Annotated in this window: 60 protein-coding genes and 1 pseudogene (2 of these 61 cut by a window edge); 35 read left to right on the top strand and 26 right to left on the bottom strand. The window is 50.2% G+C overall.

The genetic code is table 11. The annotated features are described in order from the left end of the window. From rpoH to glpD, 5 genes are all read left to right on the top strand, one after another. Positions 1 to 416, top strand: the end of a protein-coding gene (rpoH, locus tag QL223_RS14415; protein ID WP_002535417.1) for an RNA polymerase sigma factor RpoH. 448 nt of this gene lie to the left of the window's left edge; only the last 416 of its 864 coding nucleotides appear in the window; the start codon falls outside the window, past its left edge; its stop codon occupies positions 414 to 416. A gap of 321 nt (positions 417 to 737) precedes the next feature. After that, complete coding sequence (gene glpE, locus QL223_RS14410; protein ID WP_002535414.1) at positions 738 to 1067, top strand: thiosulfate sulfurtransferase GlpE; 330 nt, start codon at positions 738 to 740, stop codon at positions 1065 to 1067. Between the two features lie 22 nt (positions 1068 to 1089). Beyond that, on the top strand, positions 1090 to 1926 hold the full coding sequence (glpG, locus tag QL223_RS14405; RefSeq protein ID WP_002535413.1) for a rhomboid family intramembrane serine protease GlpG: 837 nt from the start codon (positions 1090 to 1092) through the stop codon (positions 1924 to 1926). A 94-nt stretch (positions 1927 to 2020) separates the two neighbouring features. Continuing rightward, positions 2021 to 2782 carry a DeoR/GlpR family transcriptional regulator gene (locus tag QL223_RS14400; protein WP_039849445.1) on the top strand — a complete coding sequence of 254 codons (762 nt, stop codon included), beginning with the start codon at positions 2021 to 2023 and terminating at the stop codon, positions 2780 to 2782. A 151-nt stretch (positions 2783 to 2933) separates the two neighbouring features. After that, positions 2934 to 4469: a glycerol-3-phosphate dehydrogenase gene (gene glpD / locus QL223_RS14395; RefSeq protein ID WP_002535410.1), complete on the top strand. Its 1536-nt coding sequence runs from the start codon at positions 2934 to 2936 to the stop codon at positions 4467 to 4469. 58 nt (positions 4470 to 4527) lie between these two features. On the opposite strand, the gene QL223_RS14390 is transcribed toward glpD, so the two are convergent. Next, positions 4528 to 4935 (bottom strand): flagellar basal body-associated protein FliL, encoded by a 408-nt coding sequence (locus QL223_RS14390; protein ID WP_039849444.1) that lies wholly within the window; start codon positions 4933 to 4935, stop codon positions 4528 to 4530. Between the two features lie 201 nt (positions 4936 to 5136). On the opposite strand from QL223_RS14390, the gene QL223_RS14385 reads away from it, so the two are divergent. Together QL223_RS14385 and ubiA are read left to right on the top strand one after the other, a co-directional pair. Beyond that, positions 5137 to 5673 (top strand): chorismate lyase, encoded by a 537-nt coding sequence (locus QL223_RS14385; protein WP_002535407.1) that lies wholly within the window; start codon positions 5137 to 5139, stop codon positions 5671 to 5673. Further along, positions 5674 to 6534: a 4-hydroxybenzoate octaprenyltransferase gene (gene ubiA / locus QL223_RS14380; RefSeq protein WP_046303385.1), complete on the top strand. Its 861-nt coding sequence runs from the start codon at positions 5674 to 5676 to the stop codon at positions 6532 to 6534. It abuts the gene before it with no gap. A 332-nt stretch (positions 6535 to 6866) separates the two neighbouring features. On the opposite strand, the gene plsB is transcribed toward ubiA, so the two are convergent. Continuing rightward, positions 6867 to 9299, bottom strand: coding sequence for a glycerol-3-phosphate 1-O-acyltransferase PlsB (plsB, locus tag QL223_RS14375; RefSeq protein WP_281545114.1), 2433 nt, complete (start codon positions 9297 to 9299; stop codon positions 6867 to 6869). 244 nt (positions 9300 to 9543) lie between these two features. Here plsB and lexA point away from each other — a divergent pair, with 244 nt between their 5' ends. The 5 genes from lexA to QL223_RS14350 all read left to right on the top strand — a co-directional run bounded on the left by lexA (position 9544) and on the right by QL223_RS14350 (position 14817). After that, positions 9544 to 10167, top strand: coding sequence for a transcriptional repressor LexA (gene lexA, locus QL223_RS14370; protein ID WP_281545113.1), 624 nt, complete (start codon positions 9544 to 9546; stop codon positions 10165 to 10167). Between the two features lie 434 nt (positions 10168 to 10601). Further along, positions 10602 to 11750 carry a cytochrome c oxidase subunit II gene (coxB, locus tag QL223_RS14365; RefSeq protein WP_046303551.1) on the top strand — a complete coding sequence of 383 codons (1149 nt, stop codon included), beginning with the start codon at positions 10602 to 10604 and terminating at the stop codon, positions 11748 to 11750. A gap of 12 nt (positions 11751 to 11762) precedes the next feature. Then, complete coding sequence (gene ctaD / locus QL223_RS14360) at positions 11763 to 13355, top strand: cytochrome c oxidase subunit I (RefSeq protein ID WP_002535394.1); 1593 nt, start codon at positions 11763 to 11765, stop codon at positions 13353 to 13355. Between the two features lie 9 nt (positions 13356 to 13364). Then, positions 13365 to 13913 carry a cytochrome c oxidase assembly protein gene (locus tag QL223_RS14355; RefSeq protein WP_002535392.1) on the top strand — a complete coding sequence of 183 codons (549 nt, stop codon included), beginning with the start codon at positions 13365 to 13367 and terminating at the stop codon, positions 13911 to 13913. Positions 13914 to 13929: 16 nt separating this feature from the next. Continuing rightward, complete coding sequence (locus QL223_RS14350) at positions 13930 to 14817, top strand: cytochrome c oxidase subunit 3 (protein ID WP_002535391.1); 888 nt, start codon at positions 13930 to 13932, stop codon at positions 14815 to 14817. Positions 14818 to 14826: 9 nt separating this feature from the next. Here the strand turns inward: QL223_RS14350 and QL223_RS14345 are convergent, their stop codons facing one another. Next, positions 14827 to 15033: a DUF2909 domain-containing protein gene (locus QL223_RS14345; RefSeq protein ID WP_002535390.1), complete on the bottom strand. Its 207-nt coding sequence runs from the start codon at positions 15031 to 15033 to the stop codon at positions 14827 to 14829. A gap of 31 nt (positions 15034 to 15064) precedes the next feature. Between QL223_RS14345 and QL223_RS14340 the strand changes: the two genes are divergently transcribed. The 6 genes from QL223_RS14340 to dinF are packed head-to-tail and all read left to right on the top strand — an operon-like array spanning position 15065 to position 20227. Continuing rightward, positions 15065 to 15787: an SURF1 family protein gene (locus QL223_RS14340; RefSeq protein WP_281545112.1), complete on the top strand. Its 723-nt coding sequence runs from the start codon at positions 15065 to 15067 to the stop codon at positions 15785 to 15787. After that, positions 15784 to 16311: a hypothetical protein gene (locus tag QL223_RS14335; protein WP_002535388.1), complete on the top strand. Its 528-nt coding sequence runs from the start codon at positions 15784 to 15786 to the stop codon at positions 16309 to 16311. The genes QL223_RS14340 and QL223_RS14335 overlap by 4 nt, the downstream gene beginning before the upstream one ends. Positions 16312 to 16322: 11 nt before the next feature. Further along, a complete protein-coding gene (locus QL223_RS14330; RefSeq protein ID WP_281545111.1) occupies positions 16323 to 17381 on the top strand; it encodes a COX15/CtaA family protein in 1059 nt (352 codons plus the stop codon). Next, entirely contained in the window at positions 17374 to 18291 is a 918-nt protein-coding gene (cyoE, locus tag QL223_RS14325) for a heme o synthase (RefSeq protein ID WP_002535386.1), read from the top strand. The genes QL223_RS14330 and cyoE overlap by 8 nt, the downstream gene beginning before the upstream one ends. Positions 18292 to 18320: 29 nt before the next feature. Next, positions 18321 to 18839 (top strand): GNAT family N-acetyltransferase, encoded by a 519-nt coding sequence (locus tag QL223_RS14320; protein ID WP_281545110.1) that lies wholly within the window; start codon positions 18321 to 18323, stop codon positions 18837 to 18839. 50 nt (positions 18840 to 18889) lie between these two features. Continuing rightward, the gene (dinF, locus tag QL223_RS14315; protein ID WP_281545109.1) at positions 18890 to 20227 is read left to right on the top strand and encodes an MATE family efflux transporter DinF; all 1338 of its coding nucleotides are present in this window, start codon (positions 18890 to 18892) and stop codon (positions 20225 to 20227) included. Positions 20228 to 20278: 51 nt separating this feature from the next. On the opposite strand, the gene nfuA is transcribed toward dinF, so the two are convergent. Both nfuA and QL223_RS14305 read right to left on the bottom strand, forming a co-directional pair. Continuing rightward, positions 20279 to 20863, bottom strand: coding sequence for a Fe-S biogenesis protein NfuA (nfuA, locus tag QL223_RS14310; protein ID WP_002535379.1), 585 nt, complete (start codon positions 20861 to 20863; stop codon positions 20279 to 20281). Between the two features lie 101 nt (positions 20864 to 20964). Continuing rightward, positions 20965 to 21645, bottom strand: a complete 681-nt coding sequence (locus tag QL223_RS14305; protein ID WP_281545108.1) for a ComF family protein — start codon at positions 21643 to 21645, stop codon at positions 20965 to 20967. Between the two features lie 40 nt (positions 21646 to 21685). Here QL223_RS14305 and bioH point away from each other — a divergent pair, with 40 nt between their 5' ends. From bioH to QL223_RS14290, 3 genes are all read left to right on the top strand, one after another. Next, positions 21686 to 22468, top strand: coding sequence for a pimeloyl-ACP methyl ester esterase BioH (gene bioH, locus QL223_RS14300; protein ID WP_281545107.1), 783 nt, complete (start codon positions 21686 to 21688; stop codon positions 22466 to 22468). Between the two features lie 98 nt (positions 22469 to 22566). Further along, positions 22567 to 22899: a hypothetical protein gene (locus tag QL223_RS14295; RefSeq protein ID WP_002535374.1), complete on the top strand. Its 333-nt coding sequence runs from the start codon at positions 22567 to 22569 to the stop codon at positions 22897 to 22899. 97 nt (positions 22900 to 22996) lie between these two features. Further along, positions 22997 to 23470, top strand: a complete 474-nt coding sequence (locus QL223_RS14290; RefSeq protein ID WP_063856923.1) for a hypothetical protein — start codon at positions 22997 to 22999, stop codon at positions 23468 to 23470. A 65-nt stretch (positions 23471 to 23535) separates the two neighbouring features. Here the strand turns inward: QL223_RS14290 and QL223_RS14285 are convergent, their stop codons facing one another. Then, the gene (locus tag QL223_RS14285) at positions 23536 to 25875 is read right to left on the bottom strand and encodes a Tex family protein (protein ID WP_281545106.1); all 2340 of its coding nucleotides are present in this window, start codon (positions 25873 to 25875) and stop codon (positions 23536 to 23538) included. 38 nt (positions 25876 to 25913) lie between these two features. Beyond that, positions 25914 to 26399, bottom strand: coding sequence for a transcription elongation factor GreB (gene greB / locus QL223_RS14280; protein ID WP_039849440.1), 486 nt, complete (start codon positions 26397 to 26399; stop codon positions 25914 to 25916). A 242-nt stretch (positions 26400 to 26641) separates the two neighbouring features. Here greB and ompR point away from each other — a divergent pair, with 242 nt between their 5' ends. From ompR to QL223_RS14265, 3 genes are all read left to right on the top strand, one after another. Continuing rightward, on the top strand, positions 26642 to 27358 hold the full coding sequence (gene ompR, locus QL223_RS14275; RefSeq protein WP_281545105.1) for a two-component system response regulator OmpR: 717 nt from the start codon (positions 26642 to 26644) through the stop codon (positions 27356 to 27358). Between the two features lie 3 nt (positions 27359 to 27361). Further along, positions 27362 to 28705, top strand: a complete 1344-nt coding sequence (gene envZ / locus QL223_RS14270; protein ID WP_281545104.1) for a two-component system sensor histidine kinase EnvZ — start codon at positions 27362 to 27364, stop codon at positions 28703 to 28705. 139 nt (positions 28706 to 28844) lie between these two features. Then, the gene (locus QL223_RS14265; RefSeq protein WP_002535365.1) at positions 28845 to 29216 is read left to right on the top strand and encodes a GntR family transcriptional regulator; all 372 of its coding nucleotides are present in this window, start codon (positions 28845 to 28847) and stop codon (positions 29214 to 29216) included. A 47-nt stretch (positions 29217 to 29263) separates the two neighbouring features. Here the strand turns inward: QL223_RS14265 and recG are convergent, their stop codons facing one another. From recG to QL223_RS14235, 6 genes are all read right to left on the bottom strand, one after another. Next, positions 29264 to 31345, bottom strand: a complete 2082-nt coding sequence (gene recG / locus QL223_RS14260; protein WP_281545103.1) for an ATP-dependent DNA helicase RecG — start codon at positions 31343 to 31345, stop codon at positions 29264 to 29266. 38 nt (positions 31346 to 31383) lie between these two features. Beyond that, entirely contained in the window at positions 31384 to 32076 is a 693-nt protein-coding gene (gene trmH, locus QL223_RS14255) for a tRNA (guanosine(18)-2'-O)-methyltransferase TrmH (RefSeq protein ID WP_039849439.1), read from the bottom strand. Between the two features lie 69 nt (positions 32077 to 32145). Beyond that, a complete protein-coding gene (gene spoT / locus QL223_RS14250) occupies positions 32146 to 34254 on the bottom strand; it encodes a bifunctional GTP diphosphokinase/guanosine-3',5'-bis pyrophosphate 3'-pyrophosphohydrolase (RefSeq protein ID WP_002535359.1) in 2109 nt (702 codons plus the stop codon). A 24-nt stretch (positions 34255 to 34278) separates the two neighbouring features. Next, on the bottom strand, positions 34279 to 34554 hold the full coding sequence (rpoZ, locus tag QL223_RS14245) for a DNA-directed RNA polymerase subunit omega (RefSeq protein ID WP_002535357.1): 276 nt from the start codon (positions 34552 to 34554) through the stop codon (positions 34279 to 34281). A 94-nt stretch (positions 34555 to 34648) separates the two neighbouring features. Continuing rightward, complete coding sequence (gene gmk / locus QL223_RS14240) at positions 34649 to 35269, bottom strand: guanylate kinase (RefSeq protein WP_039849438.1); 621 nt, start codon at positions 35267 to 35269, stop codon at positions 34649 to 34651. Between the two features lie 154 nt (positions 35270 to 35423). Continuing rightward, positions 35424 to 36287, bottom strand: a complete 864-nt coding sequence (locus tag QL223_RS14235) for a YicC/YloC family endoribonuclease (RefSeq protein ID WP_002535354.1) — start codon at positions 36285 to 36287, stop codon at positions 35424 to 35426. A gap of 180 nt (positions 36288 to 36467) precedes the next feature. Here QL223_RS14235 and rph point away from each other — a divergent pair, with 180 nt between their 5' ends. Together rph and pyrE are read left to right on the top strand one after the other, a co-directional pair. Next, complete coding sequence (gene rph / locus QL223_RS14230) at positions 36468 to 37184, top strand: ribonuclease PH (RefSeq protein ID WP_002535353.1); 717 nt, start codon at positions 36468 to 36470, stop codon at positions 37182 to 37184. Between the two features lie 111 nt (positions 37185 to 37295). Further along, entirely contained in the window at positions 37296 to 37937 is a 642-nt protein-coding gene (gene pyrE / locus QL223_RS14225; RefSeq protein ID WP_002535351.1) for an orotate phosphoribosyltransferase, read from the top strand. Positions 37938 to 38164: 227 nt separating this feature from the next. Here the strand turns inward: pyrE and slmA are convergent, their stop codons facing one another. The 3 genes from slmA to coaBC form a co-directional block, all read right to left on the bottom strand. Beyond that, positions 38165 to 38755 (bottom strand): nucleoid occlusion factor SlmA, encoded by a 591-nt coding sequence (slmA, locus tag QL223_RS14220; protein ID WP_002535349.1) that lies wholly within the window; start codon positions 38753 to 38755, stop codon positions 38165 to 38167. Positions 38756 to 38963: 208 nt separating this feature from the next. Next, a complete protein-coding gene (gene dut, locus QL223_RS14215) occupies positions 38964 to 39419 on the bottom strand; it encodes a dUTP diphosphatase (RefSeq protein WP_002535348.1) in 456 nt (151 codons plus the stop codon). Between the two features lie 19 nt (positions 39420 to 39438). Continuing rightward, positions 39439 to 40662 (bottom strand): bifunctional phosphopantothenoylcysteine decarboxylase/phosphopantothenate--cysteine ligase CoaBC, encoded by a 1224-nt coding sequence (coaBC, locus tag QL223_RS14210; protein WP_281545102.1) that lies wholly within the window; start codon positions 40660 to 40662, stop codon positions 39439 to 39441. Positions 40663 to 40886: 224 nt separating this feature from the next. On the opposite strand from coaBC, the gene radC reads away from it, so the two are divergent. From radC to mutM, 5 genes are all read left to right on the top strand, one after another. After that, positions 40887 to 41561: a DNA repair protein RadC gene (radC, locus tag QL223_RS14205; RefSeq protein ID WP_002535346.1), complete on the top strand. Its 675-nt coding sequence runs from the start codon at positions 40887 to 40889 to the stop codon at positions 41559 to 41561. 287 nt (positions 41562 to 41848) lie between these two features. Beyond that, positions 41849 to 42085, top strand: coding sequence for a 50S ribosomal protein L28 (gene rpmB, locus QL223_RS14200; protein ID WP_002535345.1), 237 nt, complete (start codon positions 41849 to 41851; stop codon positions 42083 to 42085). A 13-nt stretch (positions 42086 to 42098) separates the two neighbouring features. Further along, on the top strand, positions 42099 to 42266 hold the full coding sequence (gene rpmG / locus QL223_RS14195; protein WP_002535344.1) for a 50S ribosomal protein L33: 168 nt from the start codon (positions 42099 to 42101) through the stop codon (positions 42264 to 42266). A gap of 378 nt (positions 42267 to 42644) precedes the next feature. Continuing rightward, entirely contained in the window at positions 42645 to 43151 is a 507-nt protein-coding gene (locus tag QL223_RS14190; RefSeq protein ID WP_281545101.1) for a hypothetical protein, read from the top strand. A gap of 4 nt (positions 43152 to 43155) precedes the next feature. Continuing rightward, entirely contained in the window at positions 43156 to 43965 is an 810-nt protein-coding gene (gene mutM / locus QL223_RS14185) for a bifunctional DNA-formamidopyrimidine glycosylase/DNA-(apurinic or apyrimidinic site) lyase (RefSeq protein ID WP_281545100.1), read from the top strand. A 30-nt stretch (positions 43966 to 43995) separates the two neighbouring features. Here mutM and coaD read toward each other — a convergent pair whose 3' ends face one another. Continuing rightward, complete coding sequence (coaD, locus tag QL223_RS14180) at positions 43996 to 44490, bottom strand: pantetheine-phosphate adenylyltransferase (RefSeq protein WP_281545099.1); 495 nt, start codon at positions 44488 to 44490, stop codon at positions 43996 to 43998. 185 nt (positions 44491 to 44675) lie between these two features. Between coaD and QL223_RS14175 the strand changes: the two genes are divergently transcribed. After that, the gene (locus QL223_RS14175) at positions 44676 to 45713 is read left to right on the top strand and encodes a glycosyltransferase family 9 protein (RefSeq protein ID WP_281545098.1); all 1038 of its coding nucleotides are present in this window, start codon (positions 44676 to 44678) and stop codon (positions 45711 to 45713) included. Here QL223_RS14175 and QL223_RS14170 read toward each other — a convergent pair. Both QL223_RS14170 and QL223_RS14165 read right to left on the bottom strand, forming a co-directional pair. Further along, positions 45706 to 46488, bottom strand: coding sequence for a glycosyltransferase family 2 protein (locus QL223_RS14170; protein WP_002535326.1), 783 nt, complete (start codon positions 46486 to 46488; stop codon positions 45706 to 45708). The genes QL223_RS14175 and QL223_RS14170 overlap by 8 nt on opposite strands. Beyond that, positions 46485 to 47540 (bottom strand): glycosyltransferase family 9 protein, encoded by a 1056-nt coding sequence (locus QL223_RS14165; RefSeq protein ID WP_281545097.1) that lies wholly within the window; start codon positions 47538 to 47540, stop codon positions 46485 to 46487. Before QL223_RS14165 ends, QL223_RS14170 begins: the two co-directional genes overlap by 4 nt. A 98-nt stretch (positions 47541 to 47638) precedes the next feature. On the opposite strand from QL223_RS14165, the gene QL223_RS14160 reads away from it, so the two are divergent. After that, the gene (locus tag QL223_RS14160; RefSeq protein ID WP_281545096.1) at positions 47639 to 48340 is read left to right on the top strand and encodes a 3-deoxy-D-manno-octulosonic acid kinase; all 702 of its coding nucleotides are present in this window, start codon (positions 47639 to 47641) and stop codon (positions 48338 to 48340) included. Here the strand turns inward: QL223_RS14160 and waaA are convergent. Together waaA and QL223_RS14150 are read right to left on the bottom strand one after the other, a co-directional pair. Next, positions 48337 to 49599, bottom strand: coding sequence for a lipid IV(A) 3-deoxy-D-manno-octulosonic acid transferase (gene waaA / locus QL223_RS14155; RefSeq protein ID WP_281545095.1), 1263 nt, complete (start codon positions 49597 to 49599; stop codon positions 48337 to 48339). The two genes, QL223_RS14160 and waaA, sit on opposite strands and share 4 nt — an antisense overlap. Before the next feature lie 73 nt (positions 49600 to 49672). Next, on the bottom strand, positions 49673 to 49834 hold the full coding sequence (locus QL223_RS14150) for a hypothetical protein (protein ID WP_002535321.1): 162 nt from the start codon (positions 49832 to 49834) through the stop codon (positions 49673 to 49675). Positions 49835 to 49952: 118 nt separating this feature from the next. On the opposite strand from QL223_RS14150, the pseudogene QL223_RS14145 reads away from it, so the two are divergent. Further along, positions 49953 to 50985, top strand: a pseudogene (locus QL223_RS14145) (IS3 family transposase). A gap of 14 nt (positions 50986 to 50999) precedes the next feature. Here the strand turns inward: QL223_RS14145 and QL223_RS14140 are convergent. Next, complete coding sequence (locus tag QL223_RS14140) at positions 51000 to 51164, bottom strand: glycosyltransferase (protein WP_239643915.1); 165 nt, start codon at positions 51162 to 51164, stop codon at positions 51000 to 51002. A gap of 286 nt (positions 51165 to 51450) precedes the next feature. Between QL223_RS14140 and QL223_RS14135 the strand changes: the two genes are divergently transcribed. Beyond that, the gene (locus QL223_RS14135; RefSeq protein ID WP_002535315.1) at positions 51451 to 52389 is read left to right on the top strand and encodes a WavE lipopolysaccharide synthesis family protein; all 939 of its coding nucleotides are present in this window, start codon (positions 51451 to 51453) and stop codon (positions 52387 to 52389) included. Here the strand turns inward: QL223_RS14135 and QL223_RS14130 are convergent. The 4 genes from QL223_RS14130 to waaF all read right to left on the bottom strand — a co-directional run. Next, positions 52386 to 53108 carry a glycosyltransferase family 2 protein gene (locus tag QL223_RS14130; RefSeq protein ID WP_281545094.1) on the bottom strand — a complete coding sequence of 241 codons (723 nt, stop codon included), beginning with the start codon at positions 53106 to 53108 and terminating at the stop codon, positions 52386 to 52388. The genes QL223_RS14135 and QL223_RS14130 overlap by 4 nt on opposite strands. Continuing rightward, positions 53108 to 54688 (bottom strand): hypothetical protein, encoded by a 1581-nt coding sequence (locus QL223_RS14125; protein ID WP_002535312.1) that lies wholly within the window; start codon positions 54686 to 54688, stop codon positions 53108 to 53110. The genes QL223_RS14130 and QL223_RS14125 overlap by 1 nt, the downstream gene beginning before the upstream one ends. Further along, positions 54679 to 55074, bottom strand: a complete 396-nt coding sequence (locus QL223_RS14120) for a capsular polysaccharide biosynthesis protein (RefSeq protein WP_002535310.1) — start codon at positions 55072 to 55074, stop codon at positions 54679 to 54681. Before QL223_RS14120 ends, QL223_RS14125 begins: the two co-directional genes overlap by 10 nt. 186 nt (positions 55075 to 55260) lie before the next feature. Beyond that, positions 55261 to 55738: the 3' portion of a lipopolysaccharide heptosyltransferase II gene (waaF, locus tag QL223_RS14115; protein WP_002535308.1), read on the bottom strand. 575 nt of this gene lie beyond the right edge of the window; the window shows 478 of its 1053 coding nt (coding positions 576–1053); its start codon lies beyond the right edge, outside the window; its stop codon occupies positions 55261 to 55263.

Here is a 55738-nt window from a genome sequence, read left to right as displayed (position 1 = left end):
ACGCCGAAGAAGTGAATATGGTCGCAGACCAGCTGGGCGTTGATGCGGCAGAAGTGCGCGAGATGGAATCCCGTCTTGCGGCGCAAGATGCTGGGTTTGACGCTGGCGCAGATGATGATGAGCGTGAAGGCGGTGCAGTTGCTCCTGTCTTCTATCTGGAAGATAAAAGCTCGGATGTCGCGACCAACCTGGAATCACAGAACTGGGAAGACCACGCGAATCGTCGCCTGGCACAAGCCATGTCCGGACTCGACGAGCGTAGCCAGCACATTATCCGTTCACGCTGGCTGGACGATGACAACAAAGCCACTTTGCAGGAACTGGCTGATCACTATCAGGTGTCTGCAGAGCGTATCCGTCAACTTGAAAAGAACGCGATGCGTAAACTGAAAGAAGCCGTTGGCGACGCTTTGTGATTGCCTACTGAATACGTTGAAGAAAACCGACAGATTGTCGGTTTTTTTGTACCTGAAATTCTTCCAAAATCGCTCCGATAAAAATGTTTTCCACAGTTTTATTACGATCAACACAACATATAGTGGATCCGGCTTTCAGATCATACTTTATCAACGCAATCCACAGTGTTTTCCACAGGTGGTGAAAAAGCATACAAAGTCCTTGTATTCTCCATGGCATGGTGAAGAAAAAAGTCATGTACAATGCTGTTTTACGTGTCTTGGAGCCATAAGTGGCCGGGAGACGTATATTGATCAGGTCAGACGGGAGTGGAATAACCCATGGAACAATTTGCGCATATCTCTGTAACGGACGCTTTGGCAATGCTGGAGGGTGATGATCATCACGCTGTGATGGTGGATATCCGGGATCCTCAGTCATTTCAGTTATCTCATCCACAGGGCGCATTTCACCTTACCAATGACTCCATTGTGCAGTTTATGAATGAAGTGGACTTCGAGCAGCCAGTATTGGTGATGTGTTACCACGGCGTGAGCAGTCAGGGCGCAGCACAATATTTGATTAACCAAGGCTTTGAGCAGGTGTACAGTGTAGATGGTGGATTCGAAGCCTGGCACCGACAATCCCTGCCGGTGGAATCGGGCATCTGATCGAAAACAACGAAGAGGTACTATGATAAGGCTGACTGCACTTTCTAACCCCCGAGCCGCGCAGGCTTTTATCGATTACATGGCATCAAGGAACATCGCGATTCAGATGATGCCAGAGGGGGAAGGGCAGTTTGCCTTATGGCTGGCAGATAGCCAGTACCAGATTGAGGCAGAAGCTGAACTCGCCGCTTTCCTTCAAAACCCGGGTGATGAGAAATATCAGGCAGCGTCGTGGAACATGGCTGAAAGCCGCACCGCCAAGTTTTTCTATCCACGTCAGGGACTGCTGACTTCGCTCAAACAAAATGCAGGGCCTTTCACGCTGTCTATCATGGTGGTGTGTATTGTGGTGTATGCCGGGCTGACTTTGGGTTTCGGCAATGATGTGTTCTCTCTGCTCCACTTCCCGGCGACAGACGACCAGCAATGGCAACTTTGGCGGCTGTTCTCTCACGCCTTGCTTCATTTCTCCGCGACTCACATCGTTTTCAACCTGCTGTGGTGGTGGGTGCTTGGCGGCAAAATCGAAAAACACAGTGGTAGCGCCAAGCTCATGCAGCTTTTTCTGCTGACGGCACTTTTCTCCGGCCTTGGTCAGTACGCCTTTGAAGGCCCGGCTTTCGGCGGTATGTCCGGTGTCGTGTATGCGTTGTTGGGTTACTTGTGGCTCATGGGGGCTTTGGCACCAGAGCGGGGACTTTCGATTGAACCGGCCTATGTCGGCTTTATGCTGCTTTGGCTTGCCGTGGGCTTTTTCGAACCCTTCGGTATGGCCATTGCCAATATGGCGCACCTTTTCGGTTTAGTGTCAGGCTGTGCGCTTGGATTCATAGACGCCAAACTGAGAAAGGCGAGGTAATGTGAGCTCTGCTCATCCTTGAACTGGCCTGATTGGCATTCCCAGTGCAGCCACGTAAACTGTGTGTGGTTTTTACTTTTTCGCAGGGGATGCCGTGAAACAGACATTACGCCACCAGGAAATACTCGATCTTGTTCGAAGCAAAGGATACGTCAGCACTGACGATCTGGTGGCTCACTTTGATGTCAGCCCCCAAACCATCCGCCGCGACCTGAACGAACTTGCGGCCGAGAACAAAATCCGTCGCCAGCATGGTGGCGCCACCATCCCTTCCAGCTCTGTTAACACCGCCTATGACGCCCGTAAGGCTATGCAGCACGAAGCCAAGAATAAGTTGGCACAGGCGCTTGTGGCGCATATTCCAGATGGTGCGACCCTGTTTATCGACATCGGTACCACGCCGGAAGCGGTCGCGCGTGCACTGCTGAACCACCAAGATCTGCGCATTGTGACCAATAACCTCAATGCAGCCAGTATTCTGATGGCCAAAGAAGACTTTCGCATCATCATGGCGGGTGGAGAAGTGCGCAACCGTGATGGAGGCATTATGGGTGAGGCGACGCTGGACTTCATTTCCCAGTTCCGTCTGGATTTCGGCATTCTGGGGATCAGTGGTATTGACCTCGACGGTAGCCTGTTGGATTTTGATTATCACGAAGTACGTGTGAAGCAAGCCATTATGGAGAACAGCCGCTCAGTCATGCTGGCCGTTGACCACACCAAGTTTGGCCGAAGTGCCATGGTGAACGTTGGTGATATTGCGCAGGTCGATATGCTTTTCACCAATGCGCCTTTACCGGAAACGCTGCAAGCGCGGTTGCAAGATACTGAAACTCAAATAGAAATGGTCGAATGATTTTCCTTTCCGACAACAAAACCGCCTGATGGCGGTTTTTTTATGCCCGTAATGCGCGATTTTTCTTCATTTTGTCATTGGGGATGGCGCTTTTTTGTACTAGAATGCTCGAAAACGAAAGTTAAAATGTTCGTATGAGCGTGAGGGTGTAATGGAACAGGCAAAAGAAAATCAAAATAACGACGTGTTGGATGTGATTGTTGTCGGTGGCGGCATTAATGGCGCGGGTATCGCTGCGGATGCTGCTGGTCGTGGTTTGAGTGTTGGCCTTTATGAAGCGGCCGACTTTGCTTCTGCGACGTCTTCAGCCAGCTCCAAACTTATTCACGGCGGCCTTCGTTACCTCGAGCATTATGAATTTCGTTTGGTCAGTGAAGCCTTGGCCGAGCGTGAAGTGCTTTTGAAAAAAGCCCCATTCCTTGCCTGGCCGATGCGTTTTCGTTTGCCGCATCGCCCACATCTTCGCCCGGCCTGGATGATCCGTATCGGTCTGTTTATGTATGACCATCTTGGAAAGCGCACCACCTTGCCCGCCAGTAAAGGGCTTCGTTTTGGTGCTGATTCTGTCCTGAAGCCTGAAATGACAAAGGGTTTCGAATACTCAGATTGCTGGGTCGATGACGCGCGATTGGTGATCCTGAATGTCATGGACGCAGCCGAGCGTGGCGCGGAAGTGCGTAACCGCTGTAAGGTCGTGCGCGCAGAGAGAAACGGTGGCGTTTGGGACGTGGATATCCTCGATACTGTGACTCAAGAAGTTTTCAGTCGCCGATGCAAAGTGTTGGTGAATGCGGCCGGCCCTTGGGTGAAATCCTTCTATGACGATAGCACCTCGCTCAAATCGCCTCGCGGCATTCGCCTGATCAAAGGCAGCCATGTGGTCGTGCCTCGCGTCCATAACGAAGAGGCCGCTTACATCCTGCAAAACGAAGATGGCCGTATTGTGTTTGTGCTGCCGTATCTTGACCGCTTCTCCATCATTGGTACGACTGATGTGGAATACAAAGGCGACCCACGTGAAGTGGCGATTGAACAGAAAGAAGTCGATTATGTGCTGAATGTTTATAACCAGCACTTTAAACATCAGTTAAGTACGGATGATGTGGTGTGGACCTACAGCGGCGTGCGCCCACTTTGTGACGATGAATCTGACTCACCACAAGCCATCACCCGTGATTACACCCTCGATCTGGATGACAATGGCGGTGATGCGCCTATGCTGACCATTTTCGGTGGAAAGCTGACGACCTACCGTAAACTGGCTCGTGCAGCGGTGAATAAGCTGGAGCCTTTCTTCCCTGAGATGGGTGAAGACTGGACCGCAGATCAGGTGTTGCCTGGTGGTGAGGATATTTCAAGCTTCGACGATGTGCAGCAGCGCTTGAAACAAGAATGTCCGTGGATGGATGATTTCACGTCTAACCGTCTGGCCATCACTTATGGTAGTCGCGTCTGGGTATGGCTCAATGGCGCGAAGACCGCTGCTGATCTGGGTATCGACTTCGGTGAAGGTCTGTCACAGCGCGAAGTGGAGTATCTGATGGCATCTGAATATGTGCAGGATGCTGAAGATTTGCTGTGGCGTCGCACCAAACTGGGCTTGTACCTTTCTAAGGAACAGCAACAACTGGTTGCTGACTACATTTCCACAGGCGCATCAGCAATGGATGAGGCCGCGACGGCCTGAGTCCGGAAAGCAAAAAAACAAAAGGCGGCTCTCTGGCCGCCTTTTCAGTTCTTAACGCTTACTGGTACAAGTATTTTGTAAACAGCAGATCAGCAATGACTTTCTGGTTGGTTTCCGCCAATAGCATTTCGTTTACCTTGTCCAGACACGCTTTGCGAATCGACTCGCGCCCGGAGAGGGATTTCACACGCACTTCATTTTCCTGGCTCAACACTTCAATGATGGTGTCGCGGATCAGCGGCTGGTGATATTCCAGCATCTGTATCAGTGAAGGGTCATCCACCATTAGGTCAACTCGGACATTAATAAACCCAAGTTTGCGGCCTTCCGTAATAAAGTTAGTGGTGATCTCTGGCTCAAGCGTAAAATAGCTGAACTGTGCGGCATTCTCTTCCTCAGCCAAGGTTGGAAGGGAAAACAGCAGAGACACGATTAAGGCGAAAACAGCAGTGATATTTTTTTTCATGGTTTTTGCCAAACCCCGGATTTCATCAATCTCTTATGGTAGTTTAGCTGCGCGAATAGGGGCACAGCCTGTACAATAGCGCAATATACCTAAACCACTTAAAGCCCGAATCTCTAAGTGGTTTAGGTATATTAATACTAAACACTATTGGCCGATTCGGCGAAAGTTTTGTGGTTTTTTTGCTCTTTGGCTCAGGATAACATGTCAGAATTCAAGGAATTACACTTACAAGCTCTCATGAATGCAAAGTGGGAGGAGCCAGACTGGCAAACACTTGAAACTACCCGCGAAGGGGCGTGGTTACTGGAACGCCACTCGATGACAGAAAGGCTGAAAGCGCACTGTCGTACGCTGGCCGTTGAGGTGTTGGGCTTACATGAAATAGAACAATCTGCCCTGACTGAGAACGAGCTCAGCCTGTTGGGTGAAGAGTCTTGTTTGGTGCGTGAAGTGGTCCTGTCTGGCGATGGGGATGCATGGCTATGTGCACGTACTTTGGTGCCTAAATCGACCCTGACAGAAAAAGAGCAAGACATTGCAGATCTTGGCGCGGTGCCTTTGGGGCAGCGCGTGTTTAATCAGGCCAATGCCCGTCGTGATGCCATTGAAGTGACGACTGTTGTGGTAGAAGGACAAACCCTGCTGGCGCGCCGTTCGCGTTTGTGGGTCAATGAAAAGCCGATGCTGGTCTCCGAGCTGTTTTTGCCGGATGCGCCGGTGTATCAGGAGGAAGGCTAAATGGATGCGGCCAAGGCGAGAGCGTATTGGCAATTAACGCGCATGGACAGGCCAATCGGTAGTTTGTTACTGCTGTGGCCAACGCTTTGGGCATTGTTTCTGGCAGCAGATGGAGTGCCGAACCTGCACGTACTGGTGGTCTTCGTACTTGGCGTTATTATGATGCGCGCAGCGGGATGTGTAATTAACGACTTCGCTGATCGCAACTTTGATGGTCATGTGAAACGTACCAAAGCCCGTCCATTACCGTCAGGGTTGGTGACCGCTAAAGAGGCATTAGCCCTGTTTGGTCTGCTGATTTTGGGCGCATTCCTGCTGGTACTTACGCTTGACCCTTTGACCATCAAGCTATCTGTGGTTGCCGCACTGTTGGCGTCTGTCTATCCCTTTATGAAACGCTTCACCCATATGCCGCAGTTGGTGCTTGGCATGGCATTCAGCTGGGCGATCCCGATGGCCTATGCGGCGCAGTCTGGCGAATTGCCGCCAGTGGCGTGGATGTTGTTTCTGGCCAATGTGTTATGGACCGTGGCTTACGATACCCTGTATGCCATGGTTGATCGCGATGATGATTTGAAAGTCGGCATCAAATCTTCTGCCATTCTCTTTGGGCGCTTCGACAAGATTGCCGTTGGTATACTGCAGCTGATTACGGTCCTGTTGTTGGTACTGGTGGGCTACCTCAGCGAGCTTTCACAGGTTTACTACTGGTTCCTGTTGGCCGCTTCGGCGCTGTTTGTTTATCAGCAGTGGCTGGCGCGTGGCCGTGAGAGAGAGCTTTGCTTCAAAGCCTTCCTGAATAACAACTACGTCGGCATGCTGGTATTTATTGGTTTGGCGCTTGCTGTGCTGATCAAGTGATACGCTGAATATACCCAAATAACCTGAAGATGCTCGAATTCAGAGGCCATCAATGCGTTCAATTCGAGGCAAATTTCGCGAGGAATAGTTGTTCTATTTTCGTGGAATTTAACGAAGAAGTGAGTGCATTGAGGGCCTCCCTTCGGGCGAGTTGACTGACGTCGTGCTCTTTGTTGTTCCTTTTTGATGGAGATGACTACATCTACAAAGGAACGCCGCGATCACAACGCCAGTCAAACTCGCTGAATCCTGCATCTTCAAGTTGTTTGGGTATAGTAGCAATAAAAAACCTCGCACATTGGCGAGGTTTTTTGTTTCTAGCGATCAGATGATTAGTCTTCTGATGGCTGGTTCAGGATAGCCTGAATGGTCAGCTGCACTTCCGGTGAAATCAAACCGAATACACACTCGCGGAGCGCCTCAACGCGATCAGCGCGGGCATGGTCGTCGTCATTCAGATAGCCCTGTTCACGCAGCGAGTTCAGCAAAGTCGCAAACACGCCTTTGTCGAAGAATTCCGGTGCGTTGATACCGTGTAGACGGCTCAGACGTTGTGCCATCATCTGGCTTTGTTGCTCCAGATCGGACTTCGAGGTGTCTGGCTCATGGCTGAACAGCGTCAGGGTGATCGCGTAGCGCTGCAGGGTTTCTGCAATCGTGCGGCCCAGCAACTGAAGTTGAGTCAGCTTGCCGTTGTTACGACTGATGGTGTCACCGTCTACGGTGATCAGCGATTGACGCTCAAGCTCAATCAAGGTCGCATCGATGTAGCTCTGCAAAGATGCATCATCGAAGCTCATGAACAGCTCAGCTTTCAGCAGCGGATAAAGCTGACGAATCGAATCCATCAGGTTTTCACGTGAAACACTGGTCTTGAATACCAGCATTTGCGCGATCAGTGAAGGTACCGCAAACAGGTGAATGATGTTGTTGCGGTAGAAAGTCATCAGGATGGCCTGCTGACGATCCAGCGAAATCACTTCACCCAGCGAGTCTTTTTCGACCACGAACTTGTTCAGGCTCAGAGCATGCTCAACTAACTCCTGCGCGGAATCATCAGGCACTGTACTGGTTGATGAATACGGCACCTGACGCAGCAACTCGAGGTAAATGGTCAGTTGTTCTTCCAGCGCCTCACGGCTCAATGCACTCTGGCGGGAAGCGAGCAGGGCTGTTGCACACAAGGTCAGGGCATTGGCTGCAGCAGCATCATTGATTTTGGTCATCATGCGCTCTGCCAACTCATTCACCGCTGGTAGCAACCAATCTGGACGCTGAGGTTCAATCGGGTCGATGTCTTTTTGCCAATCCGGTGCCTTCTCATTCAGAAAGTGGTTCACAGGAATCGGCTCACCGAAGTTTACGTAGCCCTTACCGTAGTTACGCAGTTTGCGAAGAATGCCCAGTACCTGACCGAAACTTTCTTTCTCTTTGCGCTTGCCCTGTAGCTCTTTGGCGTAGGTGCTGACTTCCATCACGTGCTCGTAACCGATGTAGACTGGCACCAAAGTGACGGGGCGCTTGAGGCCACGCAGCATCGCTTGAATGGTCATTGCCAGCATGCCGGTTTTCGCCGGAAGCAGACGGCCAGTACGCGAACGACCGCCTTCCGAGAAGTATTCTACCGAGTAACCTTTGGCAAAAAGTTCAGCCAAATATTCGCGAAATACCGTGGAATAGAGGCGGTTGCCCTTAAAAGTACGGCGCAGGAAGAACGCGCCGCCGCGACGGAAAATAGGACCCGCCGGGAAGAAGTTCAGGTTTACGCCCGCCGCGATGTGCGGTGGCACCAGACCTTCTTTATACAGCACGTACGAAAGCAGCAGGTAGTCCATGTGCGAACGGTGACAAGGCACGTACACAATCTCATGACCATCTTGCGCCAGCTTACGGACGCGTTCAGAGTTATTGATATTAAGGCCTTGATACAGCTTGTTCCAAAGCCAGGTCAGTAGGCGATCGGCATAGCGGATAAGGCTTGGTGAGAAGTCCGCAGCGATTTCTTCCATCATGTCGATGGCTTCTTTACGCACTTTCTCTACCGGTACGTCACGGCTTGCCGCTTCATCCTGTACCGCTTTATCAATGGCTTTGGAAGCCAGCAGGCGTTTGAACAGCAGTTGGCGATCCGGCAAGCCAGGGCCTGATGCCGCCATTTTCTGGCGTGAGAAGTGGATTTTCGCCACACGTGCCAGCTTGTTCGCGATCGTGGTATCTGTGCCGTGCTTGTCTGCCATAAAACGCAGGGAAACCGCATTACTAAAGCGAACCATGCTGTCACGACCCAGCGTTAAAATTGTATAGCACTTTTGCAGGCCATTCATGGCTTGCAGGGCAGGTGCTGCCGGACGTGATTCATTGCCCGGGTCGCGGTTCCACACCACAGACGCCGGCACCATTTGGATGTCGAGTTCAGTGTCACGCTTGTGCAGCTCGAGCCATTCGGTGAACAGAGTGAGGGAGTCTGCCGGGACAGGGTCGCTGTCTTTAAACATGCGCTTGCCTTCAGACACGCACACATAGCGCGGCAGGCTTTTTCCACCCAGTTCCAAAGGTTCCAGCGGGTCTGGTAAACCGAGTTGCAGACAGCTGCTGCGCAAGGTCAGCAGATCGGTATGAGAGCGGAACGGCAAAACATAAACCATAGGGCGGGACAGATCGAGGTCCAGCTGGTTTATGGGATCTGACGGAATACTGATGGTTTTCACCAGTACCGACAGCGGTAAATTCAATAGCTTGTGATAAATCGATTGGCAAGCAGACATCTGATCGCAGCCTCTTATATTTTGTGCGTGGCAAGTCTAGCAGAAAACATCCCCGAACTTGCAGGGAAATGACACCAATCCGCGGGCTTATGTCAAGGTTGAGCCAAGGTATGGTGAGCTGGGCAGTCAGAAAAATTGTGAGCTGAGCAGCGCCTTTATTAGAGATTGGCGCAAAATCCGCCTTTTCAAGTGGTTAAACACTGGATATACTCACAGTTAACTGTATAAAAAGACAGGTCATGATATGAAGCCGTTAACCGCAAGACAACAGCAAGTCTTTGATTTGATCAAAGCAAAGATCGATGACTCCGGTATGCCACCGACGCGTGCCGAAATCGCGAAAGAACTCGGGTTCCGTTCTGCCAATGCGGCAGAAGAGCACCTGAAAGCGCTGGCGCGTAAAGGCGTGCTTGAAATCGTACCTGGTGCATCACGCGGTATCCGCTTGCTGGTGGAAACCGAAGCGGCGAACGACGACGAAGGCCTGCCTTTGATTGGTCGCGTGGCAGCCGGTGAACCTATTCTCGCGCAAGAGCACGTGGAAATGCACTATCAGGTTGATCCGAACTTGTTCAAACCGAATGCAGATTTCTTGCTACGCGTTAGCGGTATGAGTATGAAAGACATCGGTATTATGGATGGCGACCTGTTGGCGGTACATAAAACACAGGATGTACGAAACGGCCAAGTGGTTGTCGCGCGTGTTGAAGATGATGTCACCGTGAAGCGCCTTGAGCGCAAAGGCAATCAGGTGCTGCTTCATGCTGAGAATGAAGAATTCGCGCCGATCGTGGTTGATCTGTCTCACCAGCATCTCACCATTGAAGGTATTGCCGTTGGTGTGATTCGCAACACAGACTGGATGTAACACTCCAGCTTCGCATTACAAGAGTTAAAGAAACAGGCAGCTTCGGATGAAAAGTCCGACGCTGCCTTTCTTTTTGCGAGTTTTTCGTGCTACAGGCCGCTTCCCCTCTGCATTTTTGCACACCCGCAATTCTCTGTTCCGCGCGGTCACTTTCCTCAAAACAAGGCATTAACTCTTCTTAAAATAAAGATTTTTTTGCTTTGGATTTCTGAAGTTTTTTAAGAAAAGCGGCACAAAATCGTTGAGGATGAAACAGTTGTCTTCATCTCGTAAATTCGTGGCTGGCATCATGTTTCGGGGCATTCTGCTGCTCAAATTTTGTTCTTTCCACGTTCCTTGCCTAGCTTTAGTTGTAAACAGAGTGTTAACCAAACTTTCATTTTTTTGCATCCATTTACATTTAGCACTGCGAAGTGACTTTGAGGAGGGAACCGGTGAAGACTCGCCAACTTCTATACGCGCTCGCAATTTTCTCTTCGTTTGCGGCCAATGCTGCCAACGAAGCGTCCTCGTTTAACCTGACTCCCGGTGTGACGGAAATCAGTGAGAAAGTCTATGGCCTTCATATGACGATTCTCTGGATTTGTGTCGCTATCGGCGTGGTCGTCTTCGGCGTGATGTTCTGGTCTATCATCCATCACCGCAAATCAAAAGGCGCGGTGGCCGCGAATTTTCATGAAAGCACCAAAGTGGAGATTCTCTGGACGCTAATCCCTTTTCTGATCCTGATTGGTATGGCTGTTCCGGCAACCAAGGTGTTGTTGGCAATGGAAGACCCGTCTGATTCAGAACTGACGATTCAGGTGACTGGTTCTCAGTGGAAATGGCATTACCGCTATTTCGACCATGAAGTGGAATTCTTCTCTTTGCTGGCGACTTCTGCCGCGCAAATTGATGGTGAATCAGCCAAACGTGACACCTACCTGTTGGAAGTTGACCGCCCGCTGGTGGTGCCGATTGGCAAGAAGGTGCGTTTCCTGATCACCTCCGAAGATGTCATCCACTCTTGGTGGGTGCCGGATTTTGCCGTGAAGAAAGACGCCAACCCTGGCTTTATCAACGAAGCTTGGACGCGTATCGACAAGCCGGGCATCTACCGCGGTCAGTGTGCAGAGCTTTGTGGTAAAGACCATGGCTTTATGCCGATAGTGGTGATTGCCAAACCGGTCGACGAGTTCGAAGCCTGGGTGACGGAAACGGCGGCTGCGCAAGCCAAGGTGAAAGAAGAAGAGCAGAAATTGCTGGCGATGAACATGGACATGGAAGAGCTGATGGAGCTGGGTGAGGACGTGTACAACTCACGCTGCGCTGCCTGTCATCAGGTCAATGGTCTGGGTCTTCCCGGCGTATTCCCGGCACTTGCCCAACAGGGCATCTCTGCTGATCCCGATAAGGTACTCGACCACCTCAATATTGTAATTCACGGCAAACCAGGCACGGCTATGCAGGCGTTTGGTGCGCAGCTTGGCCTGAAAGAGCTGGCTGCGGTGATCACCTACGAGCGAAACGCTTGGGGCAACAACACGGGCGATGCCATTCAGGCGTCTCAAATCAATGCTGTGCTCAACGGTGACGATCTTTAAGGAGAAATCGCAATGACGGATATGACGCCTGATCAGGTCGGTCACGATGACCACGACCATGATCATAAACCCCGAGGGTTGATGCGTTGGCTGTTAACGACCAACCATAAAGACATCGGCTCCATGTATTTGATCTTCAGCTTCACCATGTTTTTGTTGGGTGGGGCGATGGCACTGGTGATCCGTGCAGAGTTGTTCCAGCCGGGCTTGCAATTGGTTGACCCTAACTTCTTTAACCAGATGACCACGGTTCACGGCCTTATCATGGTATTCGGTGCGGTCATGCCAGCCTTTACAGGATTGGCTAACTGGATGGTGCCTATGATGATTGGCGCGCCGGATATGGCGCTGCCACGCATGAATAACTGGAGCTTCTGGATACTGCCGTTTGCCTTCCTGATGCTCATCATGTCGCTGTTTATGGAAGGAGGCGGTCCAAACTTTGGCTGGACCTTCTACGCACCGCTCTCCACCACCTATTCCCCTGACAGCACCGCACTGTTCGTGTTTGCTGTTCATATCATGGGTATCAGCTCAATCATGGGCGCGATCAACGTGATAGTGACCATCATGAACCTGCGTGCACCGGGCATGACCTACATGAAGATGCCGCTGTTCGTCTGGACCTGGTTCATCACTGCCTTCCTGCTGATTGCGGTAATGCCAGTGCTTGCCGGGGCGGTCACCATGGTGTTGACCGATAAGTACTTCGGAACGTCATTCTTTGATGCCGCCGGTGGTGGCGATCCGGTCATGTTCCAGCACATATTCTGGTTCTTCGGACACCCAGAGGTGTACATCATGATCCTGCCGAGCTTCGGGATCATCTCAGCGATTGTGCCAGCGTTTGCCCGCAAACCACTGTTTGGTTACGCGTCTATGGTTTACGCGACCGCATCCATTGCAGGCTTGAGCTTTGTTGTATGGGCGCACCACATGTTCACAACAGGCATGCCGGTGTTTGCAGAACTCTTTTTCATGTACTGCACCATGTTGATATCGGTGCCGACCGGGGTGAAAGTGTTTAACTGGGTGGCGACCATGTGGCGAGGCTCATTGACCTTTGAGACGCCCATGTTGTTTGCGCTCGCCTTTATTGTGTTGTTCACCATCGGGGGCTTCTCCGGCCTGATGCTGGCAATAACACCGGTGGACTTCCAATACCATGATACTTACTTCGTGGTGGCGCACTTCCACTATGTATTGGTATCCGGGGCCATCTTCTCCATCATGGCAGCGGCTTATTACTGGCTGCCAAAATGGACCGGGCACATGTACAACCAGACGCTCGCCAACTGGCACTTCTGGTGCTCACTGATTTCGGTCAACATCCTGTTCTTCCCAATGCACTTCCTGGGGCTGGCTGGCATGCCACGTCGTATTCCGGATTACGCCCTGCAGTTCGCTGATATCAACGCGATTGTCAGTGTCGGTGCTTTCCTGTTCGGCTTCTCCCAGCTCATCTTCTTGGTGCTGGTGGTGAAATGTATTCGTGGCGGCGAGCCTGCGCCAGCGAAACCTTGGGAAGGTGCAGAAGGATTGGAATGGACGGTGCCTTCACCTGCGCCTTATCACACCTTCTCAACACCACCGAAAATCGATTGAGGATAGCGTATGGCAGAGCAAGAACAGCAGACACAAAAAACAGGACGTTCAGCAGCAAAGCTGGCGGGCTTGGCTGTGCTGATGTTTGGCTTTGCCTTCGCGCTGGTGCCACTTTATGACGTGTTCTGCGACATCACCGGCATTAACGGTAAAACCAGTGATGTCGCGGCGACGGAAAGCAATCAGGTCGATTTCTCCCGTACTGTCACCGTTGAGTTTGTCGCCTACATTAATCCCGGTCTTGGCTGGGATTTTGTGCCTGAGGTGAAAAAGCTCACCGTGCATCCGGGAGAGACGCGCACCATCGCTTACCGTGCCACCAATAACACCTTGGTGAACTCGGTCGGACAGGCGGTGCCTTCGGTTACCCCTGGGCTTGCCGCGCAATACCTGAACAAAATTGAATGTTTCTGCTTTAACCGCCAGCCCCTTGAAGCAGGAAAAGACGCAGAACTTCCACTGGTGTTTTATGTCGACCCGGAGCTGCCGGAAGACATCAGCACCCTGACGCTGGCATATACCCTGTTTAGCGCAAAGACTGAGCCTGTGACTCAGTAAATGCAGTGAGGTCATCATGACGACAGATACCAATACCGATGCCCAGTACGAAAACTACTATGTGCCCGCACAGAGCAAGTGGCCGATTGTCGGTGCTATTGCCTTGTTCTTTATCGCAATGGGTGCAGGTTCGACAGTCGCCGGATTGTTCGGTGGCAATGGTCCATGGATGCTGCTGATTGGCACCGGCATTTTGATGTTTATGCTGTTTGGCTGGTTCCGCGATGTGATTCATGAGTCGATGGGTGGATTGTATTCAGCGCAAATGGACCGCTCTTTCCGCCAGGGCATGAGCTGGTTCATCTTCTCGGAAGTGATGTTTTTTGCCGCTTTCTTTGGCGCACTGTTCTATGCCCGCGTTATTGCGGTTCCTTGGCTGGGAGGGGCGAGCAACAATGCCATGACGGCAGCGGTGCTCTGGCCTGACTTTATTCCAGGTTGGCCTTTGGTGAAAACGCCAGATGGCACGGAAACTACGGCCATGGGGGCTTGGGGTTTACCGCTGATTAACACCATTATTCTGCTTGCTTCGTCTGTCACGCTGCACTTTGCACATGTGGCGATGGAGGAAGGCAACCGCCAACGCGTGAAACTGTTTCTTGGTGTCACCGTGTTACTGGGGTGGATTTTCCTTGGGCTTCAAGTGGAAGAATATGTGCACGCGTACCAAGAGCTGAACCTCAGACTGGATTCAGGGATTTACGGGAATACCTTCTTCCTGCTTACCGGTTTCCACGGTATGCATGTTTTCCTTGGCTCGATCATTCTGTTCATTATTTGGTTGCGGGTACTGAAAGGACACATGACCCCTGAGCATCACTTCGCCTTCCAGGCCGGGGCTTGGTATTGGCACTTTGTGGATGTGGTATGGCTGTGTCTGTTCGTGTTCGTCTACATCTTGTAGCGACGCAAATTAATAAGGGCGGCTGTTGGGTTCAATCACTCCGGTCGCCAACGCTACCAGCAAGATGACAAATACAAGCACAGAGAACAATACGCGACGTCCTAAAAAGCGGGACATGGGAACGTCGGATTGACCCTTAAGCATAATCGGCAGAGCACGGAACAGATTAAACACGATAAAGACCAACAGGCAGACGAGGATCCCTTTGAGCAGCATATTGCCTCCTGAGAGTCAAAAAGGTGACCGGATGTCTTCTTCCAACATACGGCAAATAAGACGGATTGGTTTTCTTGTATTCACTCTGGCGATGACAGTGCTCTTGGTCAAGCTGGGGATGTGGCAAATGTCCCGCGGGGCAGAAAAAGAAGCGCTTTTGTCGCAAATGGCAGAGCGTTCACAGCAGGAAGTGACCGCCTTGGCGTCTTTGCCACAGGAATTGAAAGGGACGCGGGTTAAGTTAACTGGCCAGTTTGATACATCGAAGAGCGTACTACTCGATAACCAAACCTTCGAAGGCCGCGTGGGATACCGCTGGTTTCTACCGTTCAGAAGTGACAATCAGTGGATATTGGTCGAACTGGGTTGGGTGGCGGCGCCGGCAACAAGGGATACATTGCCGACATTGCCAACGCTAGAAGGACAGTTTTCAGTGACCGGCACCGTCGATTTTCCCTCCGACAGGGTCGTGCTGGCACAAGTGGAAACAGAAAATGGTTGGCCCAAGCGGGTGCAATCGGTGGAAATTCAAGGTCTGGAACAAGCTTCCGGACTTTCCCTCAAACCCTGGCTTATCCGCGGTGATGTGATAAGCGACAGCAACGGAGAGAGCTTCAGTACAGGTGCAAAACCCATCTGGGAGCCTGTCGTGATGAAGCCGGAAAAGCACTATGCCTATGCCATGCAGTGGTTTGGATTGGCGCTGGTGGTAGTGATTGGATTTGGGCTTTGGTGGAGGAAAGGACGCATATGAATGGGAAAAAAGCGCTGATACTGGTCACCGTGATTTTTGTTCTGCCGGTTCTGGCTGCCAAATTGGTGTTGGATTTTGGCTGGTACAATAAGGGCGTGACCAACAATGGCGAGCTTATCGCCGAAGAAGTGAAGGCTGACTGGCTGTCACACAACGGGCAATGGCGTTTGGTCTACTCCTACCCCAATTCTTGTGATGAGAAGTGCGAAAGTGCGCTTTTTCAACTGAACCAAATTCCGGTTGCGGTTGGACGTGAGCGTGAACGGGTTGCCAGCATCCTGCTGACACCGGAAAGCTCGGCGGTGGAAGAAGGCACCAATGTCACCCGCCAAAACATCGATGCAACGCAACAACAAACCATGTCGTCGCTGCCCTTCTCTGAAAACGCGATTTATCTTGTTGACCCCCTGAACAACCTTATTCTTGCCTATCCGGTGCCAGCGGAAAAATCAGCACAGGTGGCACAAAGCAAAGGACTGCTGTCCGATCTTCGAAAACTCATGAAACTCTCCAAAGTCGGGTAAGGGAGGTCGTGATGGAAAAAGACAAACGCTATCTCGGACTGATCTACGGTGCACTGGCCTTGGCTTTGGTCGTCGTGGCACTGGGAGCATTTACCCGTTTGACGGAAGCAGGCTTGGGGTGCCCAGATTGGCCCGGTTGTTATGGCTTTCTGACCGTGCCGCAATCTGCAGAGAAAATCGCTCAGGCAACGGAAGCCTTCCCCCATGCCCCTGTTGAAATTCAGAAAGCCTGGAATGAAATGATCCATCGTTATGTGGCGGGAACGCTCGGGTTAGTGATTGCTGCCATTGCCTTTTTGGCGTGGCGTCGCCCTGAACGTAACCGCATGCTGCCGAGTGTGCTGCTGGCGGTGGTGACCTTTCAGGCAGCCTTAGGTATGTGGACAGTGACCATGAACCTGATGCCTATCGTGGTGATGGGGCATTTGCTCGGTGGTTTCACAACTGTCACTTTGCTGTTCATGTTGGCGCTGCTGGAAAGGCGGCGTATCAAAGAGCCAACACAGCTAGAGGTGGACGTCCAAAAAGCCTCTATAGGCGGAAAGCTCAAGGTATTGTCAGTCGCTGCGCTTCTGGCAGTGGTGATGCAAATCGCGCTTGGCGGCTGGACATCAGCCAACTATGCGGCTCTCGTTTGTACTCAACTGCCCGTTTGTGAAGTCGATTGGGCAGAGAAATACGACGCCTCGGCGTTTCATCCCATCAGCCCGAAAAACGAGACTTACCAATATGGCGTGTTGAATTTCGATCAGCGCGTCACGATTCACGCCACCCACCGAATCGGTGCCATGGTGGTCACGGCGCTCATTCTACTGCTGGCGTTTGCGGTCAGAAAACCGCTTGGTGCTGGCGCATCGCTACTACTCTTAGGCGCGCTGGGTATTCAGATAACGCTTGGTGTTACCAATGTGGTCGCCTTGCTGCCGCTGTCTGTTGCGGTGGCACACAATGTTTGCGGATTGCTTTTACTTTTAGTGACTGTCAGGACGGTGGTAGGTGTGTTCGCACCTGTTTCAATGACCGCGGCACAGTCGTCTTTGGGAGACTCAGGGAGGTTAAGCCATGGCTAAATTCAACACGCCTTCGCTGGCAAACAGCGCCCCGAATACTGAAACCGCTCAATGGCGGGATTATCTGGAACTGACCAAGCCCAAAGTGGTGGCCATGCTATTGCTGACCGCCATGGTGGGAATGTGTTTGGCGGTACCGTCTTTGCCTCCTGCTCACGCCGTGATTCTGGGGCTGTTAGGGATTGGTATGCAGTCCGCTGCGGCTGCGGTGTTCAATCATGTGATTGATCAGCGTATTGATAGACAGATGCAGCGCACCATTCATCGCCCCGTTGCAAAAGGCCGGGTAGGTACGTCACAGGCGCTGGCATTTGGTGGTTTGCTGATGGTCGCGGGCTTTGCGCTCCTTTGGGTATTGAATGCGCTGGTGGCATGGCTCACTTTTGCCAGTTTGATTGGCTATGCGGTGGTCTACACCGTATGGCTAAAGCATGCGACGCCTCAGAACATCGTGATTGGTGGTTTGGCTGGCGCAATGCCGCCGCTGCTCGGTTGGGTGGCGGTGACCGGAACGCTCGACCCACATGCACTGTTGCTGGTGATGCTGATTTTCACCTGGACCCCACCGCATTTCTGGGCGCTCGCGATTCACCGTGAGAAAGATTACGCCAAAGCCGGCGTACCCATGTTGCCAGTAACCCATGGTGTGGAATTCACCAAGACCATGATTTTGCTCTACACCCTGCTTTTGGTGGTGGTGGGCTTACTGCCTTGGCTGGCGGGAATGAGTGGACTGATTTACCTCTTCGGTAGTTTGGCGCTCAATCTCGGCTTTGCCTGGTACGCGTGGCAGTTGAAATTCCATGATCGCAAAGGGTTGGCTTGGCAGACGTTTAAATACTCCATTTGGCATGTATTTGGTTTGTTTGTGGCTTTGCTCGCCGATCATGCATGGCGTGCGATAGGATAGTTGCACACCCAAGCAAACAGTGAGCAGGGATGATGCTTTCCCATCTTCAATTCTCAACGCCGCGGCTGGATGTCGCGGCGTTATCGTCTGGTTCAAAAACTTCCGATAATCTCGCTAAGGAATTAGCAGCCCTATTGACGCCAGCGGTGAAGCAGCATTTACCGCCGGATATCCAATCGGTGAACGACGCCCAAAGCGCAGCGGTTTGGCTTCAACAGGCTTTAACAGAATCCACCTTCCTAGCCGTGACAGAGAGGGATTCCCAATCTCTTGCTGGGTTTATTTTGCTGTATGAAGAAACCAATACAGAAGGTTTGCTCGATCTCCGGCTAGGTTATGTGGTGACCGAAAGGCTGCAGGGAAAGGGATTGGCCAGCGAGATGCTGCAAGGCTTGGTGAACTGGTGCCAGCAGAGCGGCAAGGTCTCGACGCTTTCCGGTGGGGCCGAAGAGAACAATCTGGCCTCTGTCCGCGTGCTGGAAAAAAACGGATTTGTGCGTGATGGCGAATCAATCAACGGTACCGTCTTTTTAACCCGCACATTCTGATAAACTTCCGCCACTTACTCTCTATCTGTCGATAACCACAGAGCCAATTTATGCTGTCAGCGCTGCAACAAAAAGCCCTTCACGTGCGTGTTTTCTCGCTCGCGTTCCCTATGGTGCTCTCCAACATCACCGTGCCTTTGCTGGGGTTGGTGGATGCGGCCGTGATTGGCCACCTCGACCACGCCTGGTATCTCGGCGGTGTGGCGGTCGGCAGCACCATGATAGCGGTGACTTTCTGGCTACTCGGTTTTCTTCGTATGGCTACCACTGGGCTTACCGCTCAAGCCTATGGCGCTGACGATAAAGCGGGGCTAGCGAATGTGTTCCTGCAGGGTATCTCCCTTGCCTGGTTATTGGCATTGGCGATTGTCGCCGTGCATCCATTGATTGCGGATTGGGTGTTTTCCTACAGTGACGCAAGTGCAGAAGTGAAGCGCTATGCCGACCAGTATTTCTCTGTGCGTATCTGGAGCGCGCCTGCTGCGTTGACCAATCTTGTGATCATAGGTTGGCTATTGGGTGCCCAGAACGCGAAAAAACCGATGCTGCTGCTGATTGTTATCAACGTCATCAACATCGTGCTCGATGTACTGTTTGTTGTGGGTTTTGGCTGGAAAGTGCAGGGCGCTGCAGCAGCGAGTGTGATTGCTGATTACAGCGGTATGGCGTTGGGCTTGTATTTCGTGGCGCAGCGCTGGAAGCAAGAGATGTTGCCTGCACCATTGGCGCAGTGGAAAAAAGCTTCTGCGGGTATGGGACGGCTGTTAAAGCTTAACCGGGACATCTTTCTCCGAAGCCTCTGCCTGCAGCTGGCCTTCACCTTTATGACCTTTCAGGGGGCGACACTGGGCGACAATGTGGTGGCAGCCAATGCGGTGCTGATGAACTTCCTGATGCTGGTCTCTTTCGCAATGGACGGCTTTGCCTATGCGATGGAAGCCATGGTCGGGAAAGCGATCGGTGCCCGGAACAGAAACGAGCTGATGGACTCACTCACAGCAACCACCTTTTGGAGCTTGGTGATCTCCCTGCTTATCACTGCCGCTTTCCTTATCTTTGGTGAGCAGATTGTCGGGGTGATTTCCGATATCCCGGCTGTGCGTGAACAGGCATTTGTGTATCTGCCTTGGCTCATTGCCATGCCGCTCGTAGCCATGTGGTGTTTTCTGCTTGATGGCGTGTTTATCGGCGCGACGCGCGGACGTGAAATGCGAAACACCATGTTTGTAGCAATGGCAGGTTTCTTTGTGATTTGGTGGCTGTTAAGTGGCTGGGGCAACCATGCGCTTTGGGCGGCGATGCTGGGCTTTATGGCATTGCGCGGCTTGACGCTGGGGGGACTTTTTATCCATCAGTGGCGAAGAGATACCTTTCTGGCTGCAAACTAGCCGAGACAAAAAAGGCGCTATTAGGCGCCTTTCTTTTCACGATAATCGTTCTTAGTAGTAAGAGTGATCGCCGTGCGCGTGCTCAGTGACGTCACGAACGCCGTTAAGCTCGCCGCTGAATTCTTCCAGCAGTTGCTTCTCGATGCCGTCTTTCAGGGTGACGTCAACCATTGAACAGCCATTACAGCCGCCGCCGAATTGAATCACTGCCACTTTGTCTTCAGTGATTTCAATCAGATTGATGTGACCACCATGGCCTGCCAGCTGTGGGTTAACCTGAGTCTGGATCACGTACTCAACGCGCTCCATCAGTGGCGCGTCGTCAGACACCTTACGCATTTTTGCGTTTGGTGCTTTCAGCGTCAGCTGTGAGCCCATTTTGTCAGTGACAAAATCAATCTCAGCATCTTCCAGAAACGGAAGGCTCAGTTCATCTACGTAGGCAGAAAAACCTTCGAATTTGAGTTCGGTGTCAGTCGCTTCCACTGCATCCTGAGGGCAGTAAGAAACGCCGCACTCTGCGTTTTGCGTGCCAGGATTAACCACGAATACGCGGATGTTGGTCCCTTCCGGCTGCTGCTCAAGCAGTTTACCGAAATGGCTCTGTGCACTTTCTGAAATAATAATTTGTGACACGGCTTCTTACCTGATTTATCCAGTATTTGTTTACATTGTACGCTTGTTTTTGTCCGCTATCACCCCTCAAGCTTCGAGGTTACTTTTCCCTCACTTTTCAATTAAGTGGCTTCTGGTGGTGTGCGACAAAGACAATACACATCAATACGTTCCACGCCATGCTGCCGGAGCAAGCGGCAAAGCTGGGCGATAGTTGCACCCGTGGTGACAACATCATCGACCAAGGCGATGTGTGGCGGCAGTTTTCGTTTGATAGAAAATGCCTGCTTTAAGTTTGAAAGACGGGATTGTCGGTCTAATCCCTGCTGTTGGCGAGTGGCACGAATGCGTTTTAAGACATTGGGCTCAGATTGAACCTTGAGTTGTCTCGCGAGCTCTGCGGCCAGCACGCTGCTATGGTTAAATCCGCGCCAAAGCCTTCGTTTCCAGTGCATGGGCACGGGAAGAAGGAGAGGCGCAGGTGATTCAATCTCTGTCGCGAGCAGTTTAGCGAGAGCAGGGGCAAGCCAGTAATGTCCTTGATACTTGAAGCGGTGAAGCAGCTTGTCATAGGGAAAGGAATAGGCACCGACACAAAACAAACTGTCCCACGGCGGCGGCTTTTTCAAACATCTACCGCAGCTTTCAATCATGTAAGGGGTGGGCAAACCGCAATGCAGGCAGCGTGGCTGACTGGGCAAGCTGGCGTGACAGGCATGACACCAAGGATAAGCATGCTGCTCCAACCTGTGGTGGCAAAGCTGACAACGCAGCGGCAAGGCACGTAAGATAGTGCTTAACATCAAGGACATGCTTGTTGATAAACGAATTTAGGCAGTGTAAATGACGACTTCTCTGTACTGGCATACGGAAGGCCAGGGTTCCGATCTGATTCTCATTCATGGCTGGGGGATGAACAGCGCCGTATGGCAAAACATCCTGCCTGCTCTCACCCCGTATTACCGTGTTCATTGTGTTGACCTGCCGGGCTATGGCTTCAGTCAACCGACCGATGCCTTTTCCTTGGAGGAAATGGCACAGTGTTTGCTTGATAATTCACCGCAGGAATCTGTTTGGGCCGGTTGGTCTTTGGGGGGAATGGTTGCCACTCAGGCTACACTGCTCGCACCGGAACGTGTGAAAGGTCTAGTCACGATTGCCAGCTCACCAAGATTTGCTGCAGAACATGGATGGCGAGGGATAAAACCCGAGGTATTGCAGGCGTTTACGAAACAATTGGCTGAAGACTTTCAGACGACGGTTGAACGTTTCATGGCGCTTCAGGCAATGGGGAGCCCGACAGCACGGCAAGATATTAAGTGGTTGAAACAGGCGGTCCTCTCTCACCCGTCTCCTCAGCCAGAGGCGCTTAGCGCCGGCCTTGGTATTCTTGCTGACGCTGATTTGCGGCCTCACTTGCATGATATTTCAATGCCTTGGCTCAGAATGTACGGTCGGCTGGACGGCCTTGTGCCTGTCAAAGTGGCGCAAGAGTTGGATGTTCTGGCACCGCGTTCGCAGCGGCAAATCTTTGCCAAAGCGTCGCACGCACCGTTCATTTCTGATCCCGACCATTTTTCACAAGAGCTTCTGGCTTTTTGTGGCCAATGTTTGCCGTCCTGTTAATGGAAAGTAGCGAAATAAAGTGAATTGGGGCTAAATTTTAATCTGTAGCTGCCGATACTTTAATCAAGTTACTTGCTATGGCATCAGGAGAGACCATAATGAATATAGGTAACGTTGGGTATTCTCAGCATGCTTACGCCAAGCCTATGCAGCCAAATCAGGCGGCAAAGGGCAATGAGGCGCAGGCAGCCGAGGGTGCCAAGCAGTCTTACGAGCAGGTCGCGAAGGAAGTGTCGGACGGTAAGACTGTTAACAAAGCAACGGAAGCCGAAGGCACGAACACTTCGTCTAAAGTTGAGTCTTTCACCTACGGGGCGCTTGGCATGGACCACCCTGAAGAAGTGAAAAGCAACGACGATGCTGCGTATTCCGCCGGTCAGGTGCTTTCTGCACTGGGTACCATTGGCGGACTGATCGCAATATTGGTCTAGTTTCGCTATAGAGATATAGCACGCGCATTCGCGGGGATTTCCCCGCCTATGCTCACAGGCGACGCGCCTTCGGTCGGTGTTGGGAGACAACATTGACATGAACATTTCGCCCGCTAACGTCAGCATCCCTGCTGTCGTACCGTCAGTAAACCCGCCAACGGAGCAAGTTGCGCGGGAAAATCGCGTGCGCGAAAAAATTGTCCCACCCAGTCAGGCAAATGCCACTGCCGAAGAAAAACCCGTACTCTCTGAAGAGAAACAACTGAAGAACCCATCCTGGGATCCTTCTGAACACCCCGATTACGCCGATCTGGAACAAAACCCAAGGCAGTTCAATGGTGGTGGTTTCGCTGCACATGAAACCCTAAGCCAGTTGACCAACATGCTTTCCAGCGGTTCGTATGTGCCGCAAAACGAAAACGGCTATGCTATGCGCATCAAGCTGCCGAAAGAGATCCTGGATAAAATCGACGAGCTGAAAGCTTCTCAACGCACAGGCGCGGTGGTTGCCATGCGCTATCAGCAATCGTCAGCCGCGAATATCCCATCAGAAGTGCTGATCGTGATTTGACGGTGAGCGAAGCAAGCAGATACAAAGACAGCGCCTTTTTGGCGCTGTTTTTGGTTTCTCGGCGATCAGTTACGCTTTGCTTTGGCAAAGGCATCGGCAAATGCGCCACCGAAACCCGACTGCTGACCGCCACGGTTATCACGGCGGTTGTTGTCATTGCGGTTATTCCCGCTAAAGCTACGTTCCTGATGGCGAGGGCGTGATTCGCGGGCAGGTTTGTTATCCGAACCCGGCTCATCACTCAGGCGCATTGAAAGACCAATACGCTTACGCTGCAGATCCACTTCCATCACCTTCACTTTCACCACATCGCCGGCTTTGACGACTTCACGTGGGTCGGAAATGAACTTATCTGACAGCGCAGAGATATGTACCAGACCGTCCTGATGTACGCCGACATCAACAAAAGCGCCGAAGTTAGTCACGTTGGTGATCACGCCTTCCAACACCATACCCGGGATCAGATCTTTCACTTCATTGACGCCATCGGCAAAGGTGGCGGTCTTAAACTCTGGGCGCGGGTCGCGGCCAGGTTTTGCCAGTTCTGCCAGGATGTCGGTTACGGTCGGGATACCAAAGGTATCGTCAGCGTAGTCTGCTGCTTTGAGCGCACGCAGGAAGTCATGGTTGCCAATCATGGCATCAACGCCTTTACCGGATTTCTCGGCAATACGTTTCACGACAGGATAAGCCTCAGGGTGAACGGAAGAACCATCCAGTGGGTTTTTACCCTTCATGACACGAAGGAAGCCCGCACACTGTTCAAAGGCTTTCGGGCCAAGACGCGGCACTTTCAGCAGGGTTTTGCGATCTTCAAAGCGGCCATTTTCGTCGCGGAAGGCCACAATGTTGGCTGCCATGGTGGTAGATAGGCCTGCGACGCGGGTCAATAGCGCTGCCGAGGCACTGTTTACGTCGACACCGACGGCGTTTACACAGTCTTCCACGACCGCGTCCAGACGCTTGGCAAGCTGGCTTTGGCTAACATCATGCTGGTATTGGCCCACACCGATAGATTTCGGGTCGATTTTCACCAGCTCAGCGAGTGGGTCTTGCAGACGACGGGCGATAGAAACCGCGCCACGCAGCGACACATCAAGCCCCGGGAATTCAGTCGCGGCAAGTTCAGAGGCGGAGTAAACCGACGCACCGGCTTCACTGACCATCACGGTTTGGATTTTCTCACCCGCATCTTTCAGCATGCCAGCCACAAAGGCGTCGGTTTCACGTGAAGCTGTGCCGTTACCAATCGCAATCAAATCCACATTGTGCTTTTTCACCAGTGCCATCACCACGCGTGCAGATTCTGCAATTTTGTTTTGTGGCGGCGTTGGATAGATGGTGGCGGTATCCAAAAGCTTACCGGTGTTGTCGATCACCGCGACTTTACAACCGGTGCGAAGACCAGGGTCGATACCCAAGGTGCAACGCGGGCCCGCAGGTGCGGCCATCAGCAAGTCTTTCAGGTTATCGGCGAAGACTTTGATAGCGTCAGTTTCTGCCATCTCACGTAGGTTGCCCATCAGCTCGGTTTCCATGTGCATCAAAATCTTGATACGCCATGCGAAGCTCACGACCTGCTTACGCCAGCGGTCAGCGGCTGCAGCGCCAATGGTCACGCCATAGTGGTTACTGATGATGGTTTCACAATATGAGCCAGTGGATTTTTCATTCTGACCCGGATCGGCATTCAGTGACAGTTGCAAAATCCCTTCATTGCGGCCGCGGAACATGGCGAGCGCGCGGTGCGAAGGTACCTTGCTGAGCAATTCATCATGAGCGAAGTAGTCTTTAAACTTCGCGCCTTCTTCCTCTTTACCTGCCACCACGCGGGCTTGAATTTCCGCGCTTTGGTTCAGATGACGGCGGATTTTATCCAAGAGTGCGGCATCTTCGGCAAATTGCTCCATCAAAATCGCACGGGCGCCGTCGAGCACTGCTTTGGTATCAGCAAAGCCAGCATCTGCGTTTAAGTATTTCGCCGCTTCGGTTTCTGGATCGTGGTCTGGCTGTTCCCACAGCAGAGTCGCCAGTGGTTCAATGCCGGCTTCAATCGCGATTTGACCTTTGGTACGGCGCTTGGGTTTATAAGGCAGGTACAAGTCTTCAAGACGGTTTTTACTGTCTGCATCCAGAATGTCTTTTTTCAGTGCGTCGGACAGTTTGCCTTGCTCATCAATCGATTTCAGAATCACCTGGCGGCGCTCTTCCAACTCACGTAGATAACCCAAGCGGGATTCAAGGTTACGCAACTGGGTGTCGTCAAGGCCGTTGGTCACTTCCTTACGGTAACGGGCAATAAAGGGGACGGTATTGCCGTCATCCAGCAGGTTTACTGCCGCAATAACCTGTGCATCGCGTACATTCAGTTCCGTCGCGATCTGTTGGTAGATTGAAGTTGTCATGGTGTTCCTTAGATTTATTGTCACGCCGCAGCGTCACCTTAGTGTTCGTCTTGCTGGTAGCGGATACTGTTGACGTACCAGACTTTCGGGCCTTCCGGTGTAGTCACCACCGCTTCGTCATCCACTTCTTTTTTAATCAAAGCGCGCGCCATAGGGCTGTCGATAGAAATGTAGTCTTTCCGGCCATAAATTTCGTCGGGACCGACAATGCGGAAGGAGAGAGTGTCGCCATCTTCGTTTTCGATATCGACCCAGGCACCGAAAAACACCTTACCGTCCTGTTGAGGGCTATAATCGACCACGCGCAGGATTTCGAGACGTTTTCGGAGGTAGCGGACGCGGCGGTCTATCTCGCGCAGCAAGCGCTTATTGTAGGTGTAGTCCGCGTTCTCTGAACGGTCGCCAAGACTGGCGGCCCAAGAGACAATCTTGGTGATTTCCGGGCGGCGCTCTTTCCAGAGGTAATCGAGCTCTTGTTTGAGTTTGTTGTAGCCTTCCCGGGTGACCAAATCGGTTTTTTTCATTCTGCTTTCCGAGCGATTGTTTCGTTTTCCGGCAAGAGTTATAACCGCTTTGCTGCCATGATTAAAGCGAAGCTACCCGGCAACGTTAAGCTGAGGCACGAATTTCGCATTCAATTTTCTGGGGCGGGGTTACAACTGGTAACAGTTTTTCTTCCCACAGGACGTTACTCTGATGTTTTATATCAGTGTCAGACTTTAATATTGTTGGTGGCATTTCCACCACACGGAGAGAAAGGTAAGTCATGCAAGATAATCATAAGATCCTGGTTGTTGACGACGATATGCGTCTTCGCTCGCTGCTCGAGCGTTACTTGTCTGAGCAAGGTTTTCAGGTGCGCAGTGTGGCGAATGCCGAGCAAATGGACCGTTTGCTCTCTCGTGAGAACTTTCACCTGATGGTGTTGGACCTGATGTTGCCGGGTGAAGATGGCCTCTCTATCTGCCGCCGCCTGCGTCAGGCGAACAACCAATTGCCGATCCTGATGCTGACGGCAAAAGGCGACGAAATTGACCGCATCGTGGGTCTGGAAGTGGGTGCTGACGATTACCTGCCGAAACCCTTCAACCCACGTGAACTGCTGGCACGTATTCGTGCAGTGCTTCGTCGTCAGACGGTAGAAGCACCGGGTGCGCCTTCCAGTGAAGAAAAAATTGTCGAGTTTGGCCAGTTCCGCCTGAATTTGGGCACTCGTGAAATGTTCCGTAATGACGAGCCATTGACTCTGACTTCCGGCGAGTTTGCCGTGCTGAAGGCATTGGTGACCAATGCCCGTGAGCCGATGTCCCGCGACAAACTGATGAACATGGCTCGTGGTCGTGAGTACTCCGCGATGGAGCGTTCGATTGACGTTCAAATCTCGCGTCTTCGCCGCATGGTTGAAGAAGATCCAAGCAAACCTCGCTATATTCAGACCGTTTGGGGTCTGGGCTATGTGTTCGTACCGGACGGAGAAGCCTAATTAATGCGCTTCTCTCCACGCAGTAACTTTGCTCGTACGCTCGTGGTGCTGGCTGGCCTTCTGATTGCCAGCCAGATCTTCTCTTACCTTACCATCCTCAACTACGCCCTGCTGCCAAGCATCAAACAGTTCAACAAAATCCTCGCTCATGAAATCGAAGTCATGCTGGATGACGATTTGCTGTTATCGAACGGCAAGGTTTATCACATGGATGAACTGTTACGTCGCCAGTTACTCGAGAAGCTTGGCGTCACCATGCACGATGACGATGAGCCAGCGATGATGGAGGAGTTTGAGAACGCCGCGTCAGTGGATTATCTCAGTGCGGACATGTCTGAGAAGCTCGGTGCCCCGACGGAAGCGCGTATCAGCCTGGAGTCGAAGAACTATGTGCTCTGGCTGGAAAGTGAGGCGTTCCCCGGTTACGTAATGCGGATACCGCTGTCTGAGCTGCATCAGGATGACTTCCAACCCCTGTTTTTCTATTCCATGTTTATCGCCTTACTGGTGATCGGGGGCGGCTGGATGTTTATTAAGGTGCAGAACCGACCATTGGCGGCACTGGAACGTGCGGCGCAGGATGTGGGACACGGCAAATTCCCCGAGCCCTTGCCGGAACGAGGTGCATCAGATATCCGTGCGGTGACGAAAGCGTTTAATCAGATGAGCGAAGGCATTCGCAAACTGGAGGAAGACAGGGCACTGCTGATGGCAGGTGTCAGTCATGATCTCCGTACGCCGTTGACCCGGATTCGTCTGGCGACTGAAATGATGTCGCCGGAAGACAGTTATCTGGCTGAGAGCATGATTAAAGACACTGAAGAGTGTAATGAAATCATCAACCAGTTCATGGATTACTTGCGTTCGGTTCAGCTTCAGGACATGACAGAGATTGACCTGAATGTGGTGGCCGAAGATGTGTCTGTCGCTGATGGTGCAACAGGGCATGAGCTTGAAGTATCTAAAGGCGAGCTGGTTGGAAAGCTAGATGCTAACGAAGTGGCTATCCGCCGTGCGGTGACTAACTTGGTGGTGAATGCAGTGCGCTATGGTGGCGGTTGGGTCAAAATCAGTACCGGTACGTCTGCCGACCGTCGACATCAGTGGATTGCGGTGGAAGATAATGGACCGGGTATCGCAGCCGATCAGATTGACACAGTATTACAGCCCTTTACCCGTGGCGACACCGCGCGGGGCAGTGAAGGCACTGGCCTTGGACTTGCCATCGTCAAGCGTATTACTGAGCAGCATAACGGTACGCTAAAACTCAGCCAGCGCTCACAGGGCGGCTTGCGGGCGCAGATTGTCTTGCCAGTGGCTAAACGCCAGCCGAGAAAGCGGCGTTAAAAGCATCTTTACCGAGAAAAACGCGGAGCCTGAATCCGCGTTTTTTATTTTTAGATATGAAAATCCACTCATAAACTTGTCTCATTTTTGAATCATCTGCTAATACTGTAATACAGTGCCGATACAGCAGAGATGAAACATGAAGATAGTCATCGACCCGCAGGATCCGTCCCCGAAGTTCAAACAACTGATGACGCAAATTCAGCGTCAGATTGTTGCTGGGACGCTCATCCCTGGGGAGAAGCTGACTTCTGTCAGAAAGTTAGCGGCAGAGTTGAATATCAATCCGATGACGATTTCACGTTGCTACCAAAACATGGAAGAAGAAGGCTGGTTAGAACGTAAACGCGGTGTGGGCATGATTGTCGCGCGGCAAGGGCTGCAGGGCCGGATGGAAGACCGCTTTGGATTTATAGAGCCCACCCTGAAAGCGCTGATTGATGATGCCCGGGAAGTGGGTTACAGCAAATCAGAAGTGATGGCGCTGGTGATGCAGTATTGGGAAGACTGATTAGCAACACTGGTTGAATGAAGAAAGGGCGGATATCCGCCCTTTTTTTATGCGTTGCTGTACTTGTCGTTGTTACCAAGCCAGCGGGTGATAATGGCTTTGGCGTTGTCCGGATAGTTTTGGTGCAGATACAACGCGAGTTTCTGCACTTCAGGGATGAGTTTCTGATCGCGGACCAAATCGGCAATCTTAAACTCTGCCATCCCCGTTTGTTTGGTACCCAAGAGCTCACCTGGACCACGAATTTCCAGATCGCGCTGGGCAATCACAAAACCATCGCTGCTTTCACGCAACACGCCTAAGCGCTGTGTAGCGGTCTTTGATAGCGGGGCATGATACAAAAGTACACAGTGGCTGGCGACGGAACCACGTCCGACACGGCCACGAAGCTGGTGAAGTTGCGCCAGACCGAGACGCTCTGGGTTTTCGATGATCATCAGACTGGCGTTTGGCACATCCACGCCGACTTCTATCACGGTAGTGGCGACCAAAAGATGAAGCTCACCGGATTTAAACGCCTGCATCACTTCCTGCTTTTCTGCCGCTTTCATCCTGCCATGTACCAGGCCGATTTTTAGATCGGGCAGGGCACGTGCCAAATCATCGGCCGTTTCTGCAGCAGCTTGCGCTTCTAACACCTCAGACTCATCAATTAAGGTACACACCCAGTAAGCCTGACGTCCTTCTTCCAAACAGGACGCGTGGACACGGTTGATGATGTCGATACGTCGGGTATCCGGCACGGCAACGGTTTGAATCGGTGTGCGTCCCGGTGGCAGCTCGTCGATTATGGAGGTGTCGAGATCGGCATAGGCGGTCATCGCCAGCGTGCGTGGAATAGGCGTCGCAGTCATGATGAGCTGGTGGGGATGAATGCCTTGCTTCATCCCTTTCTCACGAAGCTCAAGGCGCTGGTGGACACCAAATCGATGCTGTTCATCGATGATGACGAGCGCAAGCTTGTCGAACTCGACATGCTTTTGGAAAAGGGCGTGGGTGCCCACTACCATTTTGGCTTCGCCGCTGGCAATTTTGGCAAGCTCTGCTTCTTTGGCTTTGCCTGCCAGTTTGCCCGCAAGCCAACCAACGGAAATGCCTAAAGGCTCCAGCCAATTGGCAAAGTTAATCGAATGCTGCTCAGCAAGGAGTTCAGTCGGTGCCATCAAAGCAACCTGATAGCCTTGCTCAATCACCTGCAATGCAGCGAGTGCAGCCACTAAGGTTTTGCCTGAGCCCACATCACCCTGTACCAGACGCATCATGGGCTTTTCCAATCCCATATCGCGTTCGATATCAGCCACCACGCGTGATTGCGCGCCCGTTGGCGTAAATGGCAAGGATTCCAAAAGTTTTGGCTTTAACTCGGTGGAAGGCGGCAGCGAAAATGTCGGATCTTGCTGTAACTTGCTGCGAACCGCGAGCATCGAGAGGTTCTGCGCTAACAGTTCTTCGAGGATGAGGCGCTTCTGAGCAGGGTGTTCACCCTTCTCCAACTGGGTCACCGAAATATCCGGTGTCGGACGATGCAGGATTTTCAGGGCGTCACGCAGGGTGATTTGCCTGTCGTATAAGCCTTCCGGCAAGAGTTCCTGCACCGCAGCACCTTCGAGCAACTCAAGCGCCTGATCGGTCAGGTTTCTGAGCGTCAGCTGACGAAGGCCTTCTGTGGTCGGGTAAACTGGTGTCAGGGTTTCTTCCAGTGAAAGCTCAGTGGGTTCGGAGAAGACTTTGTATTCAGGATGGATGATCTCAAGGCCACCCTGACCGCGTTTGATTTCGCCGTAAGCTTTGACGCGTTTGCCCTGTTCAAGGCTGTTTTTCATTGCCGCATTGAAGTTGAAAAAACGCAGCGTGAGCGAGCCATTACCGTCTGTGATTTTCACCGTCAGCATACGGCGACGCCCAAAGACAGTATTGTTGCTAACCACTTCACCTTCAACGGTGGCATGCTGGCCCGGCATCAGGCTCATGATAGGCCAGATGCGGGTGCGGTCTTCATAGCGGTAGGGGAGATGGAATAGCAGATCCTGCACCGTGAAAAGCCCCAGCTTTTCCAGCTTCTCTGCCATTTTGCCGCCGACTCCGGTCAGCGAGGTAACGGGAACGGCATCCAACATTGACGCGCGCATGATGTGTTCATCTCTCCTAAATCAATACGATTGCAGGTTTATTTTGCTGCCTGCATCTTGGCCCACCAGGCTTCATCGGCAACGATTTGGCCCTCTTCATCTAAATCTGGGTAAGGCAGGCCTTTACGCTTTGCGACTTTTGCCAACACAGGATGACCACGCTCGAAGATGATGCGGTCAACTTCCGCTTGTGGGATCAAAGTGCGTGTACGCTGGTACATGCCTGCGTTTTGGCGTTGGCGCTGCGCTTCATACAAAATCAGCGCGCTGGCGACCGAGACATTCAGTGACTGTACCATACCTATCATGGGAATGATGATGTCTTGATCAGCCAATTCAAGCGCTTGCTTGCTGATGCCGGTCTTTTCCTGACCCATCACGATGGCGGTCGGTTTGGTGTAATCAATCTCACGGAAATCAACGGCGGTATCAGACAGGTTGGTCACCAGTATCTGCATGCCTTTAGCTTTCAGGGTTTCAAACGCCTCTGGTGTGTTGTCATGGGTGACAACGTCCACCCAGTTTCGTGCACCTGCAGAGGTGCCGCCCAATGCGCGCATTTTGCTGTCTTTCGGCCAGACGGCATGAACCTGATGGACACCGACAGCATCCGCAGTGCGGATAATGGCGGAGATGTTGTTGGGCTTATGGACTTCTTCCATGCACACAGTAAGGTCCGGCTGGCGGGTGGCCAACACTCCATGGATGCGTGCAAAACGTTCTGGTGTCATGGTGTTTTTTCTCGTTTATAAAAACGCCCGCAAAGGGCGGGCGTTTGTGTTTGGTGCCTGGGTTTTAAATCAGTTTTTCTGACGACTGACTTTCACCACATTCGGCATGATACGGATACGGCGCATGATATTTGCCAGATGGACACGGTTATGAGTCGTGAGTTTCACGTAAATCGTATACAGACGGCCATCACGCTCTTCCGTCGTCAAACCCTGAATGTTAGAGCCTGTTGCGGCAATGGTGTTGGTCAAATCGGCCAGTGCGCCCTGGTGGTTGAGCATGTCAACGCGCAGTGCGGTCGCAAAGTCCTGATCAATGTCATCACCCCATTCGACAGACATATATTTGTCTGGCTCCTGACTATAACCGCGGATGTTGGCACATTCTTCACGGTGAATGACCAACCCTTTACCTGGGCTGACGTGTCCGACGATGTGATCGCCCGGAATAGGACGGCAACAGTTCGCGTAAGTCAGCAAGATACCTTCAGCGCCACGGATTGGCAGGCATCCACCTTGCTCTTCCAGGCTGTCAGCATCACCAAGCAGACGTTTGGCAATCACCACGCTCATCAGCTCGCCGGCACCGATGTCTGCCAGCAGATCTTCCTCGCTTTCGAGCTTGAGATCGTGCAAGACCTTGTCGATGTTTTCTAGCTCGATGTCCTGAATATTCTTCTCGCCAAGGGCGTGGTTCAGAAGACGGCGACCCAGAATTACAGACTCTTCGCGACGCTTGGTTTTCAGTACCTGACGAATCTTGGTACGCGCACGGGAAGTCACCACATAGTTGAGCCACGCCGCGTTTGGACGCGCGCCAGGGGCTGTGATGATCTCTATGGTCTGGCCGTTTTTCAGCGGTTGACTGAGTGGATAAGACTGACGGTTCACCCTCGCGCCGACGCAAGAGTTACCGACGTCCGTATGCACGGCATAAGCGAAGTCCACAGCGGTTGCGCCAACAGGCATTTCAACAATGCGGCCTTTCGGCGTAAACACGAACAACTCGTCCGGGAATAAGTCTGATTTCACGCTCTCGATAAATTCAAACGAGCTACCTGCACTTTGCTGAAGTTCCAGCAGGCTTTGCATCCAACGTTGCGCGCGCACCTGCGCGGTGGTACCACCGCCGCCAGCACGGTCTGCACCGTCTTTGTATGCCCAGTGAGCCGCAACACCTTTGTCCGCCATCTGATCCATGTCTTCGGTACGGATTTGTACTTCAACAGGGACACCGTGAGGGCCGATCATGGAGGTATGAAGCGATTGGTAGCCGTTGGCTTTCGGTACCGCGATGTAGTCTTTCATGCGGCCCGGGCGTGGCTTATACAGATTGTGCATTTGCCCCAGCACGCGATAACAGGTATCCACCGAATCGACAATCACGCGGAAGGCATAGAGGTCCATGATGGTGTGGAAGCGTTGCTCCTTGTTCTTCATCTTGTTGTAGATGGAGTAGAGGTTCTTCTCACGACCCAACACCTTGGCATTGATACCCGCATCCTGGAGGCGGCCTTCAATTTCGGCGTGGATTTTCTGGATCATCTCTTTGCGATTGCCGCGGGCATGAATCACCACTTCGCGCAACACGCGGTACCGGGTTGGATAGAGGGCTTCAAAGCCAAGTTCTTCCAGTTCCACTTTGATGTTGTGGATACCCAGACGGTGCGCCAGTGGCGAGAAAATCTCGAGGGTTTCGCGGGCAATGCGGCGACGTTTGTCTGGACGCAATGCACCCAATGTACGCATGTTGTGCGTGCGGTCAGCGAGTTTGATGAGGATTACGCGGATGTCATGGGCCATGGCCATGATCATTTTGCGGAAGTTCTCCGCCTGCGCTTCCTGACGGTCGCGGAATTTGAGCTTATCGAGCTTGGAGACGCCATCTACCAGATCGGCGACGGTATCGCCAAAACGTTGTTGCAGGTCTTCTTTGGTAACGTCAGTGTCTTCAATCACGTCATGCAGCAGCGCTGCCATCAAGGTTTCGTGATCGAGGCGCATCTCCGCAAGAATACGGGCAACGGCGATAGGGTGGATGATGTATGGTTCCCCGCTTGAGCGGGTTTGCCCTTCGTGGGCATCTCGCGCGACCAAATACGCTTGCCGGAGTGCCTCTAAGTGCGACTCCGGCAAGTATTGTGCTGCGACTTCTTTCAGGCTATCGAAGAGATACAATCTGCCTGTTTCCCTGAAGTTAAATTAGCGAAGAGTACCTGTGATGGTGCTTACAGCAGCCATTTCTGCAGCTTCTTGTTCTTGCTGCTCTTGGCGCTCACGTGCATCCAGGATCTCTTTAGTGATCAGGCCTTCCTCAATTTCACGCAGAGCGATAACAGTTTGCTTATCGTTCTCTTCCTGAACCAGTGAGTCTTTACCACCAGTTTGCATTTGGCGTGCGCGACGAGCTGCTACCAATACTAGATCGAAGCGGTTGCCAATTTTTTCAACAGCGTCTTGAACGGTTACGCGTGCCATGAAGAACTCCAGTAAGTAATAAAATCAAAATGACCGAAAATTATACAAAAGCGAACTGACCTAAACAACAAACATCTTTCAATAGCGATGCTTATTAGTCCAACAACCTGTCGATCATGTCGTGGTGACGGCTGTATTGCTTGTCTTGCTTCATTCGCTCGGCGCGAAGGATGGCTTTGATGTCCATCAGAGCCACATCGAAATCATCGTTCACGATAACGTAATCATACTCGTTATAGTGAGAGATCTCAGAACGGGCTTCTTCCATGCGTTTTGCGATGACCTCATCAGAATCCTGACCGCGCGCATTCAGGCGGCGCTCAAGCTCTTCACGGCTTGGCGGCAGAATGAAGATGCTTTTTGCATTCGGCATTTTCTCGCGAATTTGCTGAGCGCCTTGCCAGTCGATGTCGAGAAAGATATCGACACCTTTTGACAGCATTTCTTCAATCCACAGGCGTGATGTGCCATAGAAATTACCGAATACTTCGGCGTATTCCAGGAAGGCTTCTTGTTCGATCAGCGCTTTAAAGTCCTCAACAGAGACGAAATGGTAGTGAACACCGTTCTCTTCGCCCGGACGAGATGCACGGGTGGTGTGAGAAACAGACACTTTCATGTCGTAACGAGGATTGTCTTTCAGCAATGCCGAAATCAGGCTTGATTTACCGGCACCACTTGGCGCTGAAACGATGTAAAGCGTACCTTGGCTCATGGTCTTGATCACTGTGAGGTTAAAGGGCGCGCAGGGTACCATGACCCGCGCAAAAATTGAATTCCACTTTTAGGATAACTCAATAATGGCAGCAACCTAAAGCGGGAACAAAAAGCCCGGCACAAAGACCGGGCTTTTCAGCTTTTCGTATCGATTATTCGATATTTTGGATTTGCTCGCGCATCTGCTCGATCAGCACTTTCAGTTCGACGCCAGAAGCGGTGATGTCGGTGCTGATGGATTTTGAAGCCAGCGTGTTCGACTCGCGGTTGAATTCCTGCATCATGAAGTCCAGACGACGACCACAAGCGCCTCCTTTTTTCAGAATTTTCTTGGTTTCCGATACGTGAGAGTCAAGGCGGTCCAGCTCTTCCGCGACATCCGATTTCTGAGCCAGCAAGATGATTTCCTGCTCCACGCGGTTGGCGTCCAGTTCGACTTTCGCTTCTTCCAACTTGGTCAGGAGACGTTCACGTTGCCATTGCAGGATTTCCGGCATTTTCGCGCGTACTTTCACCACTTCTGCGGCAATGCCTTCCAGACGCTGCTCAATCAGCGCTTTCATGTTGTCGCCTTCGCTGGCACGTGCAGCGATAAAGTCATCAACAGTTTTGTCGAAACCTTCCAGCAAGGCTTTGTTGATCACGTCCATGTCCTGCTCTGGGGTTTCCATCACACCCGGCCACTGCAGTACTTGGAAAGGACCAATATTGCCCTCGCCGGACATTTCTTTGATCCACTTCGCCGCGTGAATCACCTGTTTAGCCAACTCTTCATTGATTTTAAGTTCAGTGTTAGCTGACTGATTGGCTTCAAAGCGCAAGTTGCATTCCACCTTGCCGCGGGCAAGACGGGAACGAAATCGTTCACGAATGATTGGTTCAAGGCCACGGAACTGCTCTGGCATGCGGATATAGGTTTCGAGGTAACGTTGGTTAACCGAGCGGATTTCCCAAACGGCTGTGCCCCATGTGCCCTTGATTTCCCGACGGGCGTAGGCAGTCATACTGTGGATCATTGAAGTTCACTCATTGATGAAAGTTGTGATGATTATACGCAGTCGCTGCCTTTTATGTCAGCAGCATGACGGGAAACAGAAGAAAAAAGCAGACAAGACCGCTTTGTATTAGCGTGCAAAAGGTGAAGCCGTTATAATCGCCGGTTAACGAAATTCAGCATTTATAAACAGGTGAGTCCTATGCGTCCTAGCGGCAGAGAAGTTGGTCAAATTCGTCCAGTCACAATTACCCGTCATTTTACCGCCCATGCGGAAGGTTCTGTGCTGGTGGCGTTTGGTGATACCAAAGTTATCTGTACCGCAAGCGTTGAAGAAGGCGTGCCACGCTTTCTGAAAGGGAAAGGACAAGGCTGGGTCACCGCTGAGTACGGCATGCTGCCACGTGCGACCCACACCCGTAACCGTCGTGAAGCGGCAAACGGCAAGCAAGGCGGCCGCACTATGGAAATCCAACGCTTGATCGCCCGCAGCCTGCGCGCTGCCGTGAATCTTGAAAAGCTGGGCGATTTCACCATCACCGTTGACTGTGATGTTATTCAGGCTGACGGTGGTACCCGCACTGCATCGATTACTGGCGCAAGTGTGGCGATGGCCGATGCGCTGAACAAGCTGGTTAGCGAAGGTAAGCTGGCAGAGAACCCAATGAAAGGTCATGTCGCAGCAGTTTCTGTGGGTATCTTTGAAGGTACGCCAATCTGCGATTTGGAATACGTGGAAGACTCGGCAGCAGACACGGATATGAACGTGGTGATGCTGGAAGATGGCCGCATGATTGAAGTGCAGGGTACTGCAGAAGCGGAACCGTTCACTGCCGATGAGCTTAATGCCATGTTGTCTCTGGCAACCAAAGGTATTCAGGACATTGTAGCGATTCAGAAAGCATCGTTAATTGATTGATGAGAAAGCGGCTTCTATTGGAGCCGCTTTTTTTTACCTAATTTTGAGTGAGGCGGATGTGCCTCAGGTAAAACCGGCAAGCTAGCCGACTTTTGTTCGACAGGAGAGAAAATGAAAGCCTATCAGCGTCAGTTCATCGAATTTGCATTGGAAAAAGAAGTATTGAAGTTTGGTGAATTCACTTTGAAGTCGGGTCGTAAGAGCCCTTACTTCTTTAATGCCGGTCTGTTCAATACAGGCAGGGATTTGGCGCGTCTGGGCCGTTTCTATGCCGAAGCGTTGGTTGATGCAGGCATCGAATACGATCTGCTGTTTGGTCCCGCGTACAAAGGTATTCCGATTGCGACCACCACAGCGGTAGCGCTGGCTGAACATCACGATGTGGATACGCCTTACTGCTTTAACCGCAAAGAAGCCAAAGATCACGGTGAAGGTGGAAATCTGGTGGGTAGCGCGCTGGAAGGCCGTGTGATGCTGGTGGATGACGTGATCACTGCAGGTACAGCGATTCGCGAGTCGATGGAAATCATTCAGGCGAACGGTGCTGATCTGGCCGGAGTATTGGTGGCAATTGACCGTCAAGAACGCGGTAAAGGCGAGCTTTCTGCCATTCAGGAAGTCGAGCGTGACTTTGGCTGTCAGGTGGTTTCTATTATCAGCCTTGGCGATCTGGTGACGTATTTGGAAGAGCAGGGCGGTAACCCAGAACAATTGGATGCAGTAAAAGCATATCGCGCGGAATACGGTATTTAATACCAATCGTAGTAAATATCTGCTCATCCTAGCTTGTTAAAATTCTCGATAACTGCGTTGAAAAATTTGATTGTAGAATAACTACTTATCGAAATTTTTCGCCTTGTTCTCGAGCATTTTTCCTACGCTATTTCTGATCACCTACCTACTGTGATTGGTATAATCAGTCTTGAAGAAAACAAAAAGGCTGCATCATGCAGCCTTTTTTTGTGTCTTTCCGTCGTCGATCAGTTCAGCTGCGCACTCAACAGTTGCCAGTATTGGTCAAACTCCGCAGTCGGCGCATATTTGAAGTTTGAACGCACGAAGCGGTTGAGGCTACCTTCTACCTGACCGAGAAGCTGAGCTGCCAGTACATTCTCATCAACCGGGAAACCTTTACCTTCACGAAGACGGCGCTCGCGCAGTACCTGACGCAGTTGGCTCTCGATTTTTTCAAACAGCTGATTGATGCGACCTTGCAGTCTATCCTGCTCAAACATCAAGGCATGTCCGGTCATGATGCGTGTCAGCCCCGGATTACGCTCTCCGAAAACTAATAGCAATTGAAGGATCAAGCGTAAACGGGTCATCGTATCTTTTTCATCACTTTGGATGCGGTTGATACGGGTGATCAGTGACTCTTCGATAAACTCAATCAAGCCTTCGAACATGCGTGCTTTACTTGGGAAATGGCGATATAGCGCGGCTTCAGAAACGCCTACCTGCGCGGCAAGTTTGGCGGTGGTAATGCGTTGACTGCCCTGATTGGACTCCAGCATTTGAGCCAGGGCCTGGAGGATTTCCTCTCTGCGATTCTGCTTTTTTTGGCCAGCCATGAATAGATGGTTCCTTTATTGTTCTTGGGGTCACTGACCCGAAATCTAGGCTGAAGAGCCGCTATATTAACGACGGCCTCTCTGTATTAAAAGAATAATGCACCTTGATTGCAGGTGAAGCCTACAGTAATTCCCGAAACCGTGAATGCGGCATAAAAAACGCCACACTTCTGTGGCATTTTTCAGATATTTCACCGGGTTAACGCTGTTATTTTGTACCAGAGTGTCCAAATCCTCCGGCACCACGCTCGGTCGCGTCGAAGTCTTCAACAATGTTGAACTGGGCTTGTACAACTGGCACAAAAACCAGTTGCGCAATACGCTCACCTGGCTCAATGGTAAAGGTTGTGTTGCCTCGGTTCCAGCAAGAAACCATGAGCTGGCCTTGATAATCTGAATCGATGAGGCCTACCAGGTTGCCCAGAACGATGCCGTGTTTATGGCCAAGACCTGAACGTGGAAGAATGGTGGCTGCCAGTGAAGGGTCAGCAATGTGGATAGCAAGACCCGTTGGCAGAAGTTCCGTTTGGCCCGGCTCCAGTGTCAGCGGTGCATCCAGCACGGCGCGAAGGTCCAGACCTGCGGAGCCTTCTGTCGCGTATGCAGGAAGTGGGAATTCGTTACCGACGCGTGGGTCGAGAATTTTTAAATCAATTTGTTTCATAACCTATTTCCGCTGAGTGTTATTTGTTGGTGTAAAGTGCCGTGATTTCGCTGACAAGCTGGTTGCCAATCTCAGATTTACTTGCCAATGGCAGTGCCTTGTCACCTTTCGGCCAATAAAGGTGTAACGCGTTTTTGTCGCTGTTAAAGCCTTGCCCTTCCTGAGAGACATCATTGGCACAAATCAAGTCCAGATTCTTCTTCTGAAGTTTACCGCGTGCGTACTGCTCTACATCCTGAGTTTCAGCTGCAAAGCCGACGGTAAACGGGCGACTCTCTTTCAGTGAAGCAACAGAAGCGACGATGTCAGGGTTTTTTACCAGTGTGATCGTCATGTCATCTTCGCCATCTTTCTTTTTCATCTTCTGGTCGGCCACATTGGCAGGTCTGAAATCAGCGACCGCCGCACAGGCGATGAAAATGTGATGTTTAGGAGCGTGGGCGTGAACCGCGTCATGCATCTCTTGCGCGCTTTCGACATTCACTCGGTTAACGCCATTTGGCGTTGGCAGGTTCACTGGGCCACTGACTAGAGTGACACTTGCGCCCCGTTTAGCGGCCGCTTCTGCGATCGCATAGCCCATTTTCCCTGAGCTGTGATTGGTGAGGTAACGCACCGGGTCAATGGCTTCACGGGTTGGCCCTGCGGTAATGAGAAAAGAAGTGCCGGAGAGATCGCCGTCGGCGAAGCAGTCTTCAACCAGTCCGACCAACTGCATTGGCTCTAGCATGCGACCTGGACCAATATCACCACAGGCCTGTTCACCGCTTGCTGGCCCCCAAATTGGGTGGCCGCGTCGTTTCAACGTCGCGAGATTTTCTTGCGTGGCAACCGCGCGATACATTTGCTGGTTCATGGCGGGTGCAACAGCTACTGGTGCATCTGTTGCCAAGCAAAGTGTCGTCAGAAGATCATTGCCCATGCCTGCCGCCACACGGGCAATTAGGTCAGCAGTGGCGGGTGCTAGCAATACCAAATCTGCCCATTTGGCGATTTCGATATGACCCATTGAGGCTTCAGCAGCAGGGTCTAGCAAGCTGTCAGACACAGGGTGGCCAGAGACTGCCTGCATGGTCAGCGGGGTGATAAATTCTTTCGCTGCGTGAGTCATGACAATGCGAACGTCAGCGCCACGTTCAATCAAGCGACGCGTCAGGTCTGCACATTTATAAGCCGCAATACCGCCACCGATACCTAAAACAATCCGTTTGCCCGAAAGGGTCTGAGTGATTTTCTGAGCCATAACTAATGTAGCCAAAGGATAATGAGAGGAAAGATAACACAAAAGACCGGGAAAGCGCCTGTTACGCTCGACGAATGTGAAAGCGATATTATTCACGTTCGAAATGTAAATATGTAGCCACTCAAACTTGCCGAGTTTGTAAGTCTATCGCAGCGTTTTGATGATGATGTTGACGGTTTTTAAGGTGAAAGCGACGCTCGGGGTTTTCTTTTCCTGAGAATGTCATGTCCCTGAAAAACTTGCCTGAAGAGTGCCGTCCCCGAGAGAAGTTGTTGGCGAGAGGCCCAGAGTCTCTCACCAATGCAGAGCTTCTTGCCATTTTCTTGCGCACCGGCGTAAAGGGCATGAATGCGATTGAACTCGCTAGCTACCTTTTGGAGGACTTTGGTTCACTGAGAGGGTTAATGCAGGCTGAACTTAAACAATTCAGTGAACGCAAAGGGCTGGGTTCAGCGAAATATGCCCAACTTCAAGCTGTGTTGGAGCTTAGCAAACGTCACCTAGGTGAAACATTGGCGAGGGAAGATGCACTTTCCAGTCCGTCACATACCGCCAGATACCTTTCCTGCAAACTTCGTGACCGCCCAAGGGAAGCCTTTCTCGTGCTGTACCTTGATAATCAAAATCGCCCTATAAAAGACGAGATTTTGTTTGAAGGTACAATCAATGCTGCCAATGTTTATCCGAGAGAAGTGGTTAAACGTTGTCTTGATGTAGGCGCCAATGCAGTGATTCTCGCGCATAATCACCCTTCAGGTATCGCTGAACCCAGCACAGCAGACCGTCATATCACCAACAGAATCGGTGATGCATTGGCTTTAGTGGACATTCGTTTGCTCGACCATATGGTGATTGGGGACGGGGACGTGGTATCCTTCGCCGAACGTGGTTGGATTTAAGGGTATTTCGGTACTCTGGTCGTCTTTAACACCTTTTCTCTAATTCGGTAGAAAGCCGCTAACATGGCGTTTTTTCTGGGGGTGAGTGAGGTTTACCTCAGGTCAACGTCACCTAGGTTGCTAAAAAACGATCAAAAACTGTCAAAAGGATCTGCTCGGGACTTGAGCAATGGAAAGACAGTTAGTATAATGCGCCACCTTTGATAGCCTTGACGTAGAGCCTGACCTTGTTTGCAGGACTGGCGGACAAGGTTGATATCGAGCTGAAACGATTTGGAGAGACATTCATGTCACGAGTATGCCAAGTAACTGGCAAGCGTCCTGTAGTTGGTAACAACCGCTCTCACGCTAATAACGCCACCAAGCGTCGTTTTCTGCCGAACCTGCAAACTCATCGTTTCTGGGTAGAAAGCGAAAACCGCTTCGTTAAACTGCGCCTTACCCCTAAAGGTATGCGCATCATCGACAAGAAAGGTATCGATACTGTTCTGGCAGATATCCGTGCCCGTGGTGAGAACGTTTAAGAGGACTTAAAGAATGGCTAAAGGCATTCGCGAGAAGATCCGCCTGGTATCATCTGCTGGTACTGGTCACTTCTACACTACTGATAAAAACAAACGTAACATGCCGGGCAAGTTCGAGATCAAGAAATTTGATCCAGTTGTTCGTCAACACGTTATGTACAAAGAAGCAAAAATCAAGTAATTGGTTTTCGCCTCTTATAAAGAACCCGGCTTTGGCTGGGTTTTTTTATATCTGTAAATCAGAGACTTCCGGATATATACCCAAACAACCTGAAGATGCATGATTCAGCGAGATTGACTGGCGTTGTGATCGCGGCGTTCCTTTGTAGGTGTAGTCATCTCCATCAAAAAGGAACAACAAAGAGCACGGCGTCAGTCAACTCGCCCGAGGGGAGGCCATCAATGCGCCCACTTCTTCGTTAAACTCCACGGAAATAGAATGACTATTCCTCGCGGAATTTGCCTCGAATTGAACGTATTGATGACCTCTGAATGCGAGCATTTTCAGGTTGTTTGGGTATACACTTTGAGTCACGACTGATGACACTGAGAGTGAGTGATGGCTACACCGTCCCGCAGAACATTCAATAACTTCCTTATCTTGGGGATTTTGGCATTTATCACACTGATAAACCTGCCAACCTACCTCAGAAGCCAGCTGGCAGAAAGTGAGGCCGAACAACCGGTTGAGCAAGTATTGCCTGATGGGATCATTGCGTTGATGCCATCAGATGTGGAAGTTAAAGCGCTGCGTTTTCCGAAATTTACCCTCACCAATGCCATGCCATGGCAAACCGATAAAAAGCTTTCTATCTCAGCCACTGAATTGGCAAACCGATGGATTAACCTATCTGGCACAGACATCGACACGGACACCTACGACAAATTAAAACCTGGTCTTCGTGAACCAGCGACTTTGGTCGTGGATAGGGGTGAAGCTGTTGAGCCTTTACGTCTGACCTATTATCAATTGCCTCAATTCTGGCTCATTCAAAACTGGGAAAACCGTTGGCTTGCGGTCTCAGTTGATCCAAACTACCTGTTCCCGTTCGCCAACCAGAATTAGCAGGATGCCAGAATTACCGGAAGTTGAAGTGAGCCGTATGGGTATTAAGCCCCATGCGACGGATCAGGTGGTCACCAAATTGGAGGTCAGACAGCCCAAGCTGCGTTGGCCTGTTCCGGACACCTTATTTGATATCGAAGGCCAGACAATTCGTGCAGTGAAACGCCGCGCAAAGTACTTGATACTGGAAACCGATATTGGCTACGCACTGGTGCATTTGGGGATGTCCGGCAGTTTACGTGTGTTGCCACAGGCGACAGCGCCGGATAAACACGATCATGTCGACTTGCACCTCTCTAACGGAAAAGTGATCCGCTATAACGATCCTCGCAGGTTCGGTGCCTGGCTTTGGCAGGAAAAGGGCGGTGATCATCCAGCTTTAGAGAAACTCGGTCCCGAGCCACTCACTGACGGGTTTACTGGTGAATATCTGTTTGATAAGGCAAAAGGGAAACGCACGGCCATCAAGCAGTTTATTATGGATAACGCAGTCGTCGTCGGGGTAGGGAACATCTACGCTAACGAATCTCTGTTCACCTCTAGAATTCATCCCAAACGTCCAGCAGGGCAGCTTAGTCTGGAAGAAGCCAATACGCTGGTGGCTGACATCAAAGACGTTTTGACGACAGCCATCAAACAAGGTGGCACGACGCTGAAAGACTTCACCCAAGCGGATGGTAAGCCTGGCTACTTTGCGCAAGAGTTGTTGGTGTATGGCAAGCAAGGAAAACCTTGTCCGGTGTGTGGCACAGAGCTTGAGAGTGTGAAGATAGGGCAGCGAAATACGGTGTTTTGCCCTGAGTGCCAGAAGTAATAAAGCCCGCATATGCGGGCTTTGTCGTTGCTATTTCTTCAGTTGAGATTTCAATGCTTCGAGCACTTTTGGGTGAACAAACCCACTGGTGTCACCACCATGAAGTGCTACCTCTTTCACCAACGTGGAAGAGATAAATGAGTTCTCTTCAGACGGCGTGAGGAAGACGCTTTCCAGCTCCGGCATCAGACGGCGGTTCATGTTCGCTAGCTGAAACTCATATTCGAAATCGGAGACTGCACGCAATCCGCGAACCAGAATGTTCGCGTTGTATTGTTTGGCGAAATCCACCAAAAGGCCGGAGAAACCCACCACACTGACATTGTCGAGATGCTCGGTTACCGCTTTTGCCAATTGGACACGCTCTTCAAGATCAAATAGTGGCTTTTTGCTTGGGCTGGCAGCGATACCCACGACGACTTCATCAAACATTGAAGCCGCGCGCTCAACCAAATCAACGTGGCCATTGGTAATCGGATCAAAAGTACCCGGATAGATCACTCGGGTGATGGCTTTCTTGCTCACAGTCGTACCCTGCAATTTTCTAAACTGGCGACATGCTATCAAAAACTCATGGAATTTGATTCCCCACTACGACCCAAGATGATGAAAATACCAACAGATCCGACATTTTTTCTTTTCATCCAACGCTTAGCGACAAGCGGCTCATCAGGTATGATCATGGGTGAATTCGGCACCGGGTAATGATAATGAAAAAAATCCTTGTCATCAGAAACGATAAAATTGGCGACTTTATGTTGGCGTGGCCGGCATTTGCCATGTTGAAGCAATCTATGCCAGACGCAGAAATTACCGCCTTGGTACCGCCCTACACCAAAGCGTTGGCTGAGCTTTGTCCTTCGATTGATAAGGTACTGGTAGATTGCGGTAAGAAAGCGGATAAGCTGAACAAGAAAGCGCTTATCAGCCAGTTGAAAGCTGAGCTATTTGACGCTTCAATTTGTTTTTTTTCAGACAGCTACAATGCGACTCTGGTTTGGAAAGCGGGAATACCTTTCCGATTGGCACCAGCGACGAAAATATCGCAGTTTCTTTACAATCACCGCGTGAAGCAGCGTCGCTCACAATCAGCTAAACCTGAGTTTGAATACAATCTTGATCTCGCGCGTGCTTTCCTCGCAAAGCTGGACGTTGAGGTCAAAGAAGTCAGTGCACCTTATCTCTCTTTTGATGGCGAAACGTTGTCTGCCCAAAAACAGAAGCTTTCTTCTGTGTTGGGACTGAATCTCGATAAACCTTGGCTGTATGTGCATGCAGGGAGTGGTGGCTCAGCGAATAACCTGTCATTGGCGCAGTACACAGATTTAGTCGTTGGTGTTGCCTCAGATAAAGAGATTGAAGTGGTGCTTACCGCGGGGCCAGGGGAAGAAGAGAAAGCAGCGGAACTGCAATCCCTGCTAGCGGAAAAGTCGGTTCACGCTGTCGTCTATGACAAGAACGATGGCTTGCAGGATTTCACCCAATCCATCGCGTGTGCAAGTGCATTTATTGCGGGCTCAACCGGGCCTTTGCACATAGCAGCGACGGTTGATGTCCCAACCATTGGCTTTTTCCCTGCTAAACGCAGCGCCACACCCCTTCGCTGGAAGCCAATCAACAGTGAAGGGCGCCATATTGCGTTTGCTCCGCCAGCAGCGAAAGACAAGGAAGAGGCGGCAGACATGTCTAAGGTTGCAATCGAAGCCATTCTGCCAGACGTAAAGAATTTCTTGGGGCGCGTTATTTAGCGGCGCGGCTGTCGTTAGCCCTAATCCATAAATCGGCGTACTTCACAAAGGTGGAGTGCGCTGAAAGCACCGCAATTAAAAAACCCTGCTTGCCATCCAAGAAACCACGTTTAAGCACATACATCTTCAGGAAACATCCCAGTGCATGAAGAATCCCTTGGCTGATACTGCTTTTCTTTCCCCGTGCCTGACGTCCGTCTGCCCAAGACTTGGCATAGAATGCAGACTTCACCAGATACTGGTGCAGATCCCGATAAGAGTAATGCAACATATCACCATTAAGCGTCTGCTTGGTGGAGCCTTCAGGCTCAATGATTTTCTCGTGTACCAGTGCGTCGTTGTAGCCAGTTAGCTCGCGAGGATATAGGCGTACAATTTTGTCGTACCAGCCAGAGTGTTTGAGGAATCTGCCAAAGACCCACGTCGTACGACGAAGAATAAATAGCGTTTTCTGCGGTGGGTTGGCAAGTACGCCAAGAATGCTGTTTTTAAGCTCTTCAGTGATCACTTCGTCCGCATCAATCGCAAGCACCCAATCTTTGGTGGCGTGGCTTTGTGCAAGCTGCTTTTGCTTACCAAATCCTGGCCACTCAGCGTTCACGAACACCTTAGCGCCCGCGGCTTCTGCAATGGCTACGGTGTTATCTGTGCTGCCAGAATCGACAACAATGATTTCGTCCACCCAATCAAGAGAAGCGAGGCATTCAGGCAATATCTGCTCTTCGTTTTTGGTGATGATAATCGCGCTGATGGTGGCGCGCTGAGCCTGGCTCATAGCAGTTCCTCTTTCTCGGTGACTTCATCGAATCGAGCTATCACCGACTCAATCGTAATGCGTTGCATGGCGTCCTCGTCTTTCACTCTGGTGCGCCAGGAAACTTCGTCGACAGTTTTACCCGCCTCCGCTTCAATAGCTTCGGCATAAGCACTGACCACATAGTGTCGCCAGTTATAGGGGCCGGTTCGGGCTGGGTTGTGATGGGCATAAAGCCCAATCACTGGTGTACCGACGGCATTGGCAAGGTGAGCTGGGCCACTGTCGGGTGCCAGTACCAACGAAGCGTGCTTTTCGAGTGCCAGTAGTTGGAGCAGGGTGGTTTTGCCAATGAGGTTTTTTACGGGTTGCGATAGCTGGCGTTCAATCGCCTGACCTAACTCAACTTCAATTTTTCCAGGGCCACCTACGAGGATAACGTCAAAACCCTTGCGTAATGCATGCTCGATGACCCCCGCGTAGCCTTCTGCTGTCCAGTTTTTGAATGCTTTGCTGGCCGCAGGCGCGACCACAAGGGTAGGCTTTCCATTCATTTGGCCTTCTGCCCAAGTGAGGTCCTCATCCGCAATGGGTAATGACCATGTTGGCGTTTGGGGCTGGATCCCCAGCGCTTCAGTAAAAGCCATAAAGCCGTCAAGAACATGAAGCGATTGGGGTGATGGCACTTTGACATTGGTAAATAAGGATTGAAGGTCGCTAGCTCTTACTTTGTCGAAACCGAGTCGGTATTTGGCTTTGATGCCGACTGAAAGCAAGCTGGCACGAATGGCGCTTTGCATGTGCAGAAGCGCATCAAATTTTTGCCCTTTCAGCGATTGCCACACCGCTTTCATTCCCTTGAATCCCTGCTTCTTATCAAAGGCAATAACAGTGACACTCGGTAAAAGAGGCGTTAGCAAAGCGGCCTCTGCTTTACCCGCTATCCAGGTGATTTTGGTATCGGGCCATTGAGATTGAATGGCTTGAACAGCAGCCATTGCGTTGCATACATCACCAATCGCTGAAAGACGAAGGACACAAAGGGACTGAGGTGCGGTGGAAAAAAGGGCCATGATGCTGCTTATGTGGTTATCTTGACTGAAATTATGCAGTTGCCGATCTGCAATGTAAAATGCCTTCGATGAGAATAGGCCGATTAATGGGAGTGCCTGTGGAATTGCTGGCTGATAACAACATCCGCGTTTGGTTCGATGAGACTTTGCTGAAAGAAGATGCATTAAAAAGCTTCGATATTGCTTTCTGGCAAGATAAAGACGCGGTGATCGGGTCAGCTACAGGTCGAGGCACTACCTGGTTTGTGAAAACGGAAACCGTTGCTGCCGCCCTGCGTCATTATCGTCGCGGTGGGCTATTTGGCAAGTTAGTCAGCGACAGTTATTTCTTTACTGGATGGGAAAGTACCCGCTCTGCTGCAGAGTTTAACTTGCTCCATTACTTGCGTGAGCAGGGTATTCCCGTGCCACGCCCGTTGGCGGCAAGAGCGATAAAAGACGGGCTGACCTATCAAGCCGATATTCTGGTCGAAAAAATTGATGGTGCGAATGACTTAGTTGATGTGCTGAGTGCCTCTCCGCTCACTGAAGACAAGTATCGCGACATTGGAAAGTTAGTTCGAAAGCTCCATGACGCAGGCGTTTGCCACACTGATCTGAACATTCACAATATCCTGCTCGACGACAAAGGCGCTTTTTGGTTGATTGATTTTGATAAGTGCGGTCGTCGCTCAGGTGAAGGCTGGAAAGCCGCAAACTTAAACCGTTTGCAGCGATCGTTTCGTAAAGAGGTGGGCAAACGCCAAATCCAATGGCAGGAGTCAGACTGGCAGTTTTTACTTCAAGGCTACGGCCATTAACTTTCAATCCACTGGTTAACAGTGTCGAGCGTTTTCGAGACAGCGCCTCTATTCTTCTCCATCACTGACAATGCAGCTTTGCCGGCTTTTTCACGCTGTTCATTGTTATTTATCAGCGAGCCAATCTGAGCGGCTATCTCTACTGGGCTTTCTTTTACCGTGCATGCACCGACATCGATAAGCTGCTCAGCAATCACTTGAAAGTTGAAGTAGCTTGGGCCAGTTACCAGCGGCTTGGAGAGCGAAGCCGGTTCCAAAAGGTTATGCCCGCCAACTTTATCGCCAACAAGACTCCCCGCCATAAAGGTCACATCGCTTACTGCAAAAAGGTTCATCATTTCGCCCATGGTATCGCCAAGGTAAACCTGAATATCTGGGCTGACTACCTGTCCTAAGCTACGTCTTGCCAGTGAAAATCCATGAGACTCGACGAGGGTCGCGACATCACTAAAGCGCTCAGGATGCCTTGGAACCAATATCATCAGAGCGTCAGGCTGGCTTTCAAGCACTAACTTGTGCGCGTGCAGCAATATTTCATCCTCGCCGGGATGTGTACTCGCGGCTATCCAAACGGGTCTTTGGGCAAGCTGTGATTTCAGCTCAGTGACCGCGGGTGAGTTGATGTCAAAGTCTGGCAAATCGAATTTGACCGAGCCGGAAACAGAAACATTATCTTTGCTGACACCAAGCTCGACAAAACGTCGGGCATCATCGTCAAATTGGCAGAGAATATGATTAATACTGTCAGAAAATATTCTAAATAGTGCTTTGACTCGTTGGTAACCGCGTTTTGATTTTTCAGAAAGGCGCGCGTTCATCACAACAACGGGAATACCCGCCTTTTTTACTGTAGTCAGAGTGTTAGGCCACAGCTCGGTTTCCATAATCAGCATGATTTTTGGGTCAACACACTTGATAAAGCTCTTAACCGCAAAGCTAAAATCGATGGGCATGTACCTATGCTCTATACCTTCAATCTTCGAGGCAATTTCTGCACCTGTCGCAGTGGTAGTAGTCACCAGAATGGCTTCATTGGGATAGTGTTTTTGTAGTGCTTGAATGATGGGTTTAGCGGCAATCACTTCACCGACAGAGACAGCATGGATCCAAATGGGGTTCTCCCCGTTTAAAGGGGGCGTGTGTCCAAAATGCTCAACCCAGCGTTTACCGACCTTGGGCTTTCCATCTTTGGCTCTGTAAAGGCCAAAGAGCAGAAACGGAGCGGCAATAAGCAATAAAAAAGTATAGAGAAAGCGCACGGCTGAGCCTTTTTTGAAAATTGAAAGGCTAGTGTACAAAGGGCTCCCCTTAGAGAGAACCCTTTATCAAAAACTATCGTTGTTTGGTGATGTCTTCTTGCACGAGAAGTGCTTCGACTTGCTCAGCATAACTCACTTTGTGGGTATACTTTTCGCTGTCGCATGCTGCAACAAGATTCACAACAATGAAAAAAGCAGCCAGCCCAAGAAGTCCTTTGATGAGGCGATCTGGCATTTCAACGCGCCATTGCTTTGCTGCAACCAGGATCGGAATTAACGCGATTGTTTACTCCCCTTATGTTGAGACAGTCTGTCTAAACTGGAGTTTTCTGCCACATAAAAGCAAGAACACCATGAAAAAATCACGCTTCACCGAATCTCAGACCGTCTCCATCCTCAAAGAGGCTGATGCAGGCGTGAAAGTGGATAATATTTGCCGCTGGCATGGCATCAGCAATGCGACCTATTACAACTGGAAAGGCAAATATGGTCTTGGCTGCTTCAGAGTTCAAGTGCACTAAAGAGCTTAAAGCAGAGAATGCCAAGCTGAAGAAAATGTTTGCCGATGTCAGTCTCGAAAACCATGCCATGAAGGAGTTGTGCGCAAAAAAGGGCTGGTAGTGCGTGAGAAGGGAGATTGTGCACGCACATTGGCTACTGCAGGCCTCAGTGTTTTGAAGGCTTGCCAACTTACGCTATTGTGACGAGCGAGTTACTATCGCACCCCGAAGTACTGGCGTGTTCACGATGTTGAAGTTACTGATGCAATTAATGCGGTATTGGAAAAAGCGCCCAATGCCGGATTTTGGAAATGTTTTTGGCTAATAGAGCGAAAGCACAAGCGGTTCAATCATAAACGCGTGTACCGTGTTTACTGTCGCATGGGTCTTAACCTAAAACACCGTCAAAAGCGTGTATTGCCCGCACTAATAGCGATACCACTTTATGTTGTTGATGAGCCCAACAGCCGTTGGGCATTGAATTTCATGCATTGCTCTCTGTATTGAGGGAAGCTTTTTCGCACTCTCAACCTTCTGGATTAAAGGACACGTGAGTGGCTGGCTATTGAGAACGATACCAGCTTGCCCGCAGGTCGAGTTGTTAGAGTACTGGAGCAGCTAAAGAACGAGCGCGGTTTACCGAATCAACTTCGCGTCGATAGCGGGCCAGAGCTCCTTTCAGAGCGAAGATACATTCAGCCAGGAAAACCTCAGCAAAATGGATTTGTGGAGCGCTTCAATGGTTCACTCCGTCACAAGTTTATGGATGCTTATTTTTGGCTCACTTGAACAAGTACAAGACATGGCATGGGTATGGATGTGTCATTATAACGAACATCGTACTCAAAAGAGGCTAGGAAATATCCCTATGGCCGAATACCAGTAGGAAACTGGAAACCTCTAGCGGTGTGTTGCCTCGTTAAAGGGTAAGTGGACAGCAGTGAGCGCAGCTTCCTTTCCAAAGTTTCTGGAAAGGTTTAGCAATTTAACGCGCTTATCCAAGGGAGCCATATCTTTGAGTACGGCTAGTGTGTTGTCTTTACTGCCATCATTTACAAATACCAACTCATAGGTAAAACTGGTTGGCTATAGTATTTCAGTGATTTGCTTGTGAAAGGTTTATGGCACTTCCTGTTCGTTATAGCGCGGGCAAATAATTGAGATATTGGGTTGGTCCATTTTAGCTCCAGTAGATGCTCTCAAGGAAAGGAGGTTATGAAAAGTTACCAATATTGCGTGATTGGAACAGGTTCTTATTTCCAGTGATTGCTATCCCTGTCATCACGATATTGTATTCGGTGGAACGATATTCAATACTGTGCCTATTTGGTTGTTGAGCTGATGAATGCTAATGAGCACTAAGATCCAAGATGAAGACATTACCTTTGTTGTCCAAGGCCCAGTTCAAGGCAGTGATATCCGTTCTCAGATCCCGGGGATAACCCAGCGATGCTTGGAGAGTGTAAGACGTTATTTTCCAGGTGCGACGATTGTTTTATCGACTTGGAAAAATCAAAAGCTTGATAACCTCGATTACGATGTGTTGCTTGAACTTGACGATCCTGGGCAAAACACTGTTTTCAATAACGATGTGGAACAACGCCTCAACAACAATAGACAGTTGTACAGTACCCACCAAGGCTTGAAAGCCGTGAAAACTCGCTATGCGGTGAAACTGCGTAGCGATAACCTTCTTTCTGGACGGCAGTCTGTGACGCTTTTTGAGCAATACCACAATACTAATAGAAGGGCTGAAGATGCTTTGTTTGAATCTCGTGTTTTGACAAGCAGTGCCTTTTTCATCTCCCATCATCGCGGTGCACCTAATTACTTCTGCAAGAGTGATTTGTTCGACTTTGGCCTTACTTCCGATCTGCTAAAAATATGGTCAGACAAGCTGCTGGATGACCAGTACTTTTACCCTGTGCCAGGCTATAAAAGTCGCCCTCCAGCGACAGAGCAATTTTTATGCTTGAAATGGATTTCTGAGCTTAAGAGTTTAGATTTGAAAATTAATACCCGGGTGAATGATGATGCGGGATTGGGAAGTGATTTTTGGGGGCGTTGCATTGCGGCAAACCTGATTGTGGCAAAACCGGAAGAAATTGGACTCGATACAACGGAGCGTTTTTATAATCGCGGAAATCTGGTGTTCGAATACGATTTTGCCGACTGGAAAGAGCTGGCAGGCATTGAACCTCAGCCGCTTAATGTAAAAAAAGCGGTAAGGTTTTTTCGGAACACCGTCGAAAATACATACCGCTTTTTTTATCAAACCCTTAAGCGTTAATTTTTTTTAAACGCTTCATACTCATCGGGCACGCCACAGAAAATGACGTCCTCTCTAGGAATGAGGTGATAGTGGACTGACTTGTCCTGCTGAATGAGATGATTGTATAGCGGGGCGACATACAGCTCACCTTTTTCCCAAAGCTCTTCTCTTTCTAAGTAGAAGTTATACGCTTGAAGAAAATCTGCTGTTGATGCAAAGTGGTAGAGACCTGTACAACAAAGATCTGAAATTGGGCGCTTTTCTGCTGTTTCGGTAACTTCCGTTGAAGTGTTACTTTTCGGAAGTACGAAAGACCAGTTGTCACCGCTTCCTCGAAATACCTCAAGATAACTGTCTTTACTTGGTAGTAAAGCAGCAGGGAATTCGAACCCTGGGCGGAAGGTATCTATGTTAAAAATAGTGATAGGCTCTGCTTCATCTCTGCAGCCCTTCAACCCCTGAAAAACGGTTTCTGCTTGTCCGCGAGTCTCGCCTTCCAGTGCAACCACATGACATGTTTTGATACCCAAAGACTTCGCCTTCTCTAAGACAAACTTAGGTGTGTCAAAAACATCTCTAACAATAAAGAGAAATGGCTCTGACTTGAAATAGCGTTCGAAACTTTTTACGGCATGTTCGAATACAGTAATGCCTTTCGCTTCGAGCATATATTTAGGCTCTTTGTAACCCGCTTTAAAAAATCGTGAGCTTAATCCTGCCATTGGTATAATAATCATTACAATGACTCCTCCAGTAAGTCTGCAATTCTAAAAGCATTAGAAAATAATGCCATTTGTCTATTTTCATCATCGCTATGTAACGGAAGCATTGATAGAAAAAGATGTAACTGCATTGCTAATAACTCCCGATAGCAGACAGAGTACTTTCTTTCAATGTTATCTATGAAAATTTTCTGAACTTCTAGTAGTTGATTGGAAGAAGGTAGCTCAAAATTAATACTATTTTCGTCATGTGAAATTTTATAATAACCTGCGATGATCCAATCATAACCACCAATAATAGAATGGCTAAGCTTTGCTAAATCATAGCGAATATCTCCGTAAATAGAAAATTCACCATCGGATGTTAATCCTCTTGGATCCACCGTCTTAATGTTGGACGTTCTAAAGTCGAAAAGAATATTACTAAAACAAAAGTCACCATGGACAACTGTACACATACCTTTGTCGCTTGGTAAAAATTTATTCGCAAGTGAGATTAAACTATTTACTGAATGCTTTTTACATGAATTGTAGGACCAAACTTTATCCCTACTTATATTTTTTGAATTACAGAATAATTCTAACCTTTCTTCTGTTTTCTCAATAAAAAGTCTTTCTAGATCTCGGTCAGATGTGCTTACTTTTTTATACTCTAAACATGCATCAATAAAGTTAAAACAACCAGTTAAGATCCGCTTCCATGTCATAACAGGAAGACGGCTAAAAACGTAGAGTTCGTTGAGCGCCGTATGATGGAGGTATTCTAATTCGTAACTTACTTTTCTCTCATCGGAATCAAAGTTTAGAAGTTGAGGTAGATATTTACGAAGTCTACTGGGGATCCCTTCAAACCATAAGGCTTCGGCCATTATCTTATTATTATTTTCACTGGTCTTTTTTACACTATCAGCTGATATTTCTAGCTCATTAAAGCTTCGTTGAGTAGTAAAAGCTGCTTTGGAGTGGAAGTAAGTGTGTATATGACCAAAATCAAGCCAGTCATCAACATGAACTGACTTCATCGGATGTTTTCCATGATAGTGATTTATACCATCTAAGAAGTTCCATCGCTTATGAATAAGAGACTTAACCAGACTGCTTGGATGCTCAAAATTAAAAAAGCCATTTACTACAGAGTGAGTGTTTTCCGGCTCTAAATTAGAATTCTCTTTTAACCAGACATCGCCATCAGAGCTTAAATAGGCCCACTGGTAATTGTCCTTTACTTGGCTTACGGCGATACAATTTATATCCTTTGGATAGTCGAGTAGAAGCGTATCACCATATAATAAAGTCAGGCCTTCATTTTCATCAAAATCAATGAGATTGAGAGCGGCGACAATTGATTCACCGAGGCCTAGTTGTTCTGGGAGAAATATGGTTGTGACTTTGTTAATTTTCAACCAATCTTGGTCGTACTCATCAAGTGAAAATGTCTCAGGTAGCGTTAGAAAAATTTTCTCACTGGGTGCAATACGAGAGATCTGGTGTTGGAATAACCGCCTATTACCCAATGGCAAAAATGAAGGAGGAAGAGCTCCGAATTCGGATTGTAGTTCTGCTCCGCAGAATGCAGCTGATGCAATTAGGAACATAAGTTCTGTATCTCCAATTTTTCCTTTTCTAATAGCGCCGTAATTTCATCAAATGTCATTTTTGCGAACTCGCTAGGGCGAACAGAACGATCGTCAATATAAAAACCTTCTTTTCCACACCATGGCTTACCAACAAGTACTTCATCATATGGAACATCATGCTCATCTAGCCATTGAGTAATTATAGGTAAGGTATGGATGTTGATCTTACCAACATTACCGCTAAATGTTCTCATATTGCGTGCAGTGTTGATTACAATTTGGAAACCCTGATTTCTGTATTCTCTTAACTGTTCTATGACAGGAGTGTTGGGGGATACTTTTTCATAGTCATTTGTATCGCCAAGGGTGATCGTATTATCCAAATCGACAATTAACTTTTTCATAGCTAGGGTTATTTTCACCTGAGTTGTCACGGTGATAAATGATCGCAGTTTATGGATGCGACTTCCTCACCGTTTTGTTAAAGTTTCTATCGATAAAGTCTCTCATATGAGGGAGCAAAACCACAGCATTTTCCCTGCAAAGCTTTGAAGTGCGAATGCAAATCATGGTTATGCTCTTAAAAAAAACTAAGACTGCTTTATCCGTTTATAAGCCGAAAATACTGTACTAGGGGATAACTCATCCAGGCATTTCAAATGTTCAAGGGGACATTGTCTTTTGAAGCATGGTCTACAGTCAATGTCGTTACTCACAATTGCAACTCGTGTTGACAAAGGGGGAGTATACTCGGGTGAGCTTGATCCAAATATAGCCACTATTCTGGTGTTAACTGAAGCGGCGACGTGCATCAGGCCTGAATCATTTGAGAACACAACGTTACAAGCTGCTAGCACATCAACAGCATCGTTCAAGGAGGTCTTACCTGCTAAATCAAAGCAATTTTTCTGCAGGTGCTTGGGAATTAGATGAATGATTTTACGAGTGACATCTTTATCTTTTGGACCACCAAAGAAACAAATTTGTTTGCCTTCTTCCAGAAGCCACTCCGCGACTTTTGCGTAATGCTTTTCTGGCCACCTTTTTGCTGGCCCAAACTCAGCTCCG

Source organism: Grimontia sp. SpTr1, assembly GCF_947387585.1.
Lineage (GTDB): Bacteria > Pseudomonadota > Gammaproteobacteria > Enterobacterales > Vibrionaceae > Enterovibrio > Enterovibrio indicus.
Note: the sequence above shows the minus strand (reverse complement) of the source record. Positions and strands in the feature narration are given on the sequence as shown.

Excerpts from the sequence above, each read along its gene's own strand:
- glpE (WP_002535414.1), top strand. The coding sequence starts at position 738 with ATGGAACAATTTGCGCATATCTCTGTAACGGACGCTTTGGCAATGCTG.
- glpG (WP_002535413.1), top strand. The coding sequence starts at position 1,090 with ATGATAAGGCTGACTGCACTTTCTAACCCCCGAGCCGCGCAGGCTTTT.
- glpD (WP_002535410.1), top strand. The coding sequence starts at position 2,934 with ATGGAACAGGCAAAAGAAAATCAAAATAACGACGTGTTGGATGTGATT.
- QL223_RS14390 (WP_039849444.1), bottom strand. The coding sequence starts at position 4,935 with ATGAAAAAAAATATCACTGCTGTTTTCGCCTTAATCGTGTCTCTGCTG.
- QL223_RS14385 (WP_002535407.1), top strand. The coding sequence starts at position 5,137 with ATGTCAGAATTCAAGGAATTACACTTACAAGCTCTCATGAATGCAAAG.
- ubiA (WP_046303385.1), top strand. The coding sequence starts at position 5,674 with ATGGATGCGGCCAAGGCGAGAGCGTATTGGCAATTAACGCGCATGGAC.
- plsB (WP_281545114.1), bottom strand. The coding sequence starts at position 9,299 with ATGTCTGCTTGCCAATCGATTTATCACAAGCTATTGAATTTACCGCTG.
- lexA (WP_281545113.1), top strand. The coding sequence starts at position 9,544 with ATGAAGCCGTTAACCGCAAGACAACAGCAAGTCTTTGATTTGATCAAA.
- ctaD (WP_002535394.1), top strand. The coding sequence starts at position 11,763 with ATGACGGATATGACGCCTGATCAGGTCGGTCACGATGACCACGACCAT.
- QL223_RS14355 (WP_002535392.1), top strand. The coding sequence starts at position 13,365 with ATGGCAGAGCAAGAACAGCAGACACAAAAAACAGGACGTTCAGCAGCA.
- QL223_RS14350 (WP_002535391.1), top strand. The coding sequence starts at position 13,930 with ATGACGACAGATACCAATACCGATGCCCAGTACGAAAACTACTATGTG.
- QL223_RS14345 (WP_002535390.1), bottom strand. The coding sequence starts at position 15,033 with ATGCTGCTCAAAGGGATCCTCGTCTGCCTGTTGGTCTTTATCGTGTTT.
- QL223_RS14340 (WP_281545112.1), top strand. The coding sequence starts at position 15,065 with ATGTCTTCTTCCAACATACGGCAAATAAGACGGATTGGTTTTCTTGTA.
- QL223_RS14335 (WP_002535388.1), top strand. The coding sequence starts at position 15,784 with ATGAATGGGAAAAAAGCGCTGATACTGGTCACCGTGATTTTTGTTCTG.
- QL223_RS14330 (WP_281545111.1), top strand. The coding sequence starts at position 16,323 with ATGGAAAAAGACAAACGCTATCTCGGACTGATCTACGGTGCACTGGCC.
- cyoE (WP_002535386.1), top strand. The coding sequence starts at position 17,374 with ATGGCTAAATTCAACACGCCTTCGCTGGCAAACAGCGCCCCGAATACT.
- QL223_RS14320 (WP_281545110.1), top strand. The coding sequence starts at position 18,321 with ATGATGCTTTCCCATCTTCAATTCTCAACGCCGCGGCTGGATGTCGCG.
- dinF (WP_281545109.1), top strand. The coding sequence starts at position 18,890 with ATGCTGTCAGCGCTGCAACAAAAAGCCCTTCACGTGCGTGTTTTCTCG.
- QL223_RS14305 (WP_281545108.1), bottom strand. The coding sequence starts at position 21,645 with ATGTTAAGCACTATCTTACGTGCCTTGCCGCTGCGTTGTCAGCTTTGC.
- bioH (WP_281545107.1), top strand. The coding sequence starts at position 21,686 with ATGACGACTTCTCTGTACTGGCATACGGAAGGCCAGGGTTCCGATCTG.
- QL223_RS14295 (WP_002535374.1), top strand. The coding sequence starts at position 22,567 with ATGAATATAGGTAACGTTGGGTATTCTCAGCATGCTTACGCCAAGCCT.
- QL223_RS14290 (WP_063856923.1), top strand. The coding sequence starts at position 22,997 with ATGAACATTTCGCCCGCTAACGTCAGCATCCCTGCTGTCGTACCGTCA.
- QL223_RS14285 (WP_281545106.1), bottom strand. The coding sequence starts at position 25,875 with ATGACAACTTCAATCTACCAACAGATCGCGACGGAACTGAATGTACGC.
- greB (WP_039849440.1), bottom strand. The coding sequence starts at position 26,399 with ATGAAAAAAACCGATTTGGTCACCCGGGAAGGCTACAACAAACTCAAA.
- ompR (WP_281545105.1), top strand. The coding sequence starts at position 26,642 with ATGCAAGATAATCATAAGATCCTGGTTGTTGACGACGATATGCGTCTT.
- envZ (WP_281545104.1), top strand. The coding sequence starts at position 27,362 with ATGCGCTTCTCTCCACGCAGTAACTTTGCTCGTACGCTCGTGGTGCTG.
- QL223_RS14265 (WP_002535365.1), top strand. The coding sequence starts at position 28,845 with ATGAAGATAGTCATCGACCCGCAGGATCCGTCCCCGAAGTTCAAACAA.
- recG (WP_281545103.1), bottom strand. The coding sequence starts at position 31,345 with ATGCGCGCGTCAATGTTGGATGCCGTTCCCGTTACCTCGCTGACCGGA.
- trmH (WP_039849439.1), bottom strand. The coding sequence starts at position 32,076 with ATGACACCAGAACGTTTTGCACGCATCCATGGAGTGTTGGCCACCCGC.
- rpoZ (WP_002535357.1), bottom strand. The coding sequence starts at position 34,554 with ATGGCACGCGTAACCGTTCAAGACGCTGTTGAAAAAATTGGCAACCGC.
- gmk (WP_039849438.1), bottom strand. The coding sequence starts at position 35,269 with ATGAGCCAAGGTACGCTTTACATCGTTTCAGCGCCAAGTGGTGCCGGT.
- QL223_RS14235 (WP_002535354.1), bottom strand. The coding sequence starts at position 36,287 with ATGATCCACAGTATGACTGCCTACGCCCGTCGGGAAATCAAGGGCACA.
- rph (WP_002535353.1), top strand. The coding sequence starts at position 36,468 with ATGCGTCCTAGCGGCAGAGAAGTTGGTCAAATTCGTCCAGTCACAATT.
- pyrE (WP_002535351.1), top strand. The coding sequence starts at position 37,296 with ATGAAAGCCTATCAGCGTCAGTTCATCGAATTTGCATTGGAAAAAGAA.
- slmA (WP_002535349.1), bottom strand. The coding sequence starts at position 38,755 with ATGGCTGGCCAAAAAAAGCAGAATCGCAGAGAGGAAATCCTCCAGGCC.
- dut (WP_002535348.1), bottom strand. The coding sequence starts at position 39,419 with ATGAAACAAATTGATTTAAAAATTCTCGACCCACGCGTCGGTAACGAA.
- coaBC (WP_281545102.1), bottom strand. The coding sequence starts at position 40,662 with ATGGCTCAGAAAATCACTCAGACCCTTTCGGGCAAACGGATTGTTTTA.
- radC (WP_002535346.1), top strand. The coding sequence starts at position 40,887 with ATGTCCCTGAAAAACTTGCCTGAAGAGTGCCGTCCCCGAGAGAAGTTG.
- rpmB (WP_002535345.1), top strand. The coding sequence starts at position 41,849 with ATGTCACGAGTATGCCAAGTAACTGGCAAGCGTCCTGTAGTTGGTAAC.
- rpmG (WP_002535344.1), top strand. The coding sequence starts at position 42,099 with ATGGCTAAAGGCATTCGCGAGAAGATCCGCCTGGTATCATCTGCTGGT.
- QL223_RS14190 (WP_281545101.1), top strand. The coding sequence starts at position 42,645 with ATGGCTACACCGTCCCGCAGAACATTCAATAACTTCCTTATCTTGGGG.
- mutM (WP_281545100.1), top strand. The coding sequence starts at position 43,156 with ATGCCAGAATTACCGGAAGTTGAAGTGAGCCGTATGGGTATTAAGCCC.
- QL223_RS14175 (WP_281545098.1), top strand. The coding sequence starts at position 44,676 with ATGAAAAAAATCCTTGTCATCAGAAACGATAAAATTGGCGACTTTATG.
- QL223_RS14170 (WP_002535326.1), bottom strand. The coding sequence starts at position 46,488 with ATGAGCCAGGCTCAGCGCGCCACCATCAGCGCGATTATCATCACCAAA.
- QL223_RS14165 (WP_281545097.1), bottom strand. The coding sequence starts at position 47,540 with ATGGCCCTTTTTTCCACCGCACCTCAGTCCCTTTGTGTCCTTCGTCTT.
- QL223_RS14150 (WP_002535321.1), bottom strand. The coding sequence starts at position 49,834 with ATGCCAGATCGCCTCATCAAAGGACTTCTTGGGCTGGCTGCTTTTTTC.
- QL223_RS14135 (WP_002535315.1), top strand. The coding sequence starts at position 51,451 with ATGAGCACTAAGATCCAAGATGAAGACATTACCTTTGTTGTCCAAGGC.
- QL223_RS14130 (WP_281545094.1), bottom strand. The coding sequence starts at position 53,108 with ATGATTATTATACCAATGGCAGGATTAAGCTCACGATTTTTTAAAGCG.
- QL223_RS14125 (WP_002535312.1), bottom strand. The coding sequence starts at position 54,688 with ATGTTCCTAATTGCATCAGCTGCATTCTGCGGAGCAGAACTACAATCC.
- QL223_RS14120 (WP_002535310.1), bottom strand. The coding sequence starts at position 55,074 with ATGAAAAAGTTAATTGTCGATTTGGATAATACGATCACCCTTGGCGAT.